General features: G+C 63.5%; 50 protein-coding genes and 1 other RNA gene (1 of these 51 cut by a window edge). 10 read left to right on the top strand and 41 right to left on the bottom strand.

The features are described from left to right. Positions 1 to 234: 234 nt before the first annotated feature. From HA052_RS15105 to HA052_RS14955, 31 genes are all read right to left on the bottom strand, one after another. Positions 235 to 786, bottom strand: a complete 552-nt coding sequence (locus tag HA052_RS15105) for a phage virion morphogenesis protein (RefSeq protein WP_166452508.1) — start codon at positions 784 to 786, stop codon at positions 235 to 237. 110 nt (positions 787 to 896) lie between these two features. Continuing rightward, complete coding sequence (locus tag HA052_RS15100) at positions 897 to 2,180, bottom strand: phage head morphogenesis protein (protein WP_166452507.1); 1,284 nt, start codon at positions 2,178 to 2,180, stop codon at positions 897 to 899. Further along, positions 2,170 to 3,720 carry a DUF935 domain-containing protein gene (locus HA052_RS15095; RefSeq protein WP_166452506.1) on the bottom strand — a complete coding sequence of 517 codons (1,551 nt, stop codon included), beginning with the start codon at positions 3,718 to 3,720 and terminating at the stop codon, positions 2,170 to 2,172. Before HA052_RS15095 ends, HA052_RS15100 begins: the two co-directional genes overlap by 11 nt. A gap of 12 nt (positions 3,721 to 3,732) precedes the next feature. Next, on the bottom strand, positions 3,733 to 5,217 hold the full coding sequence (locus HA052_RS15090) for a hypothetical protein (protein ID WP_240937374.1): 1,485 nt from the start codon (positions 5,215 to 5,217) through the stop codon (positions 3,733 to 3,735). 52 nt (positions 5,218 to 5,269) lie between these two features. Continuing rightward, positions 5,270 to 5,452: a hypothetical protein gene (locus tag HA052_RS15085; RefSeq protein ID WP_166452504.1), complete on the bottom strand. Its 183-nt coding sequence runs from the start codon at positions 5,450 to 5,452 to the stop codon at positions 5,270 to 5,272. Between the two features lie 24 nt (positions 5,453 to 5,476). Beyond that, positions 5,477 to 6,022, bottom strand: coding sequence for a DUF3486 family protein (locus HA052_RS15080; protein WP_166452503.1), 546 nt, complete (start codon positions 6,020 to 6,022; stop codon positions 5,477 to 5,479). A 1-nt stretch (position 6,023) separates the two neighbouring features. Then, positions 6,024 to 6,338 carry a hypothetical protein gene (locus HA052_RS15075; RefSeq protein ID WP_166452502.1) on the bottom strand — a complete coding sequence of 105 codons (315 nt, stop codon included), beginning with the start codon at positions 6,336 to 6,338 and terminating at the stop codon, positions 6,024 to 6,026. Then, complete coding sequence (locus HA052_RS15070; protein WP_206118916.1) at positions 6,335 to 6,703, bottom strand: hypothetical protein; 369 nt, start codon at positions 6,701 to 6,703, stop codon at positions 6,335 to 6,337. The genes HA052_RS15075 and HA052_RS15070 overlap by 4 nt, the downstream gene beginning before the upstream one ends. An 18-nt stretch (positions 6,704 to 6,721) precedes the next feature. Continuing rightward, complete coding sequence (locus tag HA052_RS15065; RefSeq protein ID WP_206118915.1) at positions 6,722 to 6,922, bottom strand: TraR/DksA C4-type zinc finger protein; 201 nt, start codon at positions 6,920 to 6,922, stop codon at positions 6,722 to 6,724. Further along, positions 6,909 to 7,106: a hypothetical protein gene (locus HA052_RS15060; protein WP_166452500.1), complete on the bottom strand. Its 198-nt coding sequence runs from the start codon at positions 7,104 to 7,106 to the stop codon at positions 6,909 to 6,911. Before HA052_RS15060 ends, HA052_RS15065 begins: the two co-directional genes overlap by 14 nt. Beyond that, positions 7,103 to 7,663, bottom strand: a complete 561-nt coding sequence (locus HA052_RS15055) for a hypothetical protein (protein ID WP_166452499.1) — start codon at positions 7,661 to 7,663, stop codon at positions 7,103 to 7,105. Before HA052_RS15055 ends, HA052_RS15060 begins: the two co-directional genes overlap by 4 nt. Next, on the bottom strand, positions 7,660 to 7,899 hold the full coding sequence (locus HA052_RS15050) for a DUF2644 domain-containing protein (RefSeq protein ID WP_166452498.1): 240 nt from the start codon (positions 7,897 to 7,899) through the stop codon (positions 7,660 to 7,662). Before HA052_RS15050 ends, HA052_RS15055 begins: the two co-directional genes overlap by 4 nt. A 3-nt stretch (positions 7,900 to 7,902) precedes the next feature. Next, positions 7,903 to 8,424 carry an N-acetylmuramoyl-L-alanine amidase gene (locus HA052_RS15045; RefSeq protein ID WP_166452497.1) on the bottom strand — a complete coding sequence of 174 codons (522 nt, stop codon included), beginning with the start codon at positions 8,422 to 8,424 and terminating at the stop codon, positions 7,903 to 7,905. A gap of 101 nt (positions 8,425 to 8,525) precedes the next feature. Continuing rightward, the gene (locus tag HA052_RS15040; protein WP_166452496.1) at positions 8,526 to 8,921 is read right to left on the bottom strand and encodes a YebY family protein; all 396 of its coding nucleotides are present in this window, start codon (positions 8,919 to 8,921) and stop codon (positions 8,526 to 8,528) included. A gap of 9 nt (positions 8,922 to 8,930) precedes the next feature. Continuing rightward, complete coding sequence (locus HA052_RS15035) at positions 8,931 to 9,380, bottom strand: Mor transcription activator family protein (protein WP_166452495.1); 450 nt, start codon at positions 9,378 to 9,380, stop codon at positions 8,931 to 8,933. Beyond that, positions 9,377 to 9,793 (bottom strand): gp16 family protein, encoded by a 417-nt coding sequence (locus HA052_RS15030; protein WP_166452494.1) that lies wholly within the window; start codon positions 9,791 to 9,793, stop codon positions 9,377 to 9,379. The genes HA052_RS15035 and HA052_RS15030 overlap by 4 nt, the downstream gene beginning before the upstream one ends. A 114-nt stretch (positions 9,794 to 9,907) precedes the next feature. Continuing rightward, positions 9,908 to 9,970, bottom strand: an RNA gene (locus HA052_RS15025) — hammerhead ribozyme type II. A gap of 2 nt (positions 9,971 to 9,972) precedes the next feature. After that, the gene (locus HA052_RS15020; RefSeq protein ID WP_166452493.1) at positions 9,973 to 10,152 is read right to left on the bottom strand and encodes a hypothetical protein; all 180 of its coding nucleotides are present in this window, start codon (positions 10,150 to 10,152) and stop codon (positions 9,973 to 9,975) included. 173 nt (positions 10,153 to 10,325) lie between these two features. Next, the gene (locus HA052_RS15015) at positions 10,326 to 10,535 is read right to left on the bottom strand and encodes a hypothetical protein (protein ID WP_166452492.1); all 210 of its coding nucleotides are present in this window, start codon (positions 10,533 to 10,535) and stop codon (positions 10,326 to 10,328) included. Position 10,536: 1 nt separating this feature from the next. Further along, positions 10,537 to 11,157, bottom strand: coding sequence for a DUF3164 family protein (locus HA052_RS15010; RefSeq protein WP_166452491.1), 621 nt, complete (start codon positions 11,155 to 11,157; stop codon positions 10,537 to 10,539). Between the two features lie 7 nt (positions 11,158 to 11,164). Beyond that, on the bottom strand, positions 11,165 to 11,473 hold the full coding sequence (locus HA052_RS15005; protein ID WP_166452490.1) for a hypothetical protein: 309 nt from the start codon (positions 11,471 to 11,473) through the stop codon (positions 11,165 to 11,167). Next, a complete protein-coding gene (locus HA052_RS15000) occupies positions 11,470 to 11,775 on the bottom strand; it encodes a hypothetical protein (protein ID WP_166452489.1) in 306 nt (101 codons plus the stop codon). The genes HA052_RS15005 and HA052_RS15000 overlap by 4 nt, the downstream gene beginning before the upstream one ends. A gap of 2 nt (positions 11,776 to 11,777) precedes the next feature. After that, on the bottom strand, positions 11,778 to 12,143 hold the full coding sequence (locus tag HA052_RS27380; protein ID WP_206118919.1) for a helix-turn-helix domain-containing protein: 366 nt from the start codon (positions 12,141 to 12,143) through the stop codon (positions 11,778 to 11,780). A 41-nt stretch (positions 12,144 to 12,184) separates the two neighbouring features. Next, complete coding sequence (locus HA052_RS14990) at positions 12,185 to 12,481, bottom strand: HI_1482 family protein (protein WP_166452488.1); 297 nt, start codon at positions 12,479 to 12,481, stop codon at positions 12,185 to 12,187. Then, the gene (locus HA052_RS14985; protein WP_166452487.1) at positions 12,478 to 12,801 is read right to left on the bottom strand and encodes a hypothetical protein; all 324 of its coding nucleotides are present in this window, start codon (positions 12,799 to 12,801) and stop codon (positions 12,478 to 12,480) included. The genes HA052_RS14990 and HA052_RS14985 overlap by 4 nt, the downstream gene beginning before the upstream one ends. 2 nt (positions 12,802 to 12,803) lie before the next feature. Beyond that, a complete protein-coding gene (locus tag HA052_RS14980; RefSeq protein ID WP_166452486.1) occupies positions 12,804 to 13,115 on the bottom strand; it encodes an XRE family transcriptional regulator in 312 nt (103 codons plus the stop codon). Then, positions 13,108 to 13,758: a hypothetical protein gene (locus HA052_RS14975; protein ID WP_166452485.1), complete on the bottom strand. Its 651-nt coding sequence runs from the start codon at positions 13,756 to 13,758 to the stop codon at positions 13,108 to 13,110. Before HA052_RS14975 ends, HA052_RS14980 begins: the two co-directional genes overlap by 8 nt. Then, positions 13,755 to 14,486, bottom strand: a complete 732-nt coding sequence (locus HA052_RS14970) for an AAA family ATPase (protein WP_206118914.1) — start codon at positions 14,484 to 14,486, stop codon at positions 13,755 to 13,757. Before HA052_RS14970 ends, HA052_RS14975 begins: the two co-directional genes overlap by 4 nt. Positions 14,487 to 14,503: 17 nt before the next feature. Beyond that, positions 14,504 to 16,687: a Mu transposase C-terminal domain-containing protein gene (locus HA052_RS14965; protein WP_166452484.1), complete on the bottom strand. Its 2,184-nt coding sequence runs from the start codon at positions 16,685 to 16,687 to the stop codon at positions 14,504 to 14,506. A gap of 41 nt (positions 16,688 to 16,728) precedes the next feature. Continuing rightward, on the bottom strand, positions 16,729 to 17,205 hold the full coding sequence (locus HA052_RS14960) for a hypothetical protein (protein ID WP_166452483.1): 477 nt from the start codon (positions 17,203 to 17,205) through the stop codon (positions 16,729 to 16,731). Positions 17,206 to 17,266: 61 nt separating this feature from the next. Beyond that, positions 17,267 to 17,575: a helix-turn-helix domain-containing protein gene (locus HA052_RS14955; protein ID WP_166452482.1), complete on the bottom strand. Its 309-nt coding sequence runs from the start codon at positions 17,573 to 17,575 to the stop codon at positions 17,267 to 17,269. Positions 17,576 to 17,748: 173 nt separating this feature from the next. On the opposite strand from HA052_RS14955, the gene HA052_RS14950 reads away from it, so the two are divergent. Next, entirely contained in the window at positions 17,749 to 18,243 is a 495-nt protein-coding gene (locus HA052_RS14950; protein WP_166452481.1) for a helix-turn-helix domain-containing protein, read from the top strand. Positions 18,244 to 18,922: 679 nt separating this feature from the next. Here the strand turns inward: HA052_RS14950 and HA052_RS14945 are convergent. From HA052_RS14945 to HA052_RS14920, 6 genes are all read right to left on the bottom strand, one after another. After that, positions 18,923 to 19,894, bottom strand: a complete 972-nt coding sequence (locus HA052_RS14945) for a polysaccharide deacetylase family protein (protein WP_166452480.1) — start codon at positions 19,892 to 19,894, stop codon at positions 18,923 to 18,925. A 27-nt stretch (positions 19,895 to 19,921) separates the two neighbouring features. Beyond that, positions 19,922 to 20,629, bottom strand: coding sequence for an SDR family oxidoreductase (locus tag HA052_RS14940; RefSeq protein WP_081544512.1), 708 nt, complete (start codon positions 20,627 to 20,629; stop codon positions 19,922 to 19,924). Then, positions 20,626 to 21,150, bottom strand: coding sequence for an ester cyclase (locus tag HA052_RS14935; RefSeq protein ID WP_081544511.1), 525 nt, complete (start codon positions 21,148 to 21,150; stop codon positions 20,626 to 20,628). Before HA052_RS14935 ends, HA052_RS14940 begins: the two co-directional genes overlap by 4 nt. Positions 21,151 to 21,478: 328 nt before the next feature. Further along, positions 21,479 to 22,921 (bottom strand): metalloprotease TldD, encoded by a 1,443-nt coding sequence (tldD, locus tag HA052_RS14930; RefSeq protein ID WP_166452479.1) that lies wholly within the window; start codon positions 22,919 to 22,921, stop codon positions 21,479 to 21,481. Between the two features lie 14 nt (positions 22,922 to 22,935). Next, the gene (locus HA052_RS14925; RefSeq protein WP_166452478.1) at positions 22,936 to 23,745 is read right to left on the bottom strand and encodes a carbon-nitrogen hydrolase family protein; all 810 of its coding nucleotides are present in this window, start codon (positions 23,743 to 23,745) and stop codon (positions 22,936 to 22,938) included. After that, positions 23,742 to 27,593: a YhdP family protein gene (locus HA052_RS14920; protein ID WP_439823239.1), complete on the bottom strand. Its 3,852-nt coding sequence runs from the start codon at positions 27,591 to 27,593 to the stop codon at positions 23,742 to 23,744. The genes HA052_RS14925 and HA052_RS14920 overlap by 4 nt, the downstream gene beginning before the upstream one ends. Positions 27,594 to 27,686: 93 nt before the next feature. On the opposite strand from HA052_RS14920, the gene glnE reads away from it, so the two are divergent. From glnE to HA052_RS14890, 6 genes are all read left to right on the top strand, one after another. After that, positions 27,687 to 30,377, top strand: a complete 2,691-nt coding sequence (glnE, locus tag HA052_RS14915) for a bifunctional [glutamate--ammonia ligase]-adenylyl-L-tyrosine phosphorylase/[glutamate--ammonia-ligase] adenylyltransferase (RefSeq protein WP_166452476.1) — start codon at positions 27,687 to 27,689, stop codon at positions 30,375 to 30,377. 245 nt (positions 30,378 to 30,622) lie between these two features. Then, a complete protein-coding gene (locus HA052_RS14910; RefSeq protein ID WP_081544506.1) occupies positions 30,623 to 31,546 on the top strand; it encodes a branched-chain amino acid transaminase in 924 nt (307 codons plus the stop codon). Between the two features lie 43 nt (positions 31,547 to 31,589). Beyond that, complete coding sequence (locus tag HA052_RS14905) at positions 31,590 to 31,790, top strand: zinc-finger domain-containing protein (protein ID WP_166452475.1); 201 nt, start codon at positions 31,590 to 31,592, stop codon at positions 31,788 to 31,790. Positions 31,791 to 31,920: 130 nt separating this feature from the next. Next, positions 31,921 to 32,958 carry a lipopolysaccharide heptosyltransferase II gene (waaF, locus tag HA052_RS14900; protein WP_166452474.1) on the top strand — a complete coding sequence of 346 codons (1,038 nt, stop codon included), beginning with the start codon at positions 31,921 to 31,923 and terminating at the stop codon, positions 32,956 to 32,958. Further along, positions 32,958 to 33,551 (top strand): TetR/AcrR family transcriptional regulator, encoded by a 594-nt coding sequence (locus tag HA052_RS14895; RefSeq protein WP_166452473.1) that lies wholly within the window; start codon positions 32,958 to 32,960, stop codon positions 33,549 to 33,551. The genes waaF and HA052_RS14895 overlap by 1 nt, the downstream gene beginning before the upstream one ends. A 123-nt stretch (positions 33,552 to 33,674) precedes the next feature. Next, positions 33,675 to 34,283, top strand: coding sequence for a hypothetical protein (locus tag HA052_RS14890; RefSeq protein WP_166452472.1), 609 nt, complete (start codon positions 33,675 to 33,677; stop codon positions 34,281 to 34,283). A gap of 105 nt (positions 34,284 to 34,388) precedes the next feature. Here the strand turns inward: HA052_RS14890 and HA052_RS14885 are convergent, their stop codons facing one another. The 4 genes from HA052_RS14885 to HA052_RS14870 are packed head-to-tail and all read right to left on the bottom strand — an operon-like array spanning position 34,389 to position 39,660. Next, positions 34,389 to 34,949: a cob(I)yrinic acid a,c-diamide adenosyltransferase gene (locus tag HA052_RS14885; protein WP_166452471.1), complete on the bottom strand. Its 561-nt coding sequence runs from the start codon at positions 34,947 to 34,949 to the stop codon at positions 34,389 to 34,391. Continuing rightward, the gene (locus tag HA052_RS14880) at positions 34,942 to 37,683 is read right to left on the bottom strand and encodes a hypothetical protein (RefSeq protein WP_166452470.1); all 2,742 of its coding nucleotides are present in this window, start codon (positions 37,681 to 37,683) and stop codon (positions 34,942 to 34,944) included. The genes HA052_RS14885 and HA052_RS14880 overlap by 8 nt, the downstream gene beginning before the upstream one ends. A 2-nt stretch (positions 37,684 to 37,685) precedes the next feature. Beyond that, on the bottom strand, positions 37,686 to 38,111 hold the full coding sequence (locus HA052_RS14875) for a DNA polymerase III subunit chi (protein WP_019104311.1): 426 nt from the start codon (positions 38,109 to 38,111) through the stop codon (positions 37,686 to 37,688). Beyond that, entirely contained in the window at positions 38,095 to 39,660 is a 1,566-nt protein-coding gene (locus tag HA052_RS14870) for a leucyl aminopeptidase (RefSeq protein WP_166452469.1), read from the bottom strand. Before HA052_RS14870 ends, HA052_RS14875 begins: the two co-directional genes overlap by 17 nt. Before the next feature lie 201 nt (positions 39,661 to 39,861). Here HA052_RS14870 and lptF point away from each other — a divergent pair, with 201 nt between their 5' ends. The 3 genes in view from lptF to HA052_RS14855 are tightly spaced (at most 7 nt apart) and all read left to right on the top strand, a layout consistent with a single transcriptional unit that may run on beyond the window. Next, the gene (gene lptF / locus HA052_RS14865; protein ID WP_081544499.1) at positions 39,862 to 40,962 is read left to right on the top strand and encodes an LPS export ABC transporter permease LptF; all 1,101 of its coding nucleotides are present in this window, start codon (positions 39,862 to 39,864) and stop codon (positions 40,960 to 40,962) included. A 7-nt stretch (positions 40,963 to 40,969) separates the two neighbouring features. Continuing rightward, on the top strand, positions 40,970 to 42,046 hold the full coding sequence (gene lptG, locus HA052_RS14860) for an LPS export ABC transporter permease LptG (RefSeq protein ID WP_081544498.1): 1,077 nt from the start codon (positions 40,970 to 40,972) through the stop codon (positions 42,044 to 42,046). A gap of 1 nt (position 42,047) precedes the next feature. Continuing rightward, positions 42,048 to 43,890, top strand: partial view of a [protein-PII] uridylyltransferase gene (locus tag HA052_RS14855; protein WP_166452468.1) — the 5' portion only. It continues 731 nt past the right edge of the window; 1,843 of the gene's 2,574 nt are visible here — the first part of the coding sequence; it begins with the start codon at positions 42,048 to 42,050; its stop codon lies beyond the right edge, outside the window.

Below are 43,890 nucleotides of genomic sequence, written 5' to 3'. Positions count from 1 at the left end.
TTCGAGCATTACAACGAGAACCACCCGCACAGCGCGCTGAAATACCGCTCCCCACGAGAGTTCAGGCTGCTGGCGGCAACATCAACCTAAGGGTGGGTTGGTGTCCTGAGATACGGGGGCAAATCCAATCACCATGACAGTATTGTTCGTAAAGAATCGACGGATCATCATTTTGCCCCTAACTTGTAATGATTATTTAGCATGGTATAGCAATGAATGCATTGCTAGTAGCAATTAGCCATCTTCTAAGTGTCGACTAACGATTAATGCTAGCTCCGCCTCGGCCCGCGGCGCTAACTGGCCGTCCTCATCCACCGGAAGGTAGGGACGTGCAGGCAGATAGACACTGAGGCCGCGGCCAGCCCAGCCGCCCAGGTGCTGGATCGCCGCGTAGGCGTCCAGGCCGTTGCCCCAGGGGCCAAACCTCAGTTCGTCCGCGCTGGCGGCATAGCTGAACGCGGCGCGGCGCAGGTTGCCATCGACCTGCAGAATGCGTTTTGCGCCTAGCCGCCTCTCGCCGGCCTTGCTCAGCTTGCCGTCCTTTTTGTAGTTCTTGCGGCCGCCGTGGCTGCGCAGATAGGCGGCGAGTGTCGCGGGGGCATTGGGCTGCCAGGGTATGCTGTACCAGTCGCCCTGTTCATTGAAACGCTGGTCCGTTTCGTCTTTTGCCCATTCGGCCCAGTCCAACAGCGCCGGCCGCAAGTTTTTGCCGCGCTGCTCCAGTTGCGCCAGCGATTGCTCGACGGTGTCGCTGACTACTTTGATTTCAAAGCTGTTTTCACTCATAATGATTAAACACCGTGCGGGAATACGTGAATTCGCCTGTACGTATGGCAAGCCCGTCAAGGGAGTGCCCACGCAGGAAGTGGCGTCCTGCCTGCCCGGTGATTCCCCCCTTATTTGACCCGCCGGTATTGCGCCGGGTTATCCAAGTCTGACAGTTCCACATAGCCCAAGGTCGTTAACGTGTTGGTCTGAATGCTGACCCGCTTGCCATCTTGCTTATCCTTTGTGCGGTAACCGACACTGACCACGGCTTTGATGTGTTTCTTGCCGCCCTGGGCCGGGTAGATCATCAGGTACAACGCCTTGGACTCGCTTTGTTCGACGACCTGGTACACACGCTCCGGTTGGTACATGCCGACCACAGCGCGCAGGGCGTCCGCCTGGCTGACCCGCTTTGCCGCCTTGCCGCCGGCATCGCGCAGCGCGTGTTTGACCTCGCTGTCGTCAACCGAGATCACCGCGGTGGCTAGTTCCTGCCCTGTCACGGTTTCGATGTGCTCGACAAGATCCGGGGCCAGCGCCCCAATGTGGATGCGCTGCTTGCTCGGCTTGTAGTTACTCGGGTCCGGGTAGATCCGTTGCACCAGCGGCCGCCATTGTTCTTGGATCACCTTGTCCAGGGCGTTGATGTTTTCCGCCGCGCTGCGCACCGCGGCCGCGCCGATCCGCGCCGACGTGGTGGCGGCCTTGTCCAGCAACTGGCGGCCCAGGTAGGCCTGGCCGGGGGTGTAGTCCCAGCCAAAATCGACGCCGTCCGGCACATAGACGCTGCTGCCGTCCGGCCGGATGATTTCGCGGGTCTCGATGACCGGCGCGGTGTCCGGGCCGAGTTTGCCGTATTTGCCGCGCAACTCTTGTTCCGAGACTGCCACAATGCTGCACTGGCAGCCCCAGCCGTTCGGCGGAAAATGGATCTGCCACCATGGGTCGTCGGCACGCAGAATCAGGCCGTTCCAGGCCAGGTGTTGCGGGCGCGGCCGCAACACCGAGTCGCTGTGTTTGTAGCGCCAGTATGGCCTGACCTTGAGCATGTCCGGGTCGGTCAACTGCTGCCAGCGGCCGGCGGCATAGCTGCTAGCCAGGTTGGTCTGGTAGATCACGCGGCTGCGCCAGTCGCTGCTACCGTTGTACTCCCAGCCGCGCTCCGCGACGATCTTGTCGAAGTCACGCCGGAAATCCGCCAACGTGCTGCCGCCGGCGACGGCCTTGTCGACAGCCTGGCGCAAATCTTCCAGCAAATCGCCGGCCATCGCGCCGGCCACAACGAACGCTTTGTCGTGCTGGCCTTTCATGATGTCGGTCCAGCGCTCTGTGCCCAGATTCAGTTTCTGCCGAAAATAGGCGAGCTGGGTGTCCCAGGGGCGCTTGAACACCGCAGCCAGGCTATCGGCCATGGCTCACATCGTAGCGGCCGGCCAGCTCGGCAAGGCTGAAACCGGTATGCATTACGCGCTGAAGCTGATCGGTAGGCAAATCGCCGTAGGCGTCCAGCAGCCAGGCGCGAAACGATTCCAGGTCCGGCGCATCGGCCAGCGCCTGGCGGATGACCTGTAGCATGGCGTCAAGCGGCTGCTGACCAGCCTGGGCCAGTTGTTGCTGCAGCGCGTCCAGTTGCCCGCTCTGTCCCGGCTGCAGCTGGTTGGCGGCGCGGTAGCGATTGGCGGCCTGGGCCAGGCCAGCGCCGGCGTCAACGGGCTGCAATAACGCCTCGCCTTCCTTCGGCTTCTCTAGACCAAAGCGCTGATAAACCGAGTCCTGGCTAATTGGCAAACCCGCGCGCACCAGCGTATTGACGACGCCGGCCAGCGCGGTCAGGTCTTCCGGTTTGTTGACCCGCAGCCGAATCGCCGGATAGGCCGGCTGCGGTCCCAGGTTCAGATCGACCAGCGGCCGGACATAGTCGCGGGTCAGCGTCGTTTCCAGCTGCTCGACGTCCGAATCCAGGATGTCGCCACGCACCTCGTTGTGGATCTGGCCCAGCGCATAGGCGCCGCCGCCTTTTTCGCCGGCATTGGTCGACAGCGTTTGCCCCAGCACGATTTTGCTGATGTTGCGGTCGAAATATTCGCCGAGTTTTGCATAGATATCGACCGAGGCAGTTTTATTGCCGGCGTCGACGAAGTCGATGCGCATGTCTTTCGGAATTGCCGCCGCCGCGTCGGTGCCGAGACTGCGCAGCGCCTGCAGCAGCGAGTCGATGTCCGCAGGCGTCGCGCTTTTCTCGTAGTAGCCAACCCGCAGCGGCTGGCCGTAGGCCTCGGCGAAGGTCAACCAATCTTTGATCGCAAAATTGCTGAATAAGTAGGCCCAAGTCGCCATCCGGGCCAAGCCGCCGCGGATCAACACCCCGGACTTGGCTTTGACTTTGTGAACGACAAATTTGTACGGCAGCAGCGGGTCGCCGGCCTGGTCCTGGTCAGAGCGCAGAAACAGCGTGTCCGGCTCGGTTTTGCGCGTCTGCAGCCAATAGGGTTGCAGGTATTGCAGCCCCCTGGGCATCCATTGTTTGGCGCTGGTGTCCCAGTCGATTTCATGCGCGCTGTACCCTTTGCCGATGGCGTCCAGCAAATCGAACAGGCTGGCCCGCACCGGCTCCAGCGCCTGCTCCACCAGCTCGGCGGCGCGCAGGCTGGCGGCATCGTCGCCGGCCGGCTCGACATAGAGCTCCAGACCGACCAGCGCGCGTTTGCGTGTCGACAGCTCTGAGCCGTAATGGAGATATTTCTCCTCCATGTCCTCGGCCAGTTTCAGGTAGTCGCCGGCATTGCCATCCACCGCGTTGCGCAGCATGGTGCCCAGCCGCTGCGGGTCCAGCCCCTGGGCGACGCCGGCGACGATTTGACGCACCCCGGTGGTGGTCGGGGTGGCGATGGTGGTTTTTAACAGGCCGGAGCTAATAGGCTGGCCGTCCGGGCCAACAATGCTGCTCGCCATTTTTTCGTCCTCTTACCAGGCGCCGCGGCCGAAACGGCCGGACGCGGCGTGCATGCCGCGGCTGATGCCGTGATAGCCACGGGTGGCCAATGGCGTTGCGTTGATTTCGCGGCTGGCGTATTTGGCCAGTGCCAGCGCAATGGCCGCATCACCGTGGCGCTGGCCCTTGTCCTCTCCCGCTGTTCGGCTTTCGGGCACCCTCGGCACGCCTTTGATGATTTGGACCGACCGTAGGTCGGCCAGGATGTCCTTATCTTTGGGGATGTCGATCAATTCGCCGTCCTCTAGAGCCGCTTTCAATGGCGGCATATGCTCGCGATACCAACTCTCGGTGGGCATGATCTGATGAATGCGTTCCACGCCGTAGCGCTGCATGGCCACCTCCGCAAGGTATTGACCGTTCCCTCGAGCGTCGAACGCAGCCCCAGCAAAATTGGGCAACCCATCCAGCAAGTGGAAACACAGTTGTTCCTGCTGCCGGAAGGGAACATTGCGCAGCTCTAACACGAAGGGCACCCGATGCAATAGATTCTGCTGCTCAATCAAGGGCACATGCACCGACAGATCACCGCTACGGGCAAAGTCCTGGCCGTCGAATGAACGCAGCTCCGGTGGCAGTTTTTTCAACACCGGGTCCAGGTGTTCCTCAATCCAGTCCTGACAATCAAGATGACGGGTGGTGTCGGACAGCAGCTCGAATCCCTCCTTACACTCGTAGCGCAAAACCGGGGTGTCTTCGGACATGCGCAGCTCAATCAGCGCCCGCGACAGCCAGGCACCGCCCGAATTGGCCGGCACGCAGTCCAGTTCTTCCACCGCGCCATCGCCATAGAAGGCGTAGACCCCCGCCATCCACTCGGCCTCGTCCGCCGCGCTCCAGTCCTTGCCCAGCCGTAGGCAAACCCGCTGATAGAGTCCTTCTGCCACGGCCTCTTTGAACGTCACCCGGTGCACCGTGCCTTTGCGTTTGCCGGCCCGGATATCTTCAATCAGGTCGTTGAACGGGTTGTCGGTGCCGTTATGGGTGGAAATGATGCGGACCTTGCCGCCCCAGATCAGCATGGCCAGCGCCGCTTTCAGCAGCTCGTCCAGTTTGTCGTGGAAGGCGGCCTCGTCAATGACGATGATTCCCTGCCGGCCGCGCAGGTTGGAGGGCCGGCTGGACAGGGCCACGATGCGGAAGCCGGAGGCGGGGAATCGGATGGTGTAGGTCTTGATGTGTTTGTCCGCATCATCTTCCCCGCCCCAAAACCCTTCCTCAACTTCACCGGCCGCGTAATTGAAAACTCGCGCCCACATCGCACACGCCTGGATGTACTCGATAGTCATGTCCTGGTTGTACGCGATGTAGTAGACGTTCTGCCCGCCGGCGCTGCGCGCAGTCGCAGCCGACAGCACATTATCCGAGGCCTCGCCCCAGGTCAGGCCGGTACGGCGGCTTTTCTCCATGACCTTGAGCGGCGACGGGTCGGCAACCCAACGCTGCTGATAGCCCATCAAGGCCGCCGGGGCATCCAGGCTTGCCGTGTTGGGGAGCTGAACGGACAGGTTAGCTTTCATCCACGGCCTCGCCCTGGTTGAGGCTATCAATGACCATGTCCGGCTCCGCTTCGGCCATGATGGCCCTCGCTTCCTCCTCGCTGTCGGCGATCACCGTCGCTGTGTAAACCTCGCAAGATATGAGCGAGCCATTGATCTTCGTTTCACTGTATTTCACATGCCATTCATACATTTCAGTCCCCATGCCCACGTTGCTTTAGCCCGCAATCCCAAGGATTTCTCGACGCAGCTGTGCCGCCACCTCGGCCGACAGGCCGCCTTTCTGGGCGATCTTCTCGACATTGGCGGCGGCCGTGTCCACCTTCGCCTGCACTTCCTGGCGAAACCGCTTCTGGTTGACGCTGGCCCTGGCCAGGGTGGCGATGTTTTTTGCTGCTTTCGACAGTAGCGCGATGCGATCTTCTGGTCGGACGTCTTCCTCATTGGCCTCCTGCAAGTTGACGATGCTTTCAAACATCTCCGTCTGTACCAGAGCGATCACCGCTTCGCTGCGCGCGTCCTGATCATCGGCCGCGGCCTCGGTCAGCAAGCGCGCTGCCTCGGTGCTGGCTTTGATGGCGGCGAACCGGCGTTCGATTTTCTGGCCGTAGCGGTGAATCGCAGATCGACTGACCGCACAGCCACGTTCGCGCAGGGCTTCCTCCAGCGCCTTGTAACCGCTGAAATTGCCGTCGATCAGCGCTTTGTCCAGCCAGTCCCGCACCGCTTTTGGCAACTGCTCAACACTGTTGCGACGCGCCATCTCATTGGCCCCAATATTTTTGGGGGCGGGCAATGCCAGGTTCGCAGTCGATGGTGTATTCGGTGATATCGACGCCGTAGCGGGTCAGGTCGCCCCACCATCGGCCGCTGCCCTCCTTGCGCAGCTTCACCAGCACCCGGTCGGCCAGGTAATCCAGCTCTTTTCGAATCTCCAACGCCGTGACATCGGGGTAGAGCGTCCGCATGGTCATCAATACGATGTCCTCGCACACCTCTTCCGGCCGTGCGTTGTACAGCGCCAGCAGCAGATACCAGCGCAGCGATTCACGACGCAATTTCGCTTGATCCACGTTCATCGGTGAGCCCTCAATTGGATGTTCTCGATTTTCAGCGCCACGGCGTCCAGCTTGGCTTCGATTACGGTCTGATTGCGCATGTAATCCTCGCGACGCACATATGCCAGGGGCAGGTCCCCCTGGAACTTCAAAAAGTCCCGCTCCAGCCTGTGCACACTCTCCGCCTGCTGGGCCAGTTGGTGATTCACGCTGTCTGCTTGCTGACCCATTTGTTTCAGCAGAGCCTTGGTTTGCTCTTCCTGCCGGTCGTCCCGCTCGCTCTGCCGGCGGTCCACCTGCGCCAGGAACAGTTTTCCCGCCGCAAACAGAAACCCGAAAAACGAGAGCGCCAGCCCGATCAGGTATGTCAGCTCCAATGTGATCAATATTTCCCCCTTCGGCGCTCAGCGGCGCTCACTTCGTTCTTGGCAATAAATACAGCGGCGGCAGCCTGGCATCGCTCTGGACCGCGCCGGCGGGATGAGGTCGCCGCAATCCTCGCAATGACTCAAACCCGGCCCGCTGGCGGCGTGTGCCAGTTGCTCGCTGAGCGCGATGTCGCGTTGCAGCTGCTCCAGCGCCGACGCCTGGTCAAACTGATCCATCAAACGCCTCCGTCCACGCCGCCTTGGCCTGCGCCATGCGGTTTGCGGCCTCTTTTGCACAATCGCTATCTCCGCCTAGCGGCGCGATCTGCCGAATCAGCCCGGACAGCCTGTCGCTGGTGACGTCCAGCTCGTCGAGCAGATCGCCGCGCTCATTCATTAGCAGCCCCATGAAGTCGGTCATTTGCCGCGCACCTGGTACAGGCGATTCAGGCTGTCGAGCTGCTGCTCCATCTGCTGACACCAGGCGCCGTAATCGGCTGAGTGGGCCAGGATGTCGACGGGTAGTAGCCCGGCCTCGGCGGGGGCGGCCGCATCGGTTTTTGCAGCATTTCCGGGGTCGGTTGCGGGCAGGCCCTCGGCGCCGGCGTCGGTATAGCCGAGGTTGTCGGCGTAGAGCCGCAGCCCAGCAGGACCGATACCAGTAAAAGCGGGGCCATCTGAGCGATTCGCATCGGGGATTCTCCGTTTCAGCGCGGCATGGGCCGCAACGAGTTCAGCGCGGGTGTTTAGCAGTTCAACGCCCAGGCGGTGTGCCTGTTCGTTGAGCTCGGTCTGCTCCCGCAGCGCCGCAGCCTCGGCCTCGGCCAGGCTCTGGCGCTCGCGGGCGTAGTCGGCCTGCAGCCGCTCCAGCCTGGCCTGGTAGGTATTGGCGGCGATCTGGTAGCCGCCGCCGGCGATCAGGCCGGACACCGCGAAAATCGCCAGCGCCAGGCCAACAGGTTTCAACCAGGGCGTCATTGCGTGTCCTCCGGTTTGGCCGGCAGCGCGTCGCGGGCGATGGCGGCGCGTTTCGACGCCTGGCACTGCGTCACCCAGGCCGCTAGGTAGCCGACGAACAGCCACTCGCTCAGCTGGCCGGTGACGGTCGCGTACAACAGCGCCGCCGTGCTGGCTACGAAAGCGCCGACTAGAGTGCTGTCGCTGGTGGACAGCCGGCCGGTGGCGGGGTTGGTAATCAGGTCTCGCAGCGCCATGGCTCAGCCCAACAGATGCGCGGCCAGCGGCGCCATGCCGCCCGCCAGCCATTCGGCGACGGTGAAACCGGGGCAGGTTTTGGTCCACTCGTCGGGCGTGATCTTGCCGTCGCCGTTGCGATCCGGGGATAGGTCGCGGTGGCCAACTATCCTGGCAGCCGGAAACTGCGCCCGCAGCGCTTTAACCAGGCTGTGCAGCGCACTCCATTGCACGCTGGTAAAACGGTCGGTGCCTGCCAGGCAAACGCCGATACTGTTGGCGTTATGGCCCTGGACATGCGCGCCGACCTCGTCGGGATGCCGGCCGGTCGATTTGCGGCCGTCGACGTCCAGCACGTAGTGATAGCCGATGGATTTGAGGTGGGGGTTGAAATCGGCTGCGCGCGGACCGCTGCGCCGGAAACCGCGCTGGCTGTGCCAGACATTGATGACGCCGGCGGCGGTTTGTTTGTCGTTGCGCGCCAATTGCCGGCCGTTGGGCGTGGCGGCGCAGTGAATCACAATCAGATTGATGGTTCGGGCCATGGCGGCCGCTCCTCATGTCGTTGACCTGGGAGCGATATTAGGGAGCGACCGGCGGCGAGGGGATCAGGAAGGGGTTCGGCAGTTGCCGGGTTAACTGACTGTCAGCACAAACTCTTGGCGATGTCGAAAAACGGCGTCAACGACATTTTTGGCGTGACACAGTTGGGCTCGTCGGGGCGACAGGCCAGGTCTGGATTGGTGTTGTCCAGCAGCAGCGGCCGGAGTGCGGGATAGGGACCGATGGCCGCGCCGTTGATTCCCCATTTCGTGCCGTTAGGCTGCTCAAACACATAGCGCGCGCCGCGCTCGCAGTAGATTTTGCCGCTGGGAACACTCAGCGGCCAGGCATCGCCTAACTGGTCGGCGGAGATGGACTGCCCTGGGGCCTGCGCGGGGGAAGATTGGGGAGTGGTGGCTTTGTGTTGGTACACGCCAGCAGCAACGATGGCTGCCAGAAGGAGCGCCATGATACGGAGTTCACGGTTGGTAATGGTCATCACTCCCTCCTAAAACAGGCTCCCTTGCGCCTCCGGCAGCACTTCATCGGTTTTAGACAGAATGTCTTCCAGCCGCCTGTCGCACAGCCGGTACTTAGGAACCAGCACGTTGTTGACAGTGGCATTATGCCCTAACTCGCGGCACCATTTATCATAATCAGCACGAATGTTGGCATCGCGCAAACCACGCAGCGCCGCCGCGCATTTCGGCACGTACAGCCGGGTGTCGCCGTAACGCCTCACCAGCAGCCGGGCAGTCTCGGCGCCGACCACCTCGGCCAGCGCGGAGAAACTGCCGCGTTCGCGGGTGGTTTTGGGGACGGAAACATGGGTGCCGCCAAACGCATTCACCAGTTTCAGTGTGGTGGCCAGGCCGATGATGTCGACCAGATGACGGGCGTTTTCCGGCAGCAGGTGCAGCGCGCGGGACATCGCCGCTTCATGCTGGGTTTCGTTCATTTCGGCCTCCCGTTGCGGCGTGCATCGTAAATCAGCGCTAGCATCAGTTTGTTCAGTTGCTCGGCATCCAGCCAATCAACGCGGGCAATCTGGAACATGTGTTGCGCCATGCTGTGGGCGTAGCTCCAGGGCCTGCCGGCGCTGGCCAGCTGCGCTTCAACTTTGGCGATCAAGCTTGCACGGTAGTCACCCGGCCGAGGCCGGCGGCCGTGCTTTTGCGCGGGCGTTTGCACAAAGCCCAGCCGCCGCATTTCGCGCAGCGCCAGGTCCAGTTCAGCCAGCGTCAACTGGGTGCTGCTGCGCTTGCCGCGCGCGATGCGGGCGAGCATGGCCCGATAGTCGGCGTCGTCCATTTGCAACTTGCGCTTGGCGACTTGCAGTTTGACGATCATCGGTTTGCGCGGGTCGGTCATCGTGGTTTCCTCCTGCTCGCATGGGTGAGCCGCCTGCCGGCGGTATCAGAGGACGGCACCCCAGTTGAATGGATAGGGGGCGGCGACTCACCGATGCGTGGTCAATCAATGGTTATGCGGCTGCTCATCAGTACCAGGCCACCACGCCTGGCAGACCGCCACGAGGCGGTTTCGCGGGGTCAGCCTTTCTCGATAAGGTCGCCGGCTGTGTCCCCAATTTTTTCGGCGAGGTCCGCAAGGGTGCCGGCGTTGTAGGCGTCAAGGTCTTCCCACTGCGCGGCCATGTCCTGCAGCTTCCGCTGCATGGCCAGCAGGGACCGGCGCTGTCCGGCTGCGATCTGTTTGTGCGTGGGGACCATCTCTCTCTCCTAGCGGGATCAGTTCGTCAACGGGAACAAAGGCGTTGTATTCCTGTTTGCAGTACGGGCAGCGCAGGATCAGGTCGATGACCGGACTCGGCCCGACCGCGCTGTCGAACACATCCGCCTTGACCTGGTCCAGCCAGCCCATCGTCTCGCTGCAGTTGATGCAGTTAGCCATCCCAATCCTCCTGTGCGTCACGAACTGCCTGGGCTATCGCCTTGGTGTGAGGCCCGGAAATCACCACGATGGCGAAATCCCTGTCATCGGTCAGTCCTATTTCCACAATGTCGAACTGATTACCCTCGGCGTGAGTCGCCTCGTCTAAAACATTGAGCAGGGTGGTTTTGGGCCAGTCGAAAATGTTTGTCAGTGCGCTCATCTCACACCCCCGCGATATCAAGGGGAATCATCCGGTACTGGTCGGATTTGCCGATTCGCTCATAGAGCCGGATATAGATGGCGCTGCCGACCACTTGCAGCGCCTCGCTAATGGCCGTCATCGCCCGCTGCCAACGCTCGTCCTCAATGTCCAGACGACGCAGGGCCAGAATGCGGGCGGTGTTGATCTTGCCCTTTTTGTCCACGGCGAAAGCCTGGTTCACAATCACCTGCAGTTTCGGCTCTGCTCCTTCCGACCAGGCATGCAGGCATTGATCAATCAGCACCTTCGCCGCCTGCAGACGCTCATCAAAGGCAATCCGGTCCTGGAACGCGCGTTCCAGGCGGTAACGGCCGTCAAAACTATGCAGCGTCACATTGCCCTTTTTGCCGCCCACCAGGACGCCGTACTGTTCCCAGGACAGCTCGGTAAAGGCGGCCACGTCGTCAAAGGCGCGTTTTTTGAAATCCGCCAGGGCCATAGAAATCGGCTGGGCCTTGTTCACCAACTCTTTCACCAGGCGGTCCCGTTCCTGATCAATGGGCCGGATCAAACTGACCGGCACTAAATGACCTTTGGCGTCCTGCCAGTACCCCTCCGGGATTTGCATATCGTTTTGCATCACGTCATCACCTCAACAATTGCTTCACATGCGCCAGCTGCCGCCGGTTCCTCTCCAACCACTCTGGCGTGAGTGGCGGCTCATCCTCCGCTCGCCAAAATGGATGATTAGGAGGGGGAACACTGGCCGGCGGCTCCGGCGCCGGGGTATCAGCAGGCGGCGCTGGCGCGGCGACCTGGCTGGCGGCCAGTTCGTCCTGGTAGTCGTCCCAAACGATCCGCCGCGCCGTGCGCCGGTCGATATTCATCGCTACCAGCCGGTCCACCTCAGCAGCCAGCCGCTGCCGGGTCGCCTCGTCGAGCGCCGCCTGCGTCATACGGCCATCCCGATCAGCGGCGCTGCGTGGCGCATGAACTCGTTCAGGGCCGTGGCCTCTGTCGCGTTCAGCGTCAATTTCCCGCCGTGGTTCTGAATCTCCAGCGAGCCGTCATTCACCACGGCAATGCGGAATGGCCGGGTGAAGCGGGCCAGTGCCTGGTCGATCTGGTCCAACTCCGCGGCGTCGATGGGTTGAGCCGCTGGCTCCGGCAAAGACACCGGAGCGGGGTCCAGATGTACAGGGGCGGGAACGTCATCCGGTGCCGGCGCGCTGAATGCCTGGTGTTGGTCTAGTTGCATGATCAGCCCTCCCGGCCCGTCATCAGCTTGTCGACGTTGCCGGCCAGCTCGGCGGCCTCCGCCGCCGCCCGGTTCATGGAGGCGAGCAGCATCTGGAAGCGTTCGGCGGCTTGGCGCAGCTGCTCGGCGTCCAGCGTCCCGCCGATCACGGCGCGAATCAGGTCGGCGTTGCCGCTGCTGATCAGCCGCGTGTCGATGTCAAGCTCGTGCTGCAGGCGGACCAGTTCTGCGACCGGTTTCGGGATGTTGCGATGGTTCTCATAGCGCGAGCCGCCGGATTGAGTGATGCCTACCTGGCTCCAAAATTCGTTCTGGTTCAGCCCGCGATTGCGGCGGATTGCGAGATAGTTTTTGCGTTCGGTTTGCATGTCATGCTCCTGATCGTTACGGGGTTGTCGTGGGCTGGGGTTTAGCGGTACTGGGTCCAGATCACGCGGCAGCCGGCGCGTTCGAACTGGGCCTCGCGATAGCGGCCGTCATCGTTGCGGCCGAACGAGTAAAACTTGGCCTCGCCGGTGGCGATCAGCCGGTCGCACTGGATGCTGTGGCGCACGCGGATGGTGGGTTTCAACGGGTGTTCCTGTATCGAACTCAGCACCGTCAAACCCTCGCGGCTCAGCAGCTCAATCGCGGCGGCGATCCGGTGGGCGCCGGCCAGCATGTAGACATTGGGCACCGGCCGGCCCAGCGGCTGGGCGGCGGTCATGGCCGGACCTCGGCCACGTAGAGATTCAGCGGCCGGCGGTGCTGGCAGCAGCGCGCTATCCGGTACAAGAGCATGAAGGCTTGGCGGCCCATCGGCATGTTGACCTGCAGCTCGTCGATCCGCTGCTCGTCGTCGCTCCAGAAGTCGACGCGGCCCGCCTCAAAACGCTGGCGGTATAAATCGATTGTCAGCTGCAGCGCCGGCTGGCAATCCAGCATGCACCGGCGGATCTGGAAAAAATCCCGGCCGGCAACAGGCTGCTCGTGCAGCTGCTGATTTGATTGGATGCGCTGCAGAGCAGCGGTTTCGCTATGTAACATCGTCACTCTCCTGTGCTGCGGTTGGGGCAATGCCGGCAGTGCTGCCAGTTCGCCAATTTGCTGGGGTTATGGGTGGGGATGGGTTCTGTCGAAATCGTCGCGCAGACGTCGCGGGCGATGGTCTGCCCGGAGAACGGGCACGCGACGGTGCCTAGCTCCGTTTGCACCGCGTTTTGCACCAGGTCGACGCGGCCGCCGTATTTGCCGGCCAACACCAGACTGATGGTGGTGCGCGAGTAGTTCAGCCGGCGCGCTACCGCCTGCTGGCCCTGGGCCAGCACAGCGGCGCGCAAGGTCTCAATCCAGTTAGTCATCGCCCGGAGCCTCCTGCTGCACGATCTGCGCCCAGTTCGGGTCGTAAACCGTTTTCAGAAGCTGGACCATCGGCGCCCTCGGTCCCGGCGCTTTGCCGGTAATGGGGTGGATGGGGCGCAGTCGCAGCCGGCAAGGGCTGTTGCCGCCGCCGCGTTTGCCTTGCGAGGGCTGGACGATGTCCAGATAGCCGGCCTGCTCCAGCGCGAGCAGGTAGTTTTTCGCGGTGGACGGGGCGATCTGGTGGTCTGGCGTGGAGGCGTTACGGGCGATGCTGTGATAGTCGAAATCACTTTTGCTCATGCGAATCACGCGCCACATGTTTGTGTTGCCGATGCCACGATTCACCACCTGGCCGTGACGATTCAGCCGCGGCGCATCGACGCCACAGTCGTTGGCCAGCTGGTAGGTTTTGGCGGCGATGGCGTTGCGGCGCGGGCTGGTGCTGCTGATGTAGCCACCGCGTTCCAGCGCCTGCAGATAGGCTTTGGCGGTCTGGATATCGATATCGGCGTAGCAAGCGACGTCGTTGAGCGTGAAGCCGTCGCGGCGGGCGCGGATGGTTTCCCATGCCAACTGGCGCGGGCTTTTGCCGCCGGCCAGTTCCAGCTGAGCCGGCTTGCGGCCGTTGCGTGGCGCATTCATTGCGGCAGTCTCCGCGTCGGCGCTTTGCCGTTGTACAGCGGCCGGGCGCCCCACATGTCCAGCGTGGCCACCTCCCAGCCCTCAACCAGACCCTCCTCGTTGATCAGGTTCAGGTTGTTGCCGACGCGGCGCACCGAGCCGCGGGCCTCGTCAACCACGCGCTGCAGCAGGCAGTCCGCGACCGGCAGGTCGGCACAATAGATCGGCGCTAGTTTGCGGGCGTCGGCCAGGCTGACCGGCTGGGCCGGCACCCAGTCCAGCACCCGGCTGTGGACGCGCTCCCAGCGCGCCAACTTGTGCGGCAGCGCTTCCTCGCCGACCAAAATGATGCTGGCGCGCCAGCTTGTATCGTGAATGTCCCGTATCAGTTGAATTAGCCTCGGCTTGTCCGCCGCATAGTCGGCCTCGTCGATGATCAGCGGCCGCTGGCTGGTGGACAGCTGCTGCGCGACCTGGTCCAGCATGGCGCTGGTGGTGCGCTCCGGCTGGATGTCCATCTCAGCCAGCACTTTTTGCAGGAAGGTTTTGCAGGTCCAGGAATCGGAGACTCTGACGAAATAGCCGTTGTGACGCAGATAGGCCTGGGTCGCCGCCTGGGTTTTGCCGTAGCCGCTGGGGCCGAACATCACGGCCAGGCCATCGGAGCCGCTGGGGCGGTTCAGCAGGCGCAGCGCGGTGGCCTGCATCAGATCGACATTGGTAATGTCGGCGGTAGCGTTCAAAGTCATGTTTCAAGCTCCTGTTGCTAATGATTTCCGACGTTGCGCGACTGGTTGGCCTGCTGCCGTTGGTGCTTTTCTTGCTGGACCATAAAGCGCGGGGTTTTGGGGAAGCTGGCGAAAAAGCGCTGTTCGTTATCGGGTATCGGCTGGCCGTGTTCGACCAGGTCGGCCAGCTCCAGCCAGCGGCGGAAAATCGCCTCATCGCTGCGCGGGATGTCGACCGGGGCCGGCGCGGCTTTGGCGGCCAGCGCTTGCTGGCGTTGAATCGCTAGCGGGATGTTGGATTGGGGATTGTCGACCGCCTGGACGGCGGCGGCGGCGGCGCGGGTGCCCTCGGTGTCGACGGCGGCGGCCGGCCGCGGCAATGTGACCAACTTGCCGGCGCGCTCGGCGTCGGCCCGCAGGATTTCCTGCACCACCTCGTCGGTGTTCACTCTGCGCGCCAGCGCCTTGAGTTCGCGCTTCTGGCGGCTGACCTCTGCGGTCTGTAACTGCTTGGCCTGCTGCGCCACTCGCTGGCGGTCCATGCCGGTGCGTTCCGGACATTCGGCCACGCAGATGAACTGGCCGTCGTGGAACACGTAGACGCGGCCCAGGTCGGTGGGGTCCAGCCGGACCTGGACCTGACGTCCTATTAGGTTGACGGCAAGTTCCGGGGCGATGAACCAACCGCCGTCGATCTGCAGGCCTTTTTTCAGCACGGTGCGGTCGATGCGCTCAGCAAGTAGCACGTCGAGCAGGCGCGGGTTGTCGATCTGCTCGACCTCGCCGGTCCAGGTCGCCGCTTTGGCAAATGGGCTCATTTCCAACTGGCTGTGCGGCGCGTTGTTGTAGCGCACCAGCCATTGGTCGCAGAACGCTTGCAGCTGCTGGCTGCTCATGCCGACATCCAACACTGTGTTTTTGGTGAACAGCCGTTCCGAGAACGCCTGCCGTGCTTCGATTGCTTTACGCTCGGCGACGTTGTGGCCGATGTATCCGGGCAGCAACTCAAGCAGGTCATGCGAGAAGGTGCGGAACAGCCGTTCGATATGCGGTTTGTGCCAGGGCTGGAACGGCGGGCATTTGATCTGCTCAATGTCCAGTGCGCGGAACACGTCGTCGACGTAGACGCCGACATACTCTTGCCCGTTGTCGGTTTTGGCCTCTGCGCATTTACCCCAGTCCAGCAGCGCGGCCCGGACCAGGACGCCAACGCCCAGGGCGCGGCTGGTTTTGGCAACCAACAACTTGGCGCGGCGGCTCCAGACGTCGATGACGCCGAGCAGGCAGTAACGGCCATCGGTCAGCATCAGATCGGCCGGGGTGGAGTCGAACTCCCAGCGCTGGTTCAAGCCGAATACGTCTTCAGATGCGGAGCCAAACGCCGACATGTGCTGGTTTTTCCACGCGTCCGGGTTGATTAGGGCGGTAAACAGCTCGGCGTTGTCGGTTTTCCATTGATTGATGAAGCGGCGGAACGCGTGGTATCCGGGCACGGACACGTTGCTGTGGCCGGCAAAACGGGCGGCGGCGGCCTGTTCCAAGTGGACCGGCTTGATATGCGGGTTGCTGACAAGCATGCCGAGAGTGAAGTTGTGCAAATCCGGCTGCAAACTGATCTGACAGCGGCCGCGCTGGCGGCTGCCGTCCAGTTTGTCGACGAAGGCAGAAAGGCCGGTTTTTTCGTAGTCGGACACCCACATTTGCAGAGTCCGCAGCGCGATCTGCTCAATCACGCCGGCGGTGGCAATGGCCAGCTCCGGGTATTGCACCTTATTCGCCTGCAGATGGCCGGCGTTGAAGTGGCTGACAAAGGCTTCGTACAACTTGCGCGACGGCCGCATGCCGTGGAGCTTGAGATAGGTGTACCAGGCTAGGGTGATACTGCGGCGCGCTTCGAAGCGAGCGACCTGTTTTGGCGTCAGTTTCGGCAGCCGCAGCAGCACTTGGCGGTCGGCCTCGCGGCGGTTTTCAGCGTCTAGCAGGCTCATTTGCGAGCTAGGAATGCGGCTATGAATCGCCGGGGCGGCGGTGGGGTCCATCAGTTGTTCAATGCGGCCGGCGGCGGCGGCACGGGCCTGGATGGTGCGGACGGCTTCAACAGAAAGACTGGTGATCGAATACTCGACCCCTTTACCTTTAGTGCGTGGGCGCGAAACCCAAGCCTCACGCTCTGCCGCAATGCGGATGCCCTGGGCGGTGCCGGGCAATCCTGGTAATTTCATTGCAGCAAGTTCGGATGAACTAAAAAAGGACCGTAGCGGGGTCATATCTGCGCCCCCTGAAAGTCCAGCTCGGGCTGGCAAATTTTGCGGATGTTTTCGCGGTGATAAGCTGCTTGAGAAAGAACCACACTGAGCAAGGTCAGGGTTTCTGCGATGCTAGTTTTGTCGCGGTAGCACTGCTCCAGCAGCATGATGACCTCGCCAAAGTTGGCCTGCATTTCACCAAGGTCGCTAGCTTTGGCCGAACGGCCTGATGGGATGGCAACAACGACCTTGTCGCCGTGGGCCATGCAAAGGTATTCACTGATATGGGATGCCATACAAAATGTTTCGAATTGGCGAATGCGGTTCAGCGGCATGCTGCTGTCCGCCAGCCAGCGATAATAAGTTTTCACCTCAACCCCCATCAGGTCCGCCATCCGCTTGGGGACCAGGCCACGTTTGGCGGCGGCGTCGACTTGGCGCTCAATCGCCTCATCAAGACTCGATGGAACGATTTGTGATTGTCGTTTTCCCATTTGCCTAAACTCCTGAACGAGAAATGATGTGGTAGTTATTCCGGGAACGGTTCTCTACCATTCACTTGGAAGCCAAGCGACTAGGGCGGAACTCAAGAGAATTGGCGGACACTGCACGGCAAACCGGCGTAAAATGCCGCTTTGCGTAGCGGTTCGGCCAGATAGTCTCTGGCGAGCAGCCAATTGCGGCAGCGATGATCTGCTCCGCTTTGAGCCAAGGCCGGTCCAGTGCCGATTTCAGCGTTCCAGGACTCATTCCATGGGCCGCAGATAATTTACGCAGCGACCAACCCGCTTTGTGCAACTCCGCCACTACATCCGCTCGATGCCAATCGCCAGCGGGTTTTTTTGGGGTGTTCGATTCACTCATGAGTGGTTACCGTTGGGTTATCCAATGAGTGAAGGTTATCGATTAAATACTTTCGATACAATGGTTTTCTTTTGTTTTTCCAATTGCCATGCCTAGAGTTTCCTTTCGGTTTCCATTGTTGAGAGGTGATTTCAGTGCGCGGATGCGAAAATATTATTTCGGAACAATGGCTTATGATCGAAGAAAAGCATTTGGACACAGCCGAGCCGGCTGTTTCCTTTCTGCAACCCGGCCTGGGTGGGCGGATAGATGCGGCTTGCAAGAAAATTGGGACGCGCTCAAAGGCCGCTGCCGCGGTTGGGGTGTCGGAAGTGATGTTGCGAACGTATATCCGCGGCGACAGCAGTCCTCGGTTTGATGCCATGGTGAATCTAGCCATCGCTGCCGAGGTTGATTTGATGTGGCTGGCGACAGGGAGGGAGAATATTGCGCAAGGCGACAAGCCGGCGCCAGGGCCCGCGGAAGAAGTGAAACAAGACGACGAGGAAATCGTCAGGACAATTAAGCTGAGTGTTCGTGCACTTGAGGAATGGCTAGTTGAGGAACACCTGGAACTAGAAGCCGCTAAGAAAGCGGAGGTAATCGGGATACTCTATCGCTACCTACGGACAAGGAACACGGTAAACCAACAAGAAATCACTGCACTTCTTAGCGCCTTGGCGGCGTGACAGCGCCCTCATCTGCTTGAGGGAGTGATATTACTAACGTATGATATTCAAGTCATGTTCATTGCAACGGCATAGCGGCGATGGGGGATCAGGAAGCAGTCGATCGACTCAAAAGCCTACTGTCCCAGGCCCGGCCGGCTGCCCACATACGATCTGAACAGATCAACCGAACCGAAGACGCAGCAAACGACCCCCGGTATACAAATAAGTCCGTCCCGCTCAGGCTAATTTACAGCATGATGCGCGGCGCAGCACCGGTGTCTATAGCCTGCGCCCACTACTGGGCAGAGGATCGATGGCAAACCGCAATCGTGTGGTTTCTCGTACTCTGGCCGTACGCCAAAAAACGATGGGAGTACGGTCAACAACAACGAGCAAAGTACCTCAAGCCACATCGCTACGAATGCAAAAATAAGCACAAATTTATCGCTCTTCTCAGGGCACTGTGCAAAGCCATAAAAATTAAAGGCCGGCAGCGTACTAAAACGCTGGAAGCCGGCCCAGACGGGGATTACACCTACCTCATCCCACCTCATCCTAGTTCATCCCACCTGTTTCCCCTGGTGCAATACTCCTAGCAAGATCACACAAAGCACAGACAAAAGATCGTAAACAGGCTCTAAGAAAACCGCGGCGCGGCCTATGACCGTCCCGCGGTTTGGGAACCCGACTCAAGAACTCAGTCCGCCGGCACCTTGTCCGCCTGCAAGGCGTAGCGCGCGATCTCGTCCTTGCGCATGAAGGCGACGCCGGCATGGCTTTGCGCATAGCGGATGAACTGCTCCAGCGCCTTGACCCGCGCCGGCGAGCCGGAAATGCGGTCGTGGGTACTGATCGACATCATCCGCCGCCGCGAACCTGCCTCGGCGTAAAGCACGTCGAATTCGGCCTTCAGATCCGACAGATAAGCCTCATTGCTCAGCGCCGGCGAATCGAAACGCACGATGTCGTTGTTGCGCAAGGTATAAGGCACCACCACGAATGGCTTGCCCTTGACCGCCACCGTGAACGGCTCGTCACGGCTGACGTTGTCGATGTGATAGAGAAAGCCCAGTTGCTGCAGAATGCTCAGGGTATTGGGCGTGCCGCGCAGCCAGAAGGCGTTGAAGCCCACCGGCCGCGTGCCGGTGGCGCGCTCGATGCTGGCGATATTGGCGCTGTAGGCCGCCAGTTCCTGCTCCGGCGTCATCGGGTATTGCGGCTCCCAGGTTTGACCGTGCGCCGCCGCCTCGTGGCCGCGCGCCACGATCTCGCGCGCCAGCCGCGGGCTGCGGTCCACCGCCAGCCCCACCATGTGCGAAGTCACCTTGACCCCGGTGCGGTCCCACAAGTCCAGCAGCCGCGGAATGCCCTCCTTCACGCCGTAGTCGTACCAGCTTTGCATCGGCAGATCCGCGTACTTGGGGTCCAGCGGCGGAAACGGCCCGCTGGCGCCGCGCTCCGGCTGCGCGCCGGCCTCGAACTGCATGGAAATCGAAATCGCCAGGCGGGCGCCGTTCGGCCAGAAGGCGCCGCCGCTTGTTGAAATTGCCGTCATTTTGCTTGCTCCTGTCGCCGCCAGCGCCGCGCCGTGCGCCAGCATCAGCGCGGTGCCGCCCGCGGCCGCGCCGGCCAGGAACTGGCGACGATTAATGGGTAGGGTATCGGACATCTCGAGTCCTCTCTCTTGGGCCAGGGCCTACAACAAGGCCCCGCCCTCCACGTCCAGCACCGCGCCGGAGATGAAGCCGTTGGCCATCGCCAGCAGATAGGCTTGCGCCAATTCCCGCGGCTGGCCGACGCGGCCGACGGGCAGGCCCTGGCCGATGCGCGCCAGCGTCGCCTGGCGCGCGGCCGAGCCGGCCTCGCCCCATAGCTCGGTGTCCACCACGCCGGGGCTGACCACGTTGACGCGGCGCGGCGCCAGTTCCTTGGCCAGATTCTTGGCCGCCGCTTCCAGCGCGGCGTTGACCGTGCTTTTCAGCAGGCCGCCGCTGGAGAATTTGCGCGCCAGCAGGCCGGAGGTGAAGGTTACCGACGCCCGCTCCGTCAGATAGGGCAAGGCCTCGCGCACCGCCAGCAGGCTGCCGAACAGCTTGACGTCGAAAGTCTGCCGCAAGGCCTCCTCGCTCAACTCGGCCAAGGCCGGCGCGCCGACCCGGGCGCCTGCGGTCAGCACCAGATGATCGATGCGGCCGATGTCGGCGAAGGCCCGGGCCAATGCCCGGCTGTCGGTCATGTCCGCCTGGATGCCTTCGCGATCCGCCTCGGATTGGGCGCTGCGTCCCAGCACATAGACCCGCGCGCCGGCCGCCGCGGCCGCGTCCGCCACCGCCCGGCCGATGCCGGAGCCGCCGCCCAGCACCGCCACGGTCTGGCCGTGGAAAGCAAAACCCCCCGCGCTCATGGCTTCACCACGCCCAGTTGCTGCATCAGGGTCAGATTGTCTTCCAGATGCCAGTTCTCGGCGATGCGGCCGTTCTTGACGCGGTACAGGTCGAAGGCCTGGAACTCCACCGGCTGGCCCTGGCCTTGCACGTCGCCGAAGCGGCCGCTGAAATGGCCCTGGAAATGCAGGCGCAGCGCGACGCGGTCGCCGGCCAGCACCATGTCGGTGACGTCCACCTTCAAATCCGGCACCGCGGCGCGGAACTGGCGCGAAGCCTGCAAGGGACCGGCCACGCCCTGCTGACGGCCGGCGGGCAGGGTGCGGTCGATGAAGTCGGGGTCCAAGGCCAGTTCGGCGTAGCGCGGATCGCCGCTGTTCCAGAACGCCGCGTAACGCAGCGCGGCCAACTTCACCGCCGCCGTGCTACCGGCCGGACGGTCCGCCCACACCCGCGCCGGTTGCGGCAGGTTTTCCGCCGCGCCGGCGAAGGCCGCGGTCAAGGCCAGGCCGAAGCCCAGCGCCAAGGTCAAAGCTTTCATCATCGTCTCCCGATTGCGGCGTCGCCAACACGGCGACACCGGACCAGCGCATTGTGTCGCCGCCGAAAGGATTTGATAATTGGCTTTAAATTTGGATGATCTGCTTGTTCAATTTGAAAATAGGCGTAAAAAAAGGCGAAGCTCCAGCGCTTCGCCTTTCTCAAAGAACCTGTTTACACAGGTTCTTTGAGCCTGTTCAAAGTCTCGCGAGCAAGAGCGAGACAAGGCGAAAACGAGTGAAAAAGCGGAATGTACAAGTGGTACATGAGCATTTTGAGCTCGTTTTCAACGCCGTATCGCCGAAGCGCAGCAGACTTTGAACAGGTTCTTAGCCGCCGGTGCCGCCCACGGTCAGCCCTCCGTCTATGCGCAGCGTGGGCTGGCCCACGCCCACCGGCACGCTCTGGCCCTCCTTGCCGCAGACGCCGACGCCCTGATCCAGCTGCAAATCATTGCCTATCATGCTGACGTAGTTGAGCACGTCCGGCCCGTTGCCAATCAGGGTGGCGCCCTTGACCGGGTAACTGAGCTTGCCGTTTTCGATGCGCCAGGCTTCCGACGCGGAAAACACGAACTTGCCGCTAGTGATGTCCACCTGGCCGCCACCGAAATTGACCGCGTACAGGCCGTCCTTAACCGAGGCGATGATTTCCTGCGGATCGTGCTGGCCGGCCAGCATATAGGTATTGGTCATCCGCGGCATCGGGATGTGGGCGTAGGACTCGCGGCGGCCGTTGCCGGTGGCGCCCACCTGCATCAGGCGCGAATTCATCGCGTCCTGCATATAACCCTTGAGCACGCCGTCCTCGATCAGCACGGTGCGCTGAGTGGGATTGCCCTCGTCGTCTATCGCCAGCGAGCCGCGGCGCTCTTCCATCACCCCGTCGTCCACCACCGTGACGCCCGGCGCCGCCACCCGCTGACCGATCTTGCCGGAAAAGGCCGAAGTGCCCTTGCGGTTGAAATCGCCTTCCAGGCCATGGCCTATCGCCTCGTGCAAGAGCACGCCGGGCCAGCCCGGGCCCAACACCACGGTCATCTGGCCGGCCGGCGCCGGACGCGAGTCCAAGTTGGTCAAGGCCTGATGCACCGCCTGGCGCGCGTAGCGCTCCAACACCTCGTCGTCGAAGTAGGCCAGGTCGAAGCGACCGCCGCCGCCGCTGGAGCCCTGCTCGCGGCGGCCGTCTTGCTCGGCGATCACCATCACCGACAGCCGCACCAGCGGCCGCACGTCGGCGGCGCGCACGCCGTCGTGGCGCGCCACGTAAACCACATCGTATTCGCTGGCCATGCCGGCCATCACCTGAATCACCCGCGGGTCCAGCGCCCGGGCCATCCGTTCCACCTTTTCCAACAAGGCCACCTTGGCCGCCGCCTCCAGGCTGTGGCACGGGTCCAGCGCCGGATACAGCGGCTTGGGCGCTCGCCGGGTCTGCGCGCCGGCGGAACCGTCCCCGCCCGCCTGGCCGATGGCGCGCACCGCGTCGGCGGAGCGGCTCAGCGCCTCCAGGCTGATGGCGTCGGAATAGGCGAAGGCGGTCTTGTCTCCGGCCACGGCGCGCACGCCCACGCCTTGATCAATGCTAAAGCTGCCGGACTTGACGATGCCCTCTTCCAGGCTCCAGGCCTCGCTGCGAGTGTATTGAAAATAGAGATCGGCGTAGTCGATGGCGTGGTGGCGCATGCGCGCCAGCGTGGCTTCCAAAGCCGCCTCGTCCAGGCCGTAAGGCTTGAGCAGCAGGCTGTCTGCCGCGGAGAAAGCATCTTGCATAGTGTCGGGTTCTTTCACGCGAGTACGCGGTGCGCCAGCGCCGGCAGGCGGGTGCGCACCGACTGGATCAATGTCGGGTCTATTTCGGCGAGGATCACGCCCTCGCCCTTGTCTATTTCGGCCAGCACGCGGCCCCAGGGATCGATGATCATCGAATGCCCGTGGGTCTTGCGGCCGTTGTCGTGTTCTCCGCCCTGCGCCGAGGCCAGCACATAGCTCTGGTTCTCGATAGCGCGCGCGCGCAGCAGCGGCTCCCAGTGCGCTTCGCCGGTGGTGGCGGTGAAGGCCGCCGGCAGAATCATCAGATCATAGGGCGACAGCTGGCGGAACAGCTCTGGAAAGCGCAGATCGTAGCAGATGCCGAAAGCCATCTCGGCAAAGCCGAGGTCGGCCTTCACCGGCTGCTCGCCCGGCCGGATGGTGTTGGATTCGCAATAAGTCTCACCCAGGCCGGAAAAACCGAACAGGTGGATCTTGTCGTAGCGGGCGCGCACCTCGCCGTCCGGGTCGAACAGCAAGGTGGTGTTCAGCACCCGCTGCGGCTCCGGGCTGCGCAAGGGCACGGTACCGGCCGCCAGCCACACGCTGTTCTCCTGCGCCATCCGGGCCAGCGCGCTCTGGATGGGACCGTCGCCATAGGCCTCGCATACAGCCACCTTGTCGGTTTCCTGCCGCCCCATCAGGCAAAAGTACTCGGGCAAGACCACCAGCCGCGCGCCTTTGCCGGCGGCTTCCGCCACCCAATGCGCGGCGTGCTGTAAATTGGCCGTCACATCAGAGCCTGACACCATCTGCACCGCCGCCGCCAGAAATTTTTGCTTCATGGTTTCCCCCCTTTGTTCTGCTGTATCGGACCGATCGCCGTGCGCACTACTTTAGGGTCTCGCAGCGAGCCGCTCACTTCGTAATCCACCGACAGGATGCGGCCCACCGGATCGCGCAGCACTTTCTGCGCCGCCAGCGTGGCAATGCCCACCACCGGATTGAGCAAGGCCGCACCCGCCGCCAACGCCACGCTTTCTGCCAAGCGCGGCATCACATGAACTTTCAGCGCCTGAGTTTCCTTGCCCAGATCCAGCTCTCCGGAAATCGTCACGTCCGCGCCCGGTCCCTTCATCTCCACCTTGGGAGAAGTGAACAGGCCGTTGCGCGCCTGCGCCTCGCCTTTCAGGCTATCGAAGGCAAAACCATCGCTGAACACATCGGTGAAGTCCAAACGGATGCGGCGCGGCAGCGATTGCAAGCTGAGCGCGCCCAACAGCTTGACCACGCCCGGATCCACTTTGGCGAAGCGCCCGTCCTTGAAGTCTAGCGCCAATTCGCCGGATACCTTGGCCAAATCCAGATCGCCCAGGCCGCCGGGCCAACTCAAGCGGCCGTTGAGCGTGCCCTGGCCGTTGCGGAAAATCTCGCCCTGGCCCAGCCGCGTCAGCAGCTTGCCGGCGTCGCTTACGTTCAATTCAAAGCGGGCGTCGACATTGCCGGCGCCGCGCGCGTCCGAACGCACCGTGGCCTTCAGCGTGCCGTCGTTGGTCGTCAACCGCAAGGGCGCCATCTGCCAGACGCTGCCCTCGCGACGCGCCTCCAGCTCCAGCCGGCCTACCGAACGCCCCTGCAGCACCAATTCGCCGACGCGCACCTTCATCTCAGGCAGCCGGCGGTTCAGCACCGAGGCTTCGCCGCCGGCCCCGGCCTTGGCCTCCGCCGCGCCCTCCTTCTTCTCCTTGTCCGCCGGCAGGCTCAAGGCCAGACGACTGAGATTGGCCTGTAGCAGGCCGTTGCCTTCCGGCCGATAGCTGGCGTCGCCGCTCATCTCGTTGGAGCGCAGCTGTACGGTCCAGGCCTTGGACAACTCGCGGTTGCCCAAGCGGGCGTTGACCTTGTGCAGGCTCAGGCCCGGCAATACCAATTCCGGCGTTTCCAGTTCCAGCTGCAAGGCAGGCAAAGCCGACAAGGCCCCCGGCCCGCCGGCTCCGCTGGATAGCGTTGCGCCGTCCGCCAATTTCAACCAGTCATCCAACACCACCTTGGGCTGCGCTACCCGCACCGTCAGGCCGGACGCCGCCGGTTCACCCGGCGCGCGCCCCACGCCCAGCGCGCCGGCCTGCAAGTCGCCGTGCTCGTTCAAACGCAAGCGACCGCCGAGCATGCCGTCCAGACTGAAGTCCAGCCGCAGGGTCTGCGCGCCTCGCATCTGCTGCGGCCGCAACTGCAGTTGCAGGGGTAAAGCCGTCGCCGCGGCCTTGGCCAAGGGCGGCGGCAAGTCGAAGGCGGTGCCCTGCAGGTCCGAGGCCACCGTCAGGCTTTCAAGGCCTTGCTTGACGACGAACTGCGCGCGGTAGCCGGACTTGCCCGACACCTGCTCCGCCAGCGCCGGCAGATACTGCTTCAGCACCTGACGCGAATCGGCCTGGCCCGCCAGTTCGAAACGCATGCGCTTGTCGGCGCCGGTGTTGGCCTTCAACTGGAACGGACCGCCGAAGCCGACGAACTGCAGGCCCGGGCTGTCCACGCCGCGTTCGGTAAAGGTCAGCCGGCCGCGCGCCTTGCTCAGCGGCGGAATCGGCAGGGATTTGAAGCGCAGCGCGTTGTCGGCGAAGCGGATGTCGCCGCGCACCGTCACGCCCTGTTCGCCGGCCAGCGGTATCCCCAGTTTCAAATCCAAGCTGGCGTCGCCGCCGGCTTCGATCTGGCCGGTGAAACCGTCCAGCCAGCCGTCCACCGGGCTTTGCGTGGTGAAGGCCAGCATGCGCTGCAGACGGTCGGCCGCTCGGCCCTCCACCGTCAGCATGGGCACGGCGGCGCCCAAATTGTCTATCACCGCCTTGACGCCGCTCAGCGGCACACCCACCGTCGTGGCGCGGCGCGCGTTCACTTCCATCCGCTCGTTGCGGAACAGCAATTGGGCGTCGATGTCGTCGATGCGAGGCCAGCCGGGCTGATAACTGAGACGCGCCCGCTCCACCTCGGCCTCCACCAGAAACTCGCCGCCCTTGCCGCCGGCAAAAGGGAACTGTTCCAGATCGCCGCGCAGCTTCATCGTGGCCTGGCGCAGCTGCCCGCCCTGCAAGGCCTGGCGCAACCAACGCAAAGTGTGCTCGCCCACCTCGTGCGGCAGATACTCCGCCACCCTGGCCGCCGGCACTCCGGCGATGCTGGCGCGCAGATCCGCGACGCCTGCGCCGCCGCCCTGATGCCGGTAACTACCTTGCAGGCTGCCGGATAGATCGGCGTTGGAGAAGGCGACCTGACGGAAGTCCAAAGCCACCGCCTGCCCCTGCCGCTGCCAGCCCACATCGGCGGTCAGCTTATCGAAAGCCAGCGGCGCGACGAACACCGACGGATAGCTGACCTGGGACTTTCCGGTGTCCAACTGCAAGCGGCCGCCCTTTTCATCAAAGCTGATCGCGCCGCTGACGCCGGCCACGCCGGGCAGCTCGTCAAACGGCTGCCAGGCCAGTTTTTCAAAACGGGACTTGAGTTTGAAGGCCTTGGGCGCTTCCAGCGCGCCCTTCCAGCTGACGGTCAGGTCACGCAGCGCGCCGCTGGGCGAAAAGCGCGCGAACAGCGGGTTGCGATCGGCGCCCAGCGCATGGATGAAGGGAGTCAGATGGCCGAGGTCGACGTTGTCCAGCGTCAGTTGGCCGAAGCCCTGCTCGCCGTAGCGCCACTCGCCATCGATATTGGAGTTGTCGAAAGCCAGCCCGCTGGCGCTGGCCAAGCTCAGCCGGCTGGCCTTGACCTTATAGCTGCCGCTGAGCTGACGCGTCAGCTGCAACTCGCCCTGCAGACGCGGCAGCACCAGTTCGTGGGAATCAGGCGGCGTGTAGGCGGCGTCGTGGACGTTGACGCTGGCTTTCAAGGCGTCGATGGCACCGTCGGAGAAGGACATCTCCACCGTGCCGCTGCCCTCTCCGCTGCGCAGCATGCCCAGTTGCTGCAAATAGCGCGTCCACGAGCCCACCCGGGCGCCGTCCAGCGCCACTTTGATCGAGCCCGACCACTGCTGCCAGGCGGCGATGTCGTCGCCGCGCCAGGACGCAGCCAAATCGAAGCCCTTGCCCAGCGACGCCGCCGGCTGGCCGGACAGCTTCAGGCCATGGCCGAACAGGCCCGCGCTCAGCTTGAGCTGGCCCTGGCTCAGATCCAGCCGAGGCAGGCCCAGCAGTTCGTCCTGCCAGCTCAGCCGCGCGTCGCTGATCTCCAGGCTGGGCTGGCGCAGCAGCCAATTGCCGAGGCCGCTGTCGGCGGGACTGGAACTCAGATCGAAGCCGTTGAGATAGATCACGCCCTGGCGCGAACGCAGCAACTCAACCGCCGGCCCCTTGACCACCACGCTGGACAAGCGCGGCTCCAACGCCAGCAGCGAACGCCACGACGGCTCCAGCGATACCTGGCGCAAGGTCAGCGCCTTGCCGTCCTGCGGATTGGCAATGGTGACGCCGCCCAACTCGAAACGCGGCCCCACGGTCAGCCATTCGCCGGATAAGGCCGCCACCTGCACAGGCCGCCCCAGCGACTGACTCAGATAGCGCTCCAGCGGCTGGCGAAACTGGTTCAGATTGGGCAGCACCCAGAAAGTGAACGCGCAAAAAGCCGCCAGCAGCAGCGTCAAGGCGATAGCGACGGCCATTCCCAACAGCGTACAGGTCCGTTTTAGGACCTTGACCACATGAATATGGGACAGAACGGAGAATAGCTTTTCCAAATGCGGCAAACCGTTACAATGTGGCCATCAAGAATTGACATGCCGTAGAGGCCTATTATGCCAGCAAACACGGCCGCTGCCATTGCCCGCAGCCGCGAGTTTTCTCACTATCTGCAACGTTTGCTGACCGCCCAGCCCGCCGAGCAGGCGCGGTTGGAAAGCCGACTGAGTCACCGCTTCGACGCCGCGGAGATGGAAGCCTTCGCCGATTGGGAAGCGCTGATCGACGCCGAAGGGCTGGCCCCGGCGCTGCGGCGGTTGCGGCAGGCGGTGGTGGCGCGGCTGATCTGCCGCGACCTCAACGGCCTGGCGGATCTGGACGAGGTGGTTTCCACCGTCAGCGCGCTGGCCGATTTCGCCGTCGAAAGGGCGCTGGTCTCCGCGCGAGCCGGCCTGGCCCACTACGGCGAGCCGATAGGCGAGGACAGCGGCGAGGTCCAGCAACTGATCGTCATCGGCATGGGCAAGTTGGGCGGCGGCGAGCTCAACGTCAGTTCCGACATCGATCTGATTTTCATCTACCCGGAAAGCGGCGACACCGACGGCGCCTCCCGCGGCGGCCGTTCCATCAGCAACCACGAATACTTCACCCAGGCGGGCAAGCGGCTGATCGCCCTGCTCAACGACGTCACTGCCGATGGCCAGGTATTCCGCGTCGACATGCGGCTGCGGCCCTACGGCGACTCCGGACCGCTGGCGATGAGCTTCGCCGCGCTGGAAAACTACCTGCTGAGCCAGGGCCGGGAATGGGAGCGATACGCCTGGATCAAGGCCAGGCCGCTCAGCGGCGACGCGGCGGCGCTGGCCGACACGGCGCGCCCCTTCGTTTACCGTAAATATCTGGACTACAGCGCCTACGGCGCGATGCGCGAGCTGCACGCGCAAATCCGCCGCGAAGTGGCCCGCCGCGACATGGCCGAAAACATCAAACTAGGCCCCGGCGGCATCCGCGAAGTCGAATTCATCGCCCAAGTCTTTCAACTGATACGCGGCGGCCGCGACCGCAGCCTGCAACTGCGCGGCACCCGCGAAACCTTGCGCCGACTGGGCGAACTACGGCTGCTGGAACCCGCCGCCGTCGACGAACTCCTGCAAGCCTACGCCTTCCTGCGCAATCTGGAGCACCGGCTGCAATACCTGGACGACCAGCAAACCCAAACCCTGCCCGCCGCCGCGGACAACCGCGCCCGCATCGCCGCCGCCATGGGCTGCGCCGACTGGGAGCAGTTCATGAACCGGCTCAACCAGCAGCGCCGCAAAGTCACCCGCCACTTCGAGCAAGTGTTCATCCTGCCCACCGAGGGCGCCGCCGACCATCCGCTCACCGAACTCTGGAGCGACATCGCCGAGGAATTGCCGGTGGAGAGGCTGCGCCAGCTGGGCTTCGCCGAGCCGGAACAAGTGGCGCGCCAGCTGCAAAGCCTGGCCCAGGGGCAGCGCTACCAGCAGATGCCGCTGAACGGCCGCAAACAGTTCGATCAATTGATGCCGGCGCTGATCGAGGTCGCCTCCCGCTTCGACAACGCCGACGCCACGCTGACCCGCATCATCGCCTTGATGGAGGCGATCAGCCGCCGCGCATCCTATCTGGCGCTGCTGACCGAATACCCGCAGACCCTGCAGCGGCTGGCCTCGCTCTACTCATCCAGCGCCTGGGTTTCCGGCTATCTGACCCGCCACCCGATACTGCTGGACGAGCTATTGGACGCGCGCGTGCTCTACGCCACGCCGGACTGGCCGCAACTGGAAGCACAGCTGGAACAGCAGCTGAGTCAGGCCGACGGCGACGTGGAAGCCAAGATGGACGCGCTGCGCCACTTCCAGCACGCGCAATCCTTCCGCCTGGTGGCGCAGGACCTGGCCGGCATGTGGACGGTGGAGGCGCTGTCCGATCAACTGTCGCTGCTGGCCGACATCGTGCTGGCCGCCACGCTGCGCCACGCCTGGCTGGACATCCCCAGCCGCCACTGCGACACGCCGCGCTTCGCCATCATCGGCTACGGCAAGCTGGGCGGCAAAGAGCTGGGCTACGCCTCGGACCTGGACCTGATCTTCCTCTACGACGACGAGCACCCGGACGCCGCCGAACTCTATTCGCGGCTGGCGCGCAAGATGTCCACCTGGCTGACCAGCGCCACCGCCGCCGGCGTGCTCTACGACATCGACCTGCGGCTGCGCCCCAACGGCGCCAGCGGCCTGCTGGTCAGCTCGGTCAACGCTTTCCGCCAATACCAGGAGCAGCAAGCCTGGGTCTGGGAGCACCAGGCGCTGACCCGCGCCCGCTACGTGGCCGGAGACGCCGACGTCGGCGCCCAATTCGAACAGGAACGCCACGCCATCCTCACCCGCCGGCGCGAGCACAACACTCTGCGCGACGAAGTGCTGGCGATGCGCCAACGCATGCTGGACAGCCACCCCGCCCGCGACGAAGACCCGAAAAACGCGCGCGGCGGCATCATAGACATCGAATTCCTGGTCCAATACCTGATCCTGGCCCACGCCCACGCGCTGCCGGCGCTGACCGCCAACGCCGGCAATATCGCTTTGCTGGCCACCGCCGCCGAGGCCGGACTGATCCCCGCCGCCGAGGCCGAAGCCGCGCGCAACGCCTACCGCCACTACCGCCGGCTGCAACACGCTGCCCGGCTCAACGAGCGCCAGACGGTGACCCCGGACAGCGCGCTGCTGGACGACTATCGCCAGTGCCGCGCGCTATGGCAGCGGGTATTCGAGCAAGCGCTCAAATAAACGGTTCACAGCGTCATGAGGGCGAGATAAACTCATTGGATAAGAACCTAGTTCAAAGTCTGCTGCGCTTCAGCGATACGGCGTTGAAAACGAGCTCAAAATGCTCATGTACCACGTGTACATTCCGCTTTTTCGCTCGTTTTCGCCTTGTCTCGCCCTGGCTCGCGAGACCTTGAAAAGGTTCTGAGGTCGGACAAGATCCGGCCCCACCTGCAAACGAAAACACAATATTGGAGAACACCAAGATGTCGATGGCTGATCGTGACGGAAAAATCTGGTATGACGGCGAAATGGTGGACTGGCGCGACGCCACCACCCACGTACTGACCCACACCCTGCACTACGGCATGGGCGTGTTCGAAGGCGTGCGCGCTTACGAAACCCCCAAAGGTCCGGCCATCTTCCGCCTGGAAGACCATACCGCGCGACTGTTCCGCTCCGCCAAGATTCTGGGCATGGCGCTGCCGTTCACTCCGCAACAGATCAGCCAGGCCCACCTGGACGTGGTCAAGGCCAACGGCCTGAAATCCTGCTATTTCCGTCCGATGGCCTTCTACGGTTCCGGGAAACTGGGCGTGGCGCCGCTGAAGAACGATGTGCGCGTAATCGTGGCCGCCTGGCCCTGGGGCGCCTACCTTGGCGACGAAGGCCTGGAAAAAGGCATCCGCGTGAAGACCTCCTCCTTCACCCGCCACCACGTCAACATCACCATGTGCAAGGCCAAGGCCAACGGCAACTACATGAACTCCATCCTGGCCAACAACGAAGCCACCGCCGACGGCTACGACGAAGCCTTGCTGCTGGATGTGGATGGTTTCGTGGCAGAAGGTTCCGGCGAAAACATCTTCATCATCCGCAAGGGCAAGCTGTACACTCCGGACCTGACCAGCGCGCTGGAAGGCATCACCCGCGACACCGTGGTGCAGATCTCCAAGGAAATGGGCCTGGAACTGGTAGAAAAGCGCATCACCCGCGACGAGGTCTACAGCGCGGACGAAGCCTTCTTCACCGGCACCGCCGCCGAAGTCACCCCGATCCGCGAACTCGACAGACGCGCGATCGGCGACGGCAATCGTGGTACCATCACCGCCGAAATCCAGAAGCGCTACTTCGACATCGTCAAAGGACTGGATGCCGAACACCAGCACTGGCTGACCTACGTCAACTAAGCAAGACGAGCCGCCCGCGCGGCGGCTCCGCAAGGAATACAGAATGGCTGAACAGAAAGAAAACACTCAACGCGTGATCGAAGTCACCCAGCAAGACCTGCCGCTGCATTGCCCGATGCCGGACATGGTGTCCTGGAACTCCCACCCGCGCGTGTTCCTGCCCGTGCACAAGACCGGCGAAGCGCTGTGCCCCTATTGCGGCACCCGCTACAAGCTGAACGGCCCGGCAGGCGGCCACCACTGAGACCGGCTCCGCGCCGGCAACGCAGCTAAGGTGTGGCGCGAGCCGCACCTTTTTTGCTTGCCGGCCCGCCTCGTCTGCAAACCCAAGCCGGGCTGCGCCCCGGTTTCGGTTTGCAATCGGAACATCTGCAATGAAGAAGAAAATCCTCGTCATCGGCCCTTCCTGGGTCGGCGACAGCGTCATGGCGCAACCGCTGTACCAAAGACTGCACCAACGCCACCCCGATCTGGAGCTGCACGTGTTCGCGCCGGCCTGGACCCTGCCCTTGCTGGCGCGGATGCCAGAAGTGGCCAAGGCCCATCTCAACCCCTTCGGCCACGGCGCGCTGCGCCTGGGCGAGCGCTGGAAAGTGGCGCGCCAGCTGGCCGCCGAACGCTTCGATCAAGCCATCGTGCTGCCCAACTCGCTGAAATCCGCCTTGATTCCGCTGTTCGCCGGCATCCCGCTGCGCACCGGCTTTCTCGGCGAATCGCGCTACTGGATTCTCAACGACGCGCGCGAACTGGACGAGCAGGCGCTGCCCATGATGGTGGAGCGCTTTTGCGCGCTGGCCGAAGACAAGGGCGAGCCGCTGCCGCGGCCGCTCAGCCATCCGCGGCTGGCGCTCACCGACGCCAGCCAGCGGGCGGCGCTGGACAAGCTGCAACTGGACGCCGGCCGGCCCGCGGTCGCCTTCTGCCCCGGCGCCGAGTACGGCCCGGCCAAGCGCTGGCCGGCCCGGCACTTCGCCGAACTGGCGCGCCGCTTCGACGCCGCCGGCTACGCAGTGTGGCTGTTCGGCTCCGGCAAGGACCGCGAAGTGGGCGACGACATCAGCCGCCTGTCCGGCGGCCTGGCCGTCAACCTCTGCGGCGCCACCGGCCTGGAAGAAGCGATAGACCTGATAGGCCTGACCCGGCTCGCCGTCTGCAACGATTCCGGCCTGATGCACGTGGCCGCGGCGCTGGACAAGCCGCTGGTGGCGCTGTACGGCTCCTCCAGCCCCGACTTCACGCCGCCCTTGTCGACACGGGCCGCCATCGTCTCCCTCAACCTGGATTGCAGCCCCTGTTTCGAGCGGACTTGTCCCTACGGCCATACCGATTGCCTGGAAAAAATGGAGCCGGATCGGGTCTGGCAAGCCGCGCTTCCGCTGCTGCACGCCCACTCCCAAGAAAAAACACAATAATGAGCACAGACAACACCGCACCCGTCGAAGAAAACAGCCGCCGCATGGAGCTGATCCGCGCCGCGGCGATGCTGTTCCGCGACCAGGGCTACGAGCGCACCACGGTGCGCGACCTGGGCAACGCGGTCGGCATGCAATCCGGCAGCCTGTTCTACCACTTCCGCACCAAGGAAGAGATCCTGGTCGCGGTAATGGCCTTGGGCATCACCAGCACCACCGAGCAGTTGAAGCGCGCGCTGGACGCGGCCGGATCGCCGCGGGCCAAACTGGCCGCGCTGTTCCGCGTGCATCTCAATTCGCTGCTGGGGGACAATCAGGCGGCGCTGGAAGTGATGCTGTACGAATGGCGCAGCGTGTCCGCCGCCGCCAGGCCCGGCCTGATCGTGCTGCGCGACCGCTACGAAGCGCTGTGGCAGCAAGCGCTGGACGAAGCCGCCGCCGCCGGCCTAGTCAAACCCGACACCGCGCTGCTGCGCCGCACCTTGCTGGGCAGCCTGCATTGGTCAGTGCAGTGGTATCGCTCTGAAGGCCCGCTGAGCGTGGATCAATTGGCGGAACGCATGCTGGATTTGGTATTACTGCCACAAACCTGACCATTGGATCAGAAAAAATTCGGCAAACCACCGAAAAAGATTCTAGAATCAGCGATATAGGGCAACTGGGCTCTATACCGTCCTGGGCGACGGCAACGGCATCCACGGTTTGGAGAGAGCGACATGGCAAGCACCGGCAGCATAGGCAGCCTCAACTCTCTGCAGCAATTGCAATCGCTGCAGAACACGCGGCCTGAGCAAAAGACGCTGGAAGAACCGCGGTCCGCCACTCCTGCGGTTTCCCAGCAAAACGTCAGCCAGGCCGCGGTCCGGCAGAACCCCGACACCGCGCGGGTCGAGCAGCAACTACAACGCCAGTTGAACACCGCGCAGGCCAACGCCGCGCAAACCCGCAACGGCGAGCAGCAAAGGGTCAGCCAGGAACAGGCGCAAACCGCCGCCCTGGCCAGTTCCGCCGCGCCGGCCGCCGCGGCCAACGACACCCCGCGGGCTCAACAGCGCGCGGCGGAAGCGGCCAGCGCCAATCGCGCTGCCAGCGCCCCGCCGGCGACGCCGCCGCGCCCGAACACGGTGCCGGCGGCCAATGAGCAGCAAGCCGCCAACAATCAGGCGGAACAGCAGACCAATCAGACCAACAACAACGCGAACAACGCGGTGGCCCGTTCCCAACAGCAGAACGCCAGCGGCCAGTTGGCGGTCACCCAGTACCAGACCACCCAGTCCCTGCTGCAGAACAGCACCTACCGTCCGCGGGTTTCGGAAGTGGCCTGAGGCCTCCTCACTGAAAAAAACGGCAATCCATGCGGATTGCCGTTTTTCTTACAGGATCGCCGCTCGGACCATCCCGCCGACGCGCAGCAGACATCGAACAGCCTCTCAGACCTCTCCGGTTTTGCGCCCCGGCCGCCACAGCACGTCCGGTTCGCCGGCCTGGCGGTTCAGATAACGCGACAGCACAAACAGCAGATCAGACAGACGGTTCAGATAGCGGCGCACCGCGTCTGACACCGTCTCCTGCTGCGCCAGCGCCACCACCGCGCGCTCTGCGCGACGACACACCGATCGCGCTTGGTGCGACAACGCGGCTGCCCGGCCGCCGCCGGGCAGGATGAACTCCTTCAGCGGCGGCAAATCCTCGTTGAGGAAGGCCACCACGGCCTCCAGCGCCTGCACGTGCTCGGCGCCCAAAGCGCTGTAGCCGGGCACCGCCAGCTCCGAGCCCAGGTCGAACAAATCATGCTGCGCCTCGGACAGCCAAGCCCTGACCTCGTCCGGCAAGGTCTCCGCCAGCAAGACCCCCAGCACCGAGTTCAGCTCGTCCACCTCGCCCAGCGCGCAAATGCGCAAGCTGTCCTTGCCCACCCTGCTGCCGTCGCCCAGGCCGGTGCTGCCGTCGTCGCCGGTGCGGGTGACGATATGCGATAACCTATCACTCATCGCGTCTTCCATCCTTTTCAATCTTGCCCAAAGAATTGATGGTCTGGCGCAAGCTCTCCTTCAAGGCCTCGCCGAACAACATCTCGTAATCCTCCTTGAGCTGATGCATTACGCCGGACAGCATCTGCTTGGCTTGTAGCTCCAAAGCGTCCTGCAACCACAGCGACAGTTCCACCTTCATCCGCGGCAGCATTTTTTCGTACATGGACTGCAGCAAAGCCTGTTCGTCTATCACCGCCACCGTGCCCGGCGGCGCATTCACCGCTTGGGGCGCCATCATCGCGGCCGCCGCAGCGGCCGAAGCCACCTCGGATACTTTCAAGACTTCCACTCCGCGCGCCGTCGGCGCGTCGGAAACGGCTTCCCGCTCGGGTTCTCCCGACGACGCCGCGCCGGCAGCCAACGCCAGGCCCGCGGCGGCCAGCGCCCCGGCTCCCGCCGCCAACTCCGCGGCCCCCATCCCATCCGTCTCGGTCTCGGGTTCGGACTCCAGCACCGTCAGTTCGGGAATCTCGCCCTCGGCCAGGGCCAAGGACTCGGGCTCGACGTCCGCCAAGGGCATTGCCGGCTCGGCCGCTTGCGGCTCCAGCATTTGATCCAATACAGGCTCGGCTACCGCTTCGACTTCCGCCTGCTCGGCAAACTCAGCGTCCAGTTGCGGGACTTCCGGTTCGGCGACTTGCGGCTCCAGCACCTCATCCAGCACAGGCTCGGCTACCGCTTCGACTTCCGCCGGCTCGGCAAACGCAGCGTCCAGCTGCGGGACTTCCGGTTCGGCAGCTTGCGGCTCCAGCGCCTCGTCCAGCACAGGCTCGGCTACCGCTTCGGCTTCCGCCGGCTCGGCAAACCCAGCATCCAGCTGCGGGATTTCCAACTCGGCGGCTTGCGGCTCCAGCACATCTTCCAGTACAGGCTCTGCCGCCGCTTCGGCTTCCGCCGGCTCGGCAAACACAGCGTCCAGATGCGGGACGGCCAACTCGGTGGCTTGCGGCTCCAACGCCTCGTCCAGCACAGGCGCGGCTGCCGCTTCGGCTTCCGCCGGCTCGGCAAACCCAGCGTCCAATTGCGGGATTTCCAACTCGGCGGCTTGCGGCTCCAGCACCTCGTCCAGCACAGGCTCGGCTACCGCTTCGACTTCCGCCGGCTCGGCAAACCCAGCGTCCAGCTGCGGGACTTTCAACTCGGCGGCTTGCGGCTCCAACGCCTCGTCCAGCACAGGCTCTGCCGCCGCTTCGGCTTCCGCCGGCTCGGCAAACCCAGCGTCCAGCTGCGGGACTTCCAACTCGGCGGCTTGCGACTCCAACGCCTCGTCCAGCACAGGCTCGGCTACCGCTTCGACTTCCGCCGGCTCGGCACACTCAGCGTCCAGATGCGGGACGTCCAACTCGGCGGCTTGCGGCTCCAGCGCCTCGTCCAACACAGGCTCAGCTGCCGCTTCGGCTTCCGCCGGCTCGGCAAACCCAGCGTCCAATTGCGGGACTTCCAACTCGGCGGCTTGCGGCTCCAGCACCTCGTCCAGCACAGGCTCTGCCGCCGCTTCGACAAACGCGACATCCATCATTGGCGCTTCCGCCGTAGCCGGAGGCTCATGCGCCTCCGCCTCAACGGCCTCCGGCATCGCCAAGACAGGCTCAGTCTGCAAACCCGCCAGCGCCTGGTCGATCTCGGCCAGCAAGGGCTCCTCTCCCGGCACAGCAAGCGCCGAGGCGACGGCGGACTCCGGCGAAATCATCGCATCGGGAAGCGCCTCCGCCGATTCAAATATCGCTTCGGGCGCTACCGCCGGCGCGACGTCAAACGCCGGCACAGGCGGCTCATTCATTTCAGGCGAGGCTTCGACGGCGCTCTCGCCCTGGAGCGGCGCAAATTGTTCCAGATCGTCCGCCGCAGCGTCCGGCAAGCCGACGGCTGGGGCCTCGGCGGACTCCGGCCAGACAGGGGCGGCTTCCTCCTCCGAACTCTCCGGCCAACTCGGCAGCAAGCTGTCCACCTGGGTTTCCGGTCCGACTCCGCCGCCCAGCACGCCGGTGGGCAGACTATCCAAGGAAATGGAAGTGAAAGGCGTCGGCGCGGGCGGCTCGATCAGGGTCTCGGCCACACCGACATCCGGCGCGGCGGGCGGCGCCTCCGCGTCCGGAATCTCGGTGCCAACGGGCTCCGGCTCGGCGGCCGCAAGCGCGGCGTCCATTACCGGCTCAGCCTCGGCGACTAGCGGCTCGGTATCGAGCGCCCGATCAGGCATCGCGGCCGGCGCCTCTTCCGCGATGGGCGCGAACTCATCGGCCAAAGCCTCCGTCGGCGGCTCCTCGCCAACCGGCTGCAACAAGAATTCGAAATCACCGGCCGCCGCCGCCGGCAGCGCCGCTTCCGGCGAGGCCGCGGCGGGGCTCCAGCCCGGCAACACTTGCTCGATGTCCAGCTCGGAGGCGGGTATGTCGTCCAAGTCCAGCGACGGCAGCGAAGCCAGGTCCAGCAAAGGTTCTTCGCCGGGAACAGGGGCGGCGATCAGTTCTTCCAGGCTCAGTTCGGGAATTTCCAGTTCGGCGGGCAAATCTTGCGGCGGCTCGCCCAACTGGTCGGCCAGCGCGTCCAGTTCACTGGAGAAATCAAAATCGGGAATGTCGATGACTTCGTCGCCCAAGGTGGGCACTTGCGACTCATCCACCACCTCGGTCAACACCGGCAGGTTGAGGCCGGACCAGTCAGGCTCTTTGGGCTTTGACGGCTCGCTCATGGTCACTTGTTGCTCATGTCGTGATGTTCGATTGCATAACCGCGCTCGCGATACGCCTTGAACCGCAGGCGCGCCGTCTCCAGCGACGCTTCGTCGCGTCCAACTATTTCCAGAATACGATCAAAGCGCTCCATCCGCTCCGGCAAATTCGAACCCAGGTTCAACAATACCGGGTGCTCCAGCGCGTCCGGCAAGCGGGCGGTCAGCCAGATCGGCGTGTCGGCCGCCTCGTCTGCGCCCAGCCTGCAGTGCGGCACGAAGCGGGTATCGCCGAAACTCCACAGCTGCCGGCTGAAGGTATCAAGCTGCTGCTCGCTGTCGAACCAGACCAGCAGCCGCTCCCCCTTGCGCATCACCGTGGCCGCCAGCAGGCAGGCGAAGCCCTGCGGGTCGGCCACTTTGGTGTAAAAATCAATCCTGCTCATCATCCACCGTTTCAGGGGTTTCACGGCGCGGACGGCCGCGTCGCACCACATTGCCCAGCGCGATGTCCGCGCGGTCTTGCAGGAACTGCACCAGCAAGGGTACCGGACGCGCGGTGGCGCCCTTGTCCTTGCCGCCCTTCCAGGCGGTGCCGGCGATATCCAGATGCGCCCAGTCGTAAGCCTTGGCGTAGCGGGACAGGAAGCAGGCCGCGGTGATGCTGCCGCCCGGACGTCCGCCGATGTTCGCCATATCGGCGAACGGGCTCTTCAACATGTCCTGGTACTCGTCCCACAGCGGCATGTGCCAAGCGCGGTCGGCCACTTCCTCGCCAGCGGCCAGCAGCTCGCGCGCCAAACTGTCCTGGTTGCTGTACAGCGCGGTCGCGATATGACCCAGCGCGACCACGCAGGCCCCGGTCAGCGTGGCCACGTCGATCACGGTTGCCGGGTCGAAGCGCTCGGCGTAGGTCAGCGCGTCGCACAGGATCAGCCGGCCCTCGGCGTCGGTGTTCAGAATCTCGATGGTCTGGCCGGACATCGAGGTGACGATGTCGCCCGGCTTCAGCGCGTTGCCGTTGGGCATGTTTTCGCAAGTGGGCACGATGGCGACCAGGTTCAGCGGCAGGTTCATTTCCACCGCGGCGCGGAAAGCGCCCAGCACGGTGGCCGCGCCGCACATATCGTACTTCATCTCGTCCATGCCCTCGCCCGGTTTCAGCGAGATGCCCCCGGAATCGAAGGTAATGCCCTTGCCCACCATGACGATGGGCTTGTCGCCCTTGTCCTTGGCGCCGTGGTGGCGCAGCACGATCAGTCGCGCCTCTTCAACGCTGCCCTTGGCCACGGACAGGAAAGAACCCATGCCCAGTTCGGCGATTTCCTTGGGGCCCAGGATTTCCGCGTCCGCGCCGAAAGCCGCGGCCATCTGGCGCGCTTCTTCGCCCAGATAGCTGGGGGTGCAAACATTGCCCGGCAGATTGCCCAGATCCTTGGCCAGCCTCATGCCGCTGCCGATGGCCAAGCCGCGCTGCAGGCCCTTTTCACCGTCGGCGAGGTCGCTGCGGCGCGGCACCGCCAGCGTCAGCTTGCGCGGCTCGCGGACGGATTCGTCCACCTTGCTCTTGAAGCGGTCGAAACGGTACAAGGCGTCCAGCGTCACCACCGCCGCCTGCTCTATCATCCACTCTACATCGTGCTTCTTGACTGTCAGTTCGCTCAGGTAGCTGACCGCCTCCACCGCCGAAGTCTGGGTCAGGGCCTTGACCGAGGCCCGCACCGCCTCGCGGTATTCCTTGGCGCGGAACTCTCGCTCCTTGCCCAAGCCCACCAGCATCACCCGGTCGCACAGAGTGTGCGGCACCGAGTGCAGCACCAGCGTGCTGCCCAATTTCCCTTCCATGTCGCCGTGACGCAGCACGTCGCTGATGAAGCCGTTTGAGATGCGATCCAGCAAATCCGCTGCGAAGGTCAGCTTGCGGGATTCGTATACGCCGACGATAACGCAAGCTACCCGTTGCTTTTCCGGACTGCCGCTTTTTATGTTAAATTCCATTGAGAACTCCCGTGTAGAGCGAGTGTCTGTAGCTCCACCTCTTAACCGGCCGTCGATGCGCAGGTACAATCCTGACGGCCCGGCCTTCCGGTGAAGACGGATTTTGTTGTTGATTCCGAAATCGTCCGTTTTTGACGTTTCTGGATGGTCCCCGGAATTATCACAATGCTTTTCATGAAAAGTCAAAAAGGCACTGAATAAATGGTTTTTCAAAAAAGCCTGACTCGCGAGCTGACTTTGAGCGCATTAGGCGTTTTCATCGTGCTCCTGGCGATTATCGTTTCCACTCAGGCAGTCAATCTACTAGGCCGCGCAGCCGAAGGACAAATGGCCAACGAGGCCGTTGCCGCGGTGCTTGGTTTCACCACGCTGGGCTTTTTCCCGGTATTGATGATTTTGACGGTTTTCGCCACTATTTTGGTGGTGTTGACCCGTATTTGGCGCGATCACGAGATGGTGGTCTGGCTCAGCTCCGGCCTGTCGCTGAACAATTGGGTGTGGCCGGTGATGCGCTTCACCCTGCCGCTGGCGATGCTGATCGCCGGCGTCACCCTGTTCATCGGCCCGTGGGCCGACCAACGCAGCCAAGACTATGCCGAACAGATCAAACGCCGCGAAGAGGTTTCCGCGATCTCCCCCGGCGTGTTCAAGGAATCGGCCTCGTCCAACAAGGTGTATTTCATCGAGAACTACTCCGGCGAGCACGGCGCGGCCACTAATATTTTCATGCAGGAAATCACCGACGGCAAAGTGGCCACCATTTTCGCCAAATCCGGTTTTATTACCACTAAGCCGGACGGCGAGCGCGTGGTGGTGTTGGAGCATGGACAGCGCTACGTAGGCGAGCCCGGCAGCGCCAATTACGAGGTGGCGGAATTTCAACGCTACACCGCCGGCATCGGTGAAAGTCAGCAGATACCCGGCCCGTCCGGCAACCGTCAGGCCATTCCCACCGCCCAGTTGCTGAGCCAGGATTCCTCCGACTACCGCGCCGAGCTGGCCTGGCGGCTGTCGATGCCGATCAGCTGCGTGATCCTGGCGCTGCTGGCGATCCCGATGTCCTATTTCAACCCGCGCAGCGGCCAGACTTACAATCTGCTGCTGTCCTTGCTGGTTTTCTTTGTTTATCAGAACGGACTGACCGTGGCCCGCAACTGGGTGGCCCAGGGCAAAGCCGGCGTCTGGCTGGTGCTGCTGGTGCACTTGGCCATGCTGGCGTTGGCGCTGGCGCTGTTGAGCTACCGCAACCGGCCGGCCCGTCCCATCGGCCAGGCCCTGTCCCTGTTGTTCCGGAAATCCTGATCCCGTCATGAAACTGATTCATCGCTACATCGTCGCCACCCTGAGCCAGGCGACCTTGTTCACCCTGCTGGCCCTGCTGGGTCTGTATGGCTTCTTCGACCTGCTGGCCGAAGTGCCCAATCTGGGCAAGGGCAGCTACACCCTGGGCAAAATGCTGGGCTATGTCGCGCTGCTGATGCCCGGCCACGCTTACGAGTTAATGCCGCTGGCGGTCTTGATCGGCGGCATGGTGGCGATGACCCAGCTGGCCACCAGCAGCGAATACACGGTGATACGCACCAGCGGCGTGACGCTGCCGCAAATCGCCGCCACGCTGCTGAAGTTCGGCCTCGGCTTCGCCCTGCTCACCGTGCTGCTGGGCGAGGTGCTGGCGCCTCGCGCCGGCCAGCAGGCGCAAAGCCTGAAGCTGTCCGCCACCCACTCGATGGTGGCGCAAGAATTCCGCTCCGGCATCTGGGTCAAGGACAATCAAAACTTCATCAACGTTCACGAGATGCTGCCGGACACCTCGCTGCTGGGCGTGCGCATCTACACCTACGACAATGATTTCCGCCTGGTTCGCACCCGTTACGCCGAACGCGGCTCCTTCTCCAAGGACGAGCAGCAATGGCGTCTGATCAATGTGCGCGAAACCACGCTGGGCGCGGATCAGTCCGTCAGCCGCCATTATCCTGAGCTGTCATGGAAATCCATCGTCGAGCCGGAAATCCTGTCGGTGCTGCTGGTAGTGCCGGAACAGATGTCGGCCAGCGCGCTGCTGACCTATCTGGAGCACTTGCGCAGCAACAAGCAACAGACCCAGCGCTATGAAATCGCACTGTGGAGCAAGCTCTTCTATCCGCTGGCCTGCATCTCGATGGCCCTGGTGGCGCTGGCCTTCACCCCGCAGCAACGCCGCCACGGCCAACTGGGCATCCGCCTGTTCGGCGGCATCTGTCTGGGCATCGCCTTCCACTTCGTGAACCGTCTGTTCGGCCATCTGGGCCTGCTGTACGACTGGAACCCCATCCTGTCCGCCACGCTGCCCACCTTGCTGTTCCTGGTGGCGGGCGTCGCCATCATCGCCAGACAGGAAAGGCGCTGACATGAGCTCGCCGGCCGCGGACTCCCTCGCCCGCATGCGCCAGGATCTGGCCGGCAAACGTCAGGCTCTGACCGGGCAATACCGCGAGCAGCGCAATCCTCAGGAGTATCTGAAGCGGCACAGCCAGACGGTGGACGGCGCCTTGCAAGCACTGTGGGCGGAATCCGGCCTGGACGGCGTCGCCAGCCTGATCGCCGTGGGCGGTTACGGCCGCGGCCAGCTTTTCCCCCACTCCGACATCGACCTGCTGGTGCTGCTGGACCAGCCGCCCTCGCCGGAGGTGGGCGAACGCGTCGGCGCCTTCATCAGCCTGCTGTGGGACGTGGGCCTGGAAATCGGCCACAGCGTGCGCACCGTCGAGGAATGCCTGACCGAGGCCCGCGGCGACATCACCATTGAAACCAATCTGCTGGAAAACAGGCTAATCGCCGGCGACGCCGCGCCCTGGCGACGCATGAGCATACTGCTGGACCGCCAGCGCGACCCGCTGGCCTTTTTCGAAGGCAAGACCCAGGAACAGCAGCAGCGCCACACTCGCCACTTCGGCGTCGGCAACAATCTGGAGCCCAATATCAAGGAAAGCCCGGGCGGCCTGCGCGATCTGCACACCATTCTGTGGATCAGCAAGGCCATCGGCCTGGGCGACAATTGGGACGCGCTGGTGCGCCGCGGCATCCTGACTTTGGCCGAGGCGCGGCTGATCAAGCACAGCGAACGCCAGTTGCTGGGCCTGCGCATTGAGCTGCACCTGCTGGCGCACCGGCGCGAAGATCGGCTGATATTCGATTTGCAACAGCAATTGGGCCGAGCGCTGGGCCTGCAGGACACCCCGGCCAAGCGCGCCAGCGAACAAGCGATGCAGCTGTATTACCGCGCAGCCAAAACCGTTAACCAGCTCAACGGCATCCTGCTGCCCAATCTGCGCGGCAGGATCTACTCCCAAGTGCCGCGCGTCACTCAGAACCTTAACGAGCGTTTCTACTCGGTCAACGGCATGCTGGGCATCCGTCAGCCGGACGTGTTCGAGAAATACCCGTCCGCCATTCTGGAAGCCTTTCTGATGTTGCAGCGCAACCCGGAACTGAGCGGTTTCGCGCCGCGCATGTTGCGCGCGCTGTGGCACGCGCGCAGCCACATCAACGAACGCTTCCGCAACAACCCGCGCAACCGCGAACTGTTCCTGCAGTTGTTCCGGGAGCCCAACGGACTAACGCGCTGCCTGCGGCGGATGAATCTATACGGGGTACTGGGCCGCTACCTGCCCAATTTCGGCCACATCGTCGGCCAGATGCAGCACGACCTGTTCCACGTCTACACCGTGGACGAGCACATCCTGATGGTGGTACGCAATCTGCGCCGCTTCGCCAGCAGCGCCTTTACTCACGAATATCCGCTGATGTCCCGGCTGATCAACGACTTCGAACGGCCGGAAACCCTGTACCTGGCCGGCCTGTTCCACGACATTGCCAAGGGCCGCGGCGGCGACCACTCGACGCTGGGCATGGCGGACGCGGCGGACTTTTGCCGCCAGCACGGCTTGTCGGCCGAGGACGGCGAGCTAGTGGTCTGGCTGGTGGGCCAGCACCTGACCATGTCCAGCGTGGCGCAAAAGCAAGACATTTACGACCCGGAAACCGTGCGCCGCTTCGCCGAACTGGCCGGCACGCCGCGCCGGCTGACCGCGCTCTACCTGCTGACCGTGGCCGATATCCGCGGCACCAGCCCCAAAGTCTGGAACGCGTGGAAAGCCAAACTGCTGGAAGACCTTTATCACGCGGCGATGCGCCAACTGGTGCGCGGCGGCCAATTGGACGTCGCCTCGGAGCTTGAGGAGCGCAAACACC

The sequence above is a fragment of the Chromobacterium fluminis genome, from assembly GCF_011602385.1.
Classification (GTDB): domain Bacteria; phylum Pseudomonadota; class Gammaproteobacteria; order Burkholderiales; family Chromobacteriaceae; genus Chromobacterium; species Chromobacterium fluminis.
The sequence above is the reverse complement of the archived record's forward strand: the minus strand, read 5'-3'. Positions and strand labels throughout refer to the sequence as shown.

What these genes read in the sequence shown, in the direction of transcription:
- HA052_RS14875 (WP_019104311.1), bottom strand. Translation starts at nt 38,111, where the DNA reads ATGATGAGCAGGATTGATTTTTACACCAAAGTGGCCGACCCGCAGGGC.
- HA052_RS14885 (WP_166452471.1), bottom strand. Translation starts at nt 34,949, where the DNA reads ATGAGTGATAGGTTATCGCATATCGTCACCCGCACCGGCGACGACGGC.
- HA052_RS15045 (WP_166452497.1), bottom strand. Translation starts at nt 8,424, where the DNA reads ATGGCCCGAACCATCAATCTGATTGTGATTCACTGCGCCGCCACGCCC.
- lptG (WP_081544498.1), top strand. Translation starts at nt 40,970, where the DNA reads ATGAAACTGATTCATCGCTACATCGTCGCCACCCTGAGCCAGGCGACC.
- HA052_RS15005 (WP_166452490.1), bottom strand. Translation starts at nt 11,473, where the DNA reads ATGACGCAGGCGGCGCTCGACGAGGCGACCCGGCAGCGGCTGGCTGCT.
- HA052_RS14925 (WP_166452478.1), bottom strand. Translation starts at nt 23,745, where the DNA reads ATGAAGCAAAAATTTCTGGCGGCGGCGGTGCAGATGGTGTCAGGCTCT.
- HA052_RS15040 (WP_166452496.1), bottom strand. Translation starts at nt 8,921, where the DNA reads ATGACCATTACCAACCGTGAACTCCGTATCATGGCGCTCCTTCTGGCA.
- HA052_RS15065 (WP_206118915.1), bottom strand. Translation starts at nt 6,922, where the DNA reads ATGGATCAGTTTGACCAGGCGTCGGCGCTGGAGCAGCTGCAACGCGAC.
- HA052_RS15020 (WP_166452493.1), bottom strand. Translation starts at nt 10,152, where the DNA reads ATGGTCCCCACGCACAAACAGATCGCAGCCGGACAGCGCCGGTCCCTG.
- HA052_RS14985 (WP_166452487.1), bottom strand. Translation starts at nt 12,801, where the DNA reads ATGTTACATAGCGAAACCGCTGCTCTGCAGCGCATCCAATCAAATCAG.
- HA052_RS14905 (WP_166452475.1), top strand. Translation starts at nt 31,590, where the DNA reads ATGGCTGAACAGAAAGAAAACACTCAACGCGTGATCGAAGTCACCCAG.
- HA052_RS14910 (WP_081544506.1), top strand. Translation starts at nt 30,623, where the DNA reads ATGTCGATGGCTGATCGTGACGGAAAAATCTGGTATGACGGCGAAATG.
- HA052_RS15000 (WP_166452489.1), bottom strand. Translation starts at nt 11,775, where the DNA reads ATGCAACTAGACCAACACCAGGCATTCAGCGCGCCGGCACCGGATGAC.
- tldD (WP_166452479.1), bottom strand. Translation starts at nt 22,921, where the DNA reads ATGCAAGATGCTTTCTCCGCGGCAGACAGCCTGCTGCTCAAGCCTTAC.
- HA052_RS14960 (WP_166452483.1), bottom strand. Translation starts at nt 17,205, where the DNA reads ATGGGAAAACGACAATCACAAATCGTTCCATCGAGTCTTGATGAGGCG.
- HA052_RS15015 (WP_166452492.1), bottom strand. Translation starts at nt 10,535, where the DNA reads ATGAGCGCACTGACAAACATTTTCGACTGGCCCAAAACCACCCTGCTC.
- HA052_RS14965 (WP_166452484.1), bottom strand. Translation starts at nt 16,687, where the DNA reads ATGAAATTACCAGGATTGCCCGGCACCGCCCAGGGCATCCGCATTGCG.
- HA052_RS14970 (WP_206118914.1), bottom strand. Translation starts at nt 14,486, where the DNA reads ATGACTTTGAACGCTACCGCCGACATTACCAATGTCGATCTGATGCAG.
- HA052_RS14880 (WP_166452470.1), bottom strand. Translation starts at nt 37,683, where the DNA reads ATGAGCGAGCCGTCAAAGCCCAAAGAGCCTGACTGGTCCGGCCTCAAC.
- HA052_RS14890 (WP_166452472.1), top strand. Translation starts at nt 33,675, where the DNA reads ATGGCAAGCACCGGCAGCATAGGCAGCCTCAACTCTCTGCAGCAATTG.
- HA052_RS27380 (WP_206118919.1), bottom strand. Translation starts at nt 12,143, where the DNA reads ATGCAAACCGAACGCAAAAACTATCTCGCAATCCGCCGCAATCGCGGG.
- HA052_RS15030 (WP_166452494.1), bottom strand. Translation starts at nt 9,793, where the DNA reads ATGACCGACCCGCGCAAACCGATGATCGTCAAACTGCAAGTCGCCAAG.
- HA052_RS14895 (WP_166452473.1), top strand. Translation starts at nt 32,958, where the DNA reads ATGAGCACAGACAACACCGCACCCGTCGAAGAAAACAGCCGCCGCATG.
- HA052_RS15035 (WP_166452495.1), bottom strand. Translation starts at nt 9,380, where the DNA reads ATGAACGAAACCCAGCATGAAGCGGCGATGTCCCGCGCGCTGCACCTG.
- HA052_RS15095 (WP_166452506.1), bottom strand. Translation starts at nt 3,720, where the DNA reads ATGGCGAGCAGCATTGTTGGCCCGGACGGCCAGCCTATTAGCTCCGGC.
- lptF (WP_081544499.1), top strand. Translation starts at nt 39,862, where the DNA reads ATGGTTTTTCAAAAAAGCCTGACTCGCGAGCTGACTTTGAGCGCATTA.
- HA052_RS14950 (WP_166452481.1), top strand. Translation starts at nt 17,749, where the DNA reads ATGATCGAAGAAAAGCATTTGGACACAGCCGAGCCGGCTGTTTCCTTT.
- HA052_RS14945 (WP_166452480.1), bottom strand. Translation starts at nt 19,894, where the DNA reads ATGTCCGATACCCTACCCATTAATCGTCGCCAGTTCCTGGCCGGCGCG.
- HA052_RS14980 (WP_166452486.1), bottom strand. Translation starts at nt 13,115, where the DNA reads ATGACTAACTGGATTGAGACCTTGCGCGCCGCTGTGCTGGCCCAGGGC.
- HA052_RS15075 (WP_166452502.1), bottom strand. Translation starts at nt 6,338, where the DNA reads ATGAACGTGGATCAAGCGAAATTGCGTCGTGAATCGCTGCGCTGGTAT.
- HA052_RS15010 (WP_166452491.1), bottom strand. Translation starts at nt 11,157, where the DNA reads ATGCAAAACGATATGCAAATCCCGGAGGGGTACTGGCAGGACGCCAAA.
- HA052_RS15080 (WP_166452503.1), bottom strand. Translation starts at nt 6,022, where the DNA reads ATGGCGCGTCGCAACAGTGTTGAGCAGTTGCCAAAAGCGGTGCGGGAC.
- HA052_RS14955 (WP_166452482.1), bottom strand. Translation starts at nt 17,575, where the DNA reads ATGAGTGAATCGAACACCCCAAAAAAACCCGCTGGCGATTGGCATCGA.
- waaF (WP_166452474.1), top strand. Translation starts at nt 31,921, where the DNA reads ATGAAGAAGAAAATCCTCGTCATCGGCCCTTCCTGGGTCGGCGACAGC.
- HA052_RS15090 (WP_240937374.1), bottom strand. Translation starts at nt 5,217, where the DNA reads ATGGGCTATCAGCAGCGTTGGGTTGCCGACCCGTCGCCGCTCAAGGTC.
- HA052_RS14870 (WP_166452469.1), bottom strand. Translation starts at nt 39,660, where the DNA reads ATGGAATTTAACATAAAAAGCGGCAGTCCGGAAAAGCAACGGGTAGCT.
- HA052_RS14975 (WP_166452485.1), bottom strand. Translation starts at nt 13,758, where the DNA reads ATGAATGCGCCACGCAACGGCCGCAAGCCGGCTCAGCTGGAACTGGCC.
- glnE (WP_166452476.1), top strand. Translation starts at nt 27,687, where the DNA reads ATGCCAGCAAACACGGCCGCTGCCATTGCCCGCAGCCGCGAGTTTTCT.
- HA052_RS14940 (WP_081544512.1), bottom strand. Translation starts at nt 20,629, where the DNA reads ATGAGCGCGGGGGGTTTTGCTTTCCACGGCCAGACCGTGGCGGTGCTG.
- HA052_RS15055 (WP_166452499.1), bottom strand. Translation starts at nt 7,663, where the DNA reads ATGACGCCCTGGTTGAAACCTGTTGGCCTGGCGCTGGCGATTTTCGCG.
- HA052_RS15085 (WP_166452504.1), bottom strand. Translation starts at nt 5,452, where the DNA reads ATGTATGAATGGCATGTGAAATACAGTGAAACGAAGATCAATGGCTCG.
- HA052_RS14935 (WP_081544511.1), bottom strand. Translation starts at nt 21,150, where the DNA reads ATGAAAGCTTTGACCTTGGCGCTGGGCTTCGGCCTGGCCTTGACCGCG.
- HA052_RS15100 (WP_166452507.1), bottom strand. Translation starts at nt 2,180, where the DNA reads ATGGCCGATAGCCTGGCTGCGGTGTTCAAGCGCCCCTGGGACACCCAG.
- HA052_RS15060 (WP_166452500.1), bottom strand. Translation starts at nt 7,106, where the DNA reads ATGACCGACTTCATGGGGCTGCTAATGAATGAGCGCGGCGATCTGCTC.
- HA052_RS15105 (WP_166452508.1), bottom strand. Translation starts at nt 786, where the DNA reads ATGAGTGAAAACAGCTTTGAAATCAAAGTAGTCAGCGACACCGTCGAG.
- HA052_RS15050 (WP_166452498.1), bottom strand. Translation starts at nt 7,899, where the DNA reads ATGGCGCTGCGAGACCTGATTACCAACCCCGCCACCGGCCGGCTGTCC.
- HA052_RS14990 (WP_166452488.1), bottom strand. Translation starts at nt 12,481, where the DNA reads ATGACCGCCGCCCAGCCGCTGGGCCGGCCGGTGCCCAATGTCTACATG.